Genomic DNA, 54,869 nt, shown 5'->3' on the forward strand with positions numbered 1-54,869 from the left:
CGAATCACTTCTTCTTGGTGCCGGGATTCGGGCTGGCGTCGGGCTTCGCGGCGTTGGTGGGCTTGGCCGTATTGCCGGTGTTGCCGGCATTACCGCTATTGCCGGTGTTCGTCTTGGGCTTGTCGCTCTTGGCCGTGTTGCCCGGGTTGGCCGTATTACCAGAATTGCCGGAGTTGCCGGAGTTGCCGGAGTTGCCCGGCTCGTGGCTCCGGGCGGCCAACTGCTCGGCGCAGTACGCCTCGACGTTCACCTCGCCGCCCGCCGCCGTGACGAGCCGCTGCCAGGCCGTCGACTCCATCGCCTTGCCGCTGCCCTTGACGGACTCGTAGGCACGGCAGTGGGCGAGGGTGTCCTTGGCGGTCTCCGGACGGTCGTGCGCCCCCGGGCCGGACGAGGGGGACAGCTTGCCCGACGGGCCCCTGGAGGCCCCGTCCGTGGCGCCCGCGCTCGCGTCCTGGCGGTGCCGGTCGTCCCGCCCGTCGGAGGAGTCGACGGAGCCGATGGCGGCGACCGCGACACCGCCCAGGGTGAGGCCGGCCACCAGCATCGCCGCCGTGGTCTTCACCGACCGCCACATGTGGCGGTGCTCGCGCGGCCGCCAGTCGTCCCGTCGACGGGTCCGCGCCCGGTGGCTGCCGGCGTCCCGGGCGACCCGGAACGCGTCCGTCGCCCGCTGCTCGGCCGCCGGGTCGACGGCGCCGGCGCGCAGGGCGGCACCGAGGTACTCCTCCAGGCCGGCCGGCTCGATCGTGGCCCGCGATCCGTTGGCGCTGTCGTCCGGGTGCACGCGCCGACGGCTGTGCAGCCCACCGTCGCTCTGCCGCTCACCCATGTGCCCATCCATCCCTGTCCGGCGGTCCGCCGCCGCTTTCGTTCATGTCGACTCCCCCAGCGTGCTGGGGCCGTCTTCCGTCACACCCTCGCCCGTCTCGGCCCCACCGCCGAGCTGGCGGGCGAGCCGTTTCAGGCCCCGGTACGCGGCCGTGCGCACCGCTCCCGGGCGCTTGCCCAGGACCCGCGCGGAGGCCGGTCCGTCGAGGCCCACGACCACCCTGAGCAGCACGGCCTCGGCCTGGTCGCGCGGCAATCCGCGGACCAGCTCCAGGGCGTACTCGGTGGAGATGGACTCCAACGCCTGGTCGTGCGTGCTCTGCGGACCGGGCAGGTCCAGTACGTCCTGTTCGAGCGCCGACGCCCGGGGTCGCACCCGTTGCCGGCGCAGGTGGTCCAACGCCCGGTGCCGGGCGATGGTCGCGGTCCAGCCGCGGAACCCGGCGCCGTCGCCCTTGAACCGCCCGAGGTCCCGGGCTATCTCCAGCCAGGCGTCGGAGGCCACGTCCTCCGCGTCGTCCCCGACGAGGCCGCGCAGATAGCCGAGCAGCCCGGGCTGCACGAACCGGTAGGCGACCGCGAAGGCGGCCTCGTCACCGTCCTGGGCCCGCGCGACGGCCGCGCCCAGCTCCCCGTCGTACGCCTGCGTGCGACGGGGTTCCCCTCCGTGGCCCAAGACCGTCCTCGTCCGTACAGAGCTCGTGACCATTGCTCGTGCTCGTTCTCGTAGGGAATCCGCACCGTGCGACACGACCGATCGCGCCGCCCACCCCCACGGTCAACAGCGTCGGGCCTCACAGAAGTGTCACAGTGCACAGCGGACTCCCTGGTCACGCCCACTGTCAGTGCCACCTCCTACGCTGCGCCTCACCGATCGGACGACACGGAAGGAAGGAAGCGGCATGGGGGGCGATTGCTGGACGCAGACGGGCCCGTACCGGCGTGATCTGGCGGCGGCGTTCCGTCAGGCACAGGTGGAGGAACTGGCGCGGGACGACCACGGATTCGGAGCGGGCCGCACGATCGAGGAGCTGTGGCAGGACCCCGACTGGCAGGAGTACATCTTCACCGGGGGCACGGGCACCGTGCTGGACCTCCCCATGGTGATCGAGCCGACGGACCCGGAGGACGGCCCGTTCATGCGCCCGCTGACGGAGGAGGAGGTCCGCGCCTGGGCCCCCGACGGCCGCCCCACGTACGCCGACTGGGACGAGGCGCTGGACTCCTACCGACTCGACTTCCCGGGCCGCGCGCAAGGCAGATGCACCGTGCTCTACACGGACGGCGAACCAACCCATATCGGGTATTGGGGAGTCACGGCGGACTAGGGCCTGTGTCCCCCGGCCGGCCGGGCCCCTCCCCTCACACGGGGCCCGGCCGTGTCACCTCGCCCGGGAGCAGGGCCGTGTCACCTCGCGGCGTCGGTCGCGTCGCGGCACAGCAGCCGCAGCGAGCCCTGTCCCTCGTAGCAGCGGCGGGCCTCGTCGATGGGGTCCCACAGGCGGCCGTCGGGCGTACGGATCCAGTGGTCGCCGCCGGTCGCCCACCACTCGGCGCCGCTGTTGCGCACGATCACCTCACCGGCGTACGCCCCGAAACCGCGCAGCACGCTCTGCACGGCGCCGTACGGCGCGCCCTCCCGCCGTATCTCCTCGATCGTCCGGTCGACGCGCCACAGGCTCTGCGCCGAGTAGTCGAGCCGCACCCGCGCGCCCTCGCGCATGGTCACCACCGCGTCCGCCGCCCACCGCGTCGGCTTCGCCGCGGCCTGGGGCCTGGTCTCCTGCTGAGTCGTCACGTACGGAAGAGCGAGGTCAGCGTTCCATTCGTCACCCGTACCCCGGCCGCACCCGGAACCGGTGCAGTTCTCCCGCACCTCCCCCGCACGACGCTCACAGGAACTTCCCCGAACTCCGGGCGCGCACAGGTGTGATGCTTCGGCGCTCCCGTGCGCTCCATTCAGCGATGAACATGTACTTCCACCTGCGCGCGGTGCCGCCTCCGGCCCTGCGCAACAGCACGACCTGGCTGCGGAAGCTGTTCGAGGACGACTGGGACAGCGTCCGCACACGGGTCGACCGTCATCGCGAGGAGATGCTGGACCGGCGCTACCTCGACCACGACCTCCTCTACGCGGGCGCTCCGCCGTACCAGCCCGAGGAGGAGCCGTGTGCCCAGGTGATCCTGGGCGGCCGGCCGGTGTTCCCCGCCGAGCAGGACAAACCACCGTTCCTGCTGCTCACGGCGGCTCAGGTGAGCCGCGTCTCCGACTACCTCTCGTCCACCGACTTCGGAGCGCTGTGGCACTCGGCGCGCCGCGACCTGCTGCCCAGATACGGCGGCCCGGACGTGGAACCGCAGACACGGGGTGCCTTCGAGTCGGCCCACCGGGATCTGACGGCCTTCTACGCACGGACCGCGGGCTACGGCGACGCGGTGGTCAAGTGGCTCCTCATAGGCCCACACCGCTGAGCACCATCCGGCGGTGACACGGCATGGCTGAGGGACCGTCCGGGCCGATGCGCCGTCCGGTACGCGGGGCCGTCCGGTTCAGCCGCGGCCCCGGGCCCGGCGGGACACCACCGCGCGCAGCACCCGGCGGCCCTCGGTCGACACCTCCAGTGCCTGGCGCAGCCCGCCCGTGCCGTAGCCGGCCAGCAGTTCCAGGACGGTGACCTGGCGTCGCAGTTCGGCGGCGACCAGCGGCGACATGCCCTCCGTACGGCCCTCGGCGGGGATCCCGCCCGCGCGCACGGAGTTGAGGGCGTGCGGGAGCTCGTCGGCCGAGCCGGCGCCGTCCCCGGCGGGGTCGAGGAGCCGGTGTATCTGGAGCGAGGCCACGGAGCAGGCGTCGGCCCACACCCGTATCCCGGCTCCCATGCGCTCGGCCGGGGCGGCACCGAGCATCCGGCGCGTGAGCAGCGCGGCCTCGTCCTCGGCGGGCTCCTCCGGGCCGACGGAGTCGAGCGCCGTACGCGCCTTCTCCAAGCCCTCCGCCCAGTCGCCGCCGCCGTCCGCGAGGCTCGCCCACAGCGGGCGCAGCACCTCGTCGTCGCCGCCCAGCAAGGGCACGCACCGGTCCAAACAAGCCAACCCGCTGGTCGCCAGTCCGCGTTCGTCGGCCTGCGCGATCAGTTCCACCAGGCTCATCCACGCCTCCCTCGCCAGGGCGCCGACCTTTACGGAGCCCGCACTTCCCCTTACTGCGTGCAACGCCGCCGGAGTGTCACAGCGGCACCACACCGAGCCGGTCGAGCAGGCGGAAGAAGAGGTTTTCGGCCAATGGGTCGGGGTCGGCGGCCAGCACGTCCACCAGCGCCTCGGCGTCGGCCGTGTGCCCCGCCTCGGCGGCCCAGGCCACCGCGCGCCCGGCGGCGTCGCCGGGCTCGAGGAAGTAGTCCTCCAGCGTGAGTCCCTCCTGGCCGACGCCGAGGTACCGGGCCATCGCGGCCCGCGCGAGACAGGTCGTCCAGCCGCCGCTCTGAGGCGCGGCCGCCTCGACGACCACGCAGGCGCTGTCCATGACGTATCCGAAGAGCGCGGGCGCACCGGTCCCCTCGGCCAGGGCGTTCATGTTCCCGACCTCGCCGGCCTCGCTGTCCGGACCCGCGTACTCCCACACCTGCCAGCCGCCGGGCGCCGACGCCCGCAGGGTCATGCCCTCGGCGCCGGCCAGTACCGCCAGTTCGGCGAGCGGCCGCTCGGCGCGGCCCACGACGAAGTACCCCCAGTAGCCCATGCGCGTCCCCCAATGGCCCGTCCGGTGCGGCTCGGGCCGAATACACCACAGGCCCGCGGGAGTCCGCAGCCGTATGCGGCAATCGGAAAGGTGACGGCCGGACGGCGGCGAGCCGGTGATCAGACCATCGCGGGCACCGGGCCGGCCAGCGCCTTCTGGTGCTGCATGCGGGTCAGCCGCAGGACGACGAGGATGGCGAGGACGGCGGCCGCGATGTCGACGGCGTCCGAGAACAGCATCTGCCGTGCGGCGACGGCCAGTTCCGACGCGGTGTCGGCTTTGCGGTACTCGACGGCCGCGGCCCGGTCGGCGAACAGGGAGATGATCCACAGCGTCCACCAGGTGTTGACCAGCGCGTGCGAGCGGCGCGCGCCCCAGGCGGTGCTGGCGTCCCAGATGTCGAGGGTGATCCGGCGCGGGAACCAGAGGTTCGCCACCGGCGTGAACCAGCCCCCGATCGCCCAGCCGCGCGACTTCTCGTGCCCGGCCTGGTCGAAGACCTCGGCGTTGACCCGCGCCCGGTAGAACCAGCACAGGAACATGACGATGCTCGCCAGCAGGGCCGTCGTCTGGACGAGGCCCGACACCCGGTAGACGGAGTCGGCGTGGTCGGCCCGCCGGCCCATGCCCGCCGTGTACGCGCCGTCCGCGAGCTCGTCCGCGACCCGCATGTTCAGCAGGTCCGCCCAGATGGCGAACAGGTCGGTGGCGATGACGAGTCCGAGCGCCACGGCGGCGGCCCGGCCGAGCCCGACCGGCGAGCGCAGCCAGGCGTTGGCCGGTGGGGCGAACGGGGCGGCGGGCGCGGGCGGAGCGACGGCACACTGGGCGCACAGGGTGCCGCCGGGCGCGGCGGCGAAATGATGGCAGCGTGAACAGATCACGATGGAATCCCCCGAGGTGTCGGTCGAAAGCGCCGACGGTCGCTCTCTCCCCCGAAACGCGACGCGCGGCATGCGGAAGATACGGTTCGCGGGCGTCGCACGTCTAATCGATTCCGGTCGGCCGGCCGACGCGGTGGCGACCCGGCCGGAGTCAGCCCAGCCGGTCCGCGAGCTTCTTGAACTCCGCCCAGCTCAGCGCGGGCCGGTCAGGGTCCCACAGCTTCTGGACGGTGGCCCGCAGCGGCATCCGGATGCCCGCGGCGACCTGCTTCTCCGTCTGGGCGTTCGGGAAGTCGGACCAGACGGCGAAGGACCCGCCGAGGATCTGCCCGTCGTAGCCCGCGGGCACCGCGACGGTGCCGCGCAGCACGCGCGGGGTCCACTGCTCGTAGATCCGCTCTCCCGTCGGATAGACGAAGGTCTGCGGCTGCCCGAGGACGTAATAGAGGAACTCGTCGTTGTAGTTGAGGACCTGCCGTCCCGCGCCCAGGTACTCCACCGGCTGCCGGGCGCCGATCTCCTTGCCGGTCCAGTAGGCGACCTGGAGGTCCTTGGCGGGCTGCACGGACGTGTTCCGGAAGAAGCCGTCGTTCCAGACCCGCATCGTGCGGTCGTGGGCCCGGATCGTGTCGGCGCGGTCGCCAAGCCAGCCGGTGGCGAGGTCGGCGACGGTGGCACCGGAGCCGTACCGCTGCCGGGCGGCGGCGGCCGGCTGCGGATACAGACCCTGCGGATCGGACACCGTCAGGGCCCGGTACTCGTCGCCGCCGAGGTGCCAGTACTCACCCGGGAACAGGTCGGCGTACTCGTTGAGGAGGTCGTCGACGAGGGCTGCCGCGTCGGCCTTGGAGATGTCGACCGCGCCGCGTGCCGCGACGCCCTGCGCGCTGCGCAGTTGCAGGTCGGGGTGGGCGGCGATGACCGCGCCGAGGTGGCCGGGCGAGTCGATCTCCGGGACGACGGCGATGTGCCGGGCGGCGGCGAGGTCGACGATCCGCCTGACCTGGGCCTTGGTCAGATGGTCCCGGGACACGATCTCCGGGTGGGTCGAGGACTCGATCCGGAACCCCTGGTCGTCGGAGAAGTGCAGCCCCAGCTGGTTGAACTTCAGGTCCCCCAGCTCGCGCACCCGGTCCTCGATCCAGGAAGCGGAGTACGGCTTGCGCGCGATGTCCAGCATGAACCCGCGCTGCGGCTTGGCCGGCTGGTCGCGCACGACGCCCTCCGGGGCCGTACCGCCGCCGTGGACCTCCTGTTTGAGGGTGCGGGTGCCGTAGAAGACGCCCGCGTCGGAAGGGCCGCTGATGCTGACCCGCCCGCCGCGCACGGTCATGGAGTACGACTCCGGGTTCGCGCCCTCGTCGTCGTTGAGTGCCAGTCGTACGTCCCCGGCCCGCACGTCGTCCCGCTCGCCCGCGTACGAGAGGCCGAGCTCACCGGCGATCAGACGCCCCTCGTCGACCAGTTCGGGATCGCCGACCACCACGCGCCGGCCGTGCGCCGGGCGCCAGCCGGGGCCGCGGGCGGGGGTGTGGGAGCGCACGGCGGGGATGGTGCGGGGCGCCTGGGACAGGGGGTAGTCGCGGGTGCGCGTGGGAGTGGGCGCGGCCTCGGACGCGGACTCCCCGCCCGAGGGCGGCCGTGCCGCTCCCGCGGGCGCTCCCCCGTCGTTCCCGTCCGCGGAGGCCCAGACCCCGAGGCCCACACCGAGGCCGACCGTGGCCACGAAGACCCCTGCGGTCACCGTGCGCCTCTGCCTCACCTGCTGCGCCGACGGGCGGCGCCTGTGCTGGCTCACCACGCCAACCTACGACTCCCGCGACACGGATGCGTCCACCGCATGTTCCGAAACTCTCCCGTCCGAGTGAATTTCGGGCATCTCTCGGACACACCGTGAACGCTCTCGATAACGTTGGCGACACACCTTTCCCAGTATCCCCTGCCAAAACACCTGTGACGCGAGGATTCACGCTGCCTGCGCACCGTCTCCCGTACGCCTCCGACCTCTCCGGCCGGGCGGCCATACCGGCACTCCCCGAGCAGAGCCGCACCCAGGCGTCCCCCGCGCTGCTGGAGGGCTTCAACACCGCGCCCGCCGACGAGGCGTGCGAGGCGCTCCTGGCCTGCCTGCGCAGCCTCCGCTGGGCCCGGCGCGTCGCCGACCACCGCCCCTATCCCGACCTGGACTCCCTGCTCGCGGCGGCGGACGAGGCGACGTACGACCTGCCCCCGGGGGATCTGTCGGTGGCCCTGGCGGGCGAGTCGCTGCCGGAGCTGCCGGAGGACACCTACTCGGTGGCCCATATGGCACTGAGCGCGGCCCATGCCGCCTACGAGGCGCGATTCGGCCACGCGTTCGTCATCTACCTGGGCGATGTACACCCGGACGAAACGCTCGACCGCATCCTCGAAGGCATCCGGTCACGATTGACCAACGATCCGGAGGAGGAGCGGGTGATAGCGGCGGAGGAGCTTCGGCGTCTGGCAAGGGGCAGACTGGCCACGTTCCTCGGTGGTGCGCGGTCGTACCCACCAGCGGCTTCGCCGCGGGGCACGACCGGCCCGAACGCGCCCGTACCCGGCACATGACCGGTGCCGCCACGACCGGTGGGCCCACCCTGGTGGCCGCCCGGCAGTAGTCCGTCCGGTGCCACTTTGATCACACCAACGGGCCCCCCGTCAGCGGCGGCGCACCGCATGGCTACGATGCTGGGGGCCGGTGGACCGTACCCGGCCGGGCCCGACCGACAACCGAAGCCGGCGCGGCCCTAGTCCCCGCTCCCGGAGGGTTCTTCCGTGCCGGCTGGAACGCTGTACCGCGGCCGGGAAGGAATGTGGTCCTGGGTGGCTCACCGAGTCACCGGCGTCCTCATCTTCTTCTTCCTGTTCGTTCACGTGCTGGACACCGCTCTCGTGCGTGTCTCCCCCGAGGCCTACGACAAGGTCGTAGCCACGTACAAGACGCCGATCGTCGCGTTGCTGGAGTACGGCCTCGTCGCCGCCATCCTCTTCCACGCGCTCAACGGCCTGCGCGTCATCGCCGTCGACTTCTGGTCGAAGGGCCCGCGCTACCAGAAGCAGATGCTGTGGACCGTCGTCGGCGTCTGGGTCGTCCTGATGGCCGGCGCGATCTACCCGGTCCTCGGCCACGCCGCTCGTGTCCTCTTCGGGAGCTGACGCCGATGTCCACCACTGAAACCACCGCTTCCGGGATCGGCCCCGTCGAGGGCGACGCGCTCTACAGCGTCGACCACCCGGCCCCCCTCATCGAGTCGCCGCGCAAGCGCACCAAGAAGAGCCCCAAGTCCACCCGGGGCAACTTCGAGATGGCGGCCTGGCTGTTCATGCGCCTGTCCGGCGTCGTGCTGGTCGTCCTCGTCCTCGGCCACCTGCTGATCCAGCTCGTGCTGGACGGCGGCGTCTCCAAGGTCGGCTTCGCCTTCGTGGCCGGCCGCTGGGCGTCCCCGTTCTGGCAGGTCTGGGACCTGCTGATGCTCTGGCTCGCGATGCTGCACGGTGCCAACGGCCTGCGCACGGTCATCAACGACTACGCGGAGCGCGCGAACACCCGGCTGTGGCTCAAGGGCCTGCTCTACACCGCCACGGTGTTCACCATCCTGCTGGGCACGCTGGTGATCTTCACCTTCGACCCGAACATCCGCTAGGCACGGGGCTGCGAGAATCATGAAGATCCACAAGTACGACACCGTCATCGTCGGCGCCGGTGGCGCGGGCATGCGCGCGGCCATCGAGTCCACGAAGCGCAGCCGCACCGCTGTCCTGACCAAGCTCTACCCCACCCGCTCCCACACGGGCGCCGCGCAGGGCGGTATGGCCGCCGCGCTGGCCAACGTGGAGGAGGACAACTGGGAGTGGCACACCTTCGACACGGTCAAGGGCGGTGACTACCTGGTCGACCAGGACGCCGCCGAGATCCTGGCGAAGGAGGCCATCGACGCCGTCCTCGACCTGGAGAAGATGGGCCTGCCGTTCAACCGCACCCCGAACGGCACCATCGACCAGCGCCGCTTCGGCGGTCACAGCCGCAACCACGGCGAGGCGCCGGTCCGCCGGTCCTGCTACGCCGCGGACCGCACCGGCCACATGATCCTCCAGACGCTGTACCAGAACTGCGTCAAGGAGGGCGTGGAGTTCTTCAACGAGTTCTACGTCCTGGACCAGCTGATCACCGAGGTCGACGGCGTCAAGAAGTCGTCCGGTGTGGTGGCGTACGAGCTGGCCACCGGCGAGATCCACGTCTTCCAGGCGAAGGCCGTCATCTACGCCTCCGGCGGCACCGGCAAGTTCTTCAAGGTGACGTCCAACGCGCACACCCTGACCGGTGACGGCCAGGCCGCCGTCTACCGCCGCGGTCTGCCGCTGGAGGACATGGAGTTCTTCCAGTTCCACCCGACCGGCATCTGGCGCATGGGCATCCTGCTGACGGAGGGCGCCCGTGGTGAGGGCGGCATCCTCCGCAACAAGGACGGCGAGCGCTTCATGGAGAAGTACGCGCCGGTCATGAAGGACCTCGCGTCCCGTGACGTCGTCTCCCGCTCCATCTACACGGAGATCCGCGAGGGCCGCGGCTGCGGTCCCGAGGGCGACCACGTCTACCTGGACCTGACGCACCTTCCGCCGGAGCAGCTGGACGCCAAGCTCCCGGACATCACCGAGTTCGCGCGCACCTACCTCGGCATCGAGCCGTACACGGACCCGATCCCGATCCAGCCGACCGCGCACTACGCGATGGGCGGCATCCCGACGAACGTCGAGGGTGAGGTCCTCAGCGACAACACCACGGTCGTCCCGGGCCTGTACGCGGCCGGCGAGGTCGCGTGCGTGTCGGTGCACGGCGCCAACCGCCTCGGCACCAACTCGCTGCTGGACATCAACGTGTTCGGCCGCCGCGCCGGCATCGCCGCCGCCGAGTACTCCCAGAAGGCCGACTTCGTCGAGCTGCCGGAGAACCCGGAGACCTTCGTCGTCGAGCAGATCGAGCGGCTGCGCACCTCCACCGGCAACGAGCGGGTCGCCCAGATCCGTCGCGAGCTGCAGGAGACCATGGACGCGAACGTCATGGTCTTCCGCACCGAGCAGACGATCAAGACGGCCGTCGAGAAGATCGCCGAGCTGCGCGAGCGCTACAAGAACGTGTCGATCCAGGACAAGGGCAAGCGGTTCAACACGGACCTGCTGGAGGCCATCGAGCTGGGCAACCTGCTCGACCTGGCCGAGGTCATGGCGGTCTCCGCCCTCGCCCGCAAGGAGTCCCGCGGCGGTCACTACCGCGAGGACTACCCGAACCGCGACGACGTCAACTTCATGCGCCACACCATGGCGTACCGCGAGGTGGGCGACGACGGCACCGAGTCCGTCCGTCTCGACTACAAGCCGGTCGTCCAGACCCGCTACCAGCCGATGGAGCGTAAGTACTGATGGCAACCCCCGTTCTGGACAAGGTGGAGGCGGAGGCCGCGGCGTCCCCCTACATCACGGTCACGTTCCGAGTCCGCCGCTTCAACCCGGAGGTCTCGGCCGAGGCGACCTGGGAAGACTTCCAGCTGGAGATCGACCCGAAGGAGCGCGTCCTCGACGGCCTCCACAAGATCAAGTGGGACGTCGACGGCACGCTGACCTTCCGCCGGTCCTGCGCCCACGGCATCTGCGGCTCGGACGCGATGCGGATCAACGGCAAGAACCGCCTCGCCTGCAAGACGCTGATCAAGGACATCAACCCCGAGAAGCCGATCACGGTCGAGCCCATCAAGGGCCTCACGGTCCTGAAGGACCTGGTCGTGGACATGGAGCCGTTCTTCCAGGCGTACCGGGACGTGATGCCGTTCCTGATCACGAAGGAGACGAACGAGCCGACGCGCGAGCGTCTGCAGTCGGCGGAGGACCGCGAGCGCTTCGACGACACGACCAAGTGCATCCTGTGCGCCGCCTGCACGTCGTCCTGCCCGGTCTTCTGGAACGACGGCCAGTACTTCGGCCCGGCCGCCATCGTCAACGCGCACCGCTTCATCTTCGACTCGCGTGACGAGGCCGCCGAGCAGCGCCTGGAGATCCTCAACGACCGTGACGGCGTGTGGCGTTGCCGCACGACCTTCAACTGCACGGACGCCTGCCCCCGTGGCATCGAGGTCACCAAGGCGATCGCCGAGGTCAAGAAGGCGCTCATCACGCGCCGCTTCTGAGCTCCGCCCTCCTGCGAGGAGATGGGCCCCGCCTCCGGTTTCGTGCCGGAGAGCGGGGCCCGAGCGTTTCTCTCGCTTCTCCCTGTCTCCCCTCACTTGTGCCAAGGTGCCGACATGAGCAACTCGCACGCGGCCGCCGTCTTCACCACGCCCGACCTGGAGGAGGCGCTCGGTGTCGTGCGCACTTTCCTGGGGATCGCGGATCTCACCTTCGCCGAGGTGGACTTCGAGGCCACCATCCGGTCCCGGGAGGGCATGGCGGGGGTACTGAAGGTGCTGCCCGAGCTCAACTGGTGGGCGGCAAACGCGTCGGAACCGCGGTCGGCGAAGACCGGGGACGACCCCGCACAGTGCCTGCCCGTCTCGGTCCACGACTGGTCCCACCCCCTGGACCTGGCCGAGCCGTTCATCCGGGCCCTGCGCGCCGAGGACGCGGCGGCCGTGCGGTGGGACCTGAACGGCTGGCCCGAGGTCCCGGAGGCGGGTCTTGAGGAGATCTCCCAGAAGTACGCGTATCTCACGCTGTCGGTGAACTCCCGGGACCTGTACCAGTACGAGTGCTCCCCCGACCACACCGTCCACGTGCATGTGCGCTCGGGGCGCGACCTGGACCGGGTGCGCTGGCTCGCCGCACAGGTGGGCGGTCACTTCACCGGCCGGACCGAGCTCGCCCCTCTCTGACACCGCCGGGCGGGTGACCTCCGCGGTCTGTCCGCGTGGGTGCCCGTCGCGCCGTACCTAATCTGATGGCATGTCAGATGACGAGTCGTACGAACTGCTCGGGTTCGACAACGTGCTGCTCCCCGTCGGGGACCTCGGGGAGGCCGTCGCCTTCTACGAGCGGGCCGGGTTCACCGCCGCCTTCCGGTTCGACGAGGGCGGGATCGCGCTGCTGAAGGTCGGGGGCGAGACCCCCGGGATTCTGCTGCGGGCCGAGGAGGCGGTGGGACACCGGCCACCGCCCTGGCCCTCGCCGCGCGTCTGGCTGGAGGTGCCGGACGCGCGGACGGCGGCACGGACGCTCACCGCCGCCGGGATCACGCTGCTCGACGAGCCGTTCTCGGTGGCCACGGGGTGGACCGTCGAGGTCGCCGACCCCTGGGGGAACATCCTCGGGTTCACCGACTACACGAAGCGGCCGGAGCTCGCCAGACGGTGCTGAGGTACCCCCGGGGCGCGACGGCGGTGCCCGCGCCACTCGTTAGGCTCTTCTTCCGTGTCCGCGAAGAACGACGGTCCCGACGAGACCGGCCCTCAGAGCAAGTCCGAGCAGACCCGTGCGCTGATCCTGGAGACGGCCATGCGGCTGTTCCAGGAACGCGGGTACGACAAGACCACGATGCGGGCCATCGCCAAGGAGGCGGGGGTCTCCGTCGGCAACGCGTACTACTACTTCGAGGGCAAGGAGCACCTGATCCAGGGCTTCTACGACCGGATCGCCGCCGAGCACCAGGTGGCGGTCCGGGACGTACTGGCCCGGGAGACCGATCTGGAGGCGCGGCTCGCCGGTGTGCTGAAGGCGTGGCTGGACATCGCGAAGCCGTACCACGAGTTCGCGGTGCAGTTCTTCAAGAACGCCGCCGATCCGGACGGCCCGCTCAGCCCCTTCTCCCCGGAGAGCGAGCACGCGCGCCTGGAGGCCATCAGCGTCCACAAGGAGGTGCTCCGGGGGGCGAAGACCAAGGTGCCGGCGGAGCTGCGGGAGGTACTGCCCGAGCTGATGTGGCTCGCCCAGATGGGCCTCGTCCTGTACTGGGTCTTCGACCGGACCGAGGGCCGCGAGCGCAGCTACCGGCTGGCCGCGCGCGGGGCCCGGCTCACCGCGCGCGGCGTGTCCCTGGCCCGGTTCCGGGTGCTGCGGCCGCTGGTACTGGAGGTGCACGAGCTGTTCACGGACTTCCTGCCCGGCATGACCAGGGTCCTGCCGGACCCGGGGGGCAAGGAGCGGCGGGCCGGGGCGGAGTGATCACTTTCAGGTGAACGGGCTCGAAGGGGACATCCGGCATCCGGCCTGCCTACGATGATGCTCTCGACACCAGCCCACGGGAGGCACGTGATGTCCGCAGCAGCTGTCGAGCAGCCGCACGAGGAGCGGTCGCTGATCGCCGACGCGAACCACATCATGGAGAGCGTTCCGGGCCTCCGCGTCGAGATCATCGGAGACCAGATTCTCGTGAGCCCCGCACCGGACGGCCCTCACTCCGAGGCCCTGATGCTGTTCGCAGCCCCATTCATGAATTTGGGCCTGGTACGGGCGCTCCCGGGCATCGGCCTCTGGCTCCCCAGCGGCCCGGAGGACTACGCGATCCCCGACCTGTCGGTAGTAGACGACGACTACCGCGATCACCTCGTGGAGAACAGCTGCTACGACCCGACGTGCTTCCGGTTGGTCATGGAAGTCACCTCCAGCAACTGGAAGACGGATCTGCAGACCAAGGTCGGTTGCTACGCGAAGTCCCGGATTCCCGTCTACGTCATCGTGGACCGCAAGCACCACCGCCTCCACGTACTGACCGAACCCACAGGTGGTCGCTACGCCAAGCACGGCATCCACATCCCCGGGGAGCTCGTCACGCTCCCCGAGTCCGTGGGCGGCAAGGTCGTGCTGGATGTCGAGCGCCTGCTCAAAGCCGGACTGGCCTGAGTCAGTTGACCGCGTCCACCTCCCCCTCCGCCACCTCCACGTCGTACACCACCGGCCCGTCCGCCACCGTCACATGCCGGGCCTTCGAGCCGTGTGAGCCCGCCGTCACCGCGAGCAGGTAGGAACCCGGCGCCGGTACCGACACGATGTACGAGCCGTCGGCCAGGGACGTCACCCGGTCCAGCTGGCGACCGCCCTTCGACAGCAGTGTCACGCCCGCGTCCTCGACCGGATCGCCCTCGGGCGTGCGGACGAAGCCATGGATCACCGAGGCGGGGCCGCCCTCCGGATCGACGGCCTCCTCGGCCTCCTCCGTCGGCTCCACCGCCAGATGCGGCAGCCGCTTGTCCAGCCACCCGGGCAGCCACCAGTTCGCCCCGCCGAGCAGATGCATCGCCGCCGGCACCAGCGCCGTACGCAGGACGAACGCGTCCAGGGCCACCGCCGCCGCGAGGCCCACGCCCGCCATCTGCGCGCCCGAGTCGCCGCTCAGCACGAAGGCCAGGAAGACGCAGACCATGATCAGCGCCGCGGAGTTGATGACCCGGCTGGTCTCGGCCAGGCCGACGCGCACCGCACGCGCGTTGTCCTTCGTGTGGACCCACTCCTCGTGCATCCGGCTCACCAGGAACACCTGGTAGTCCATCGACAGGCCGAAGAGCAGGGACAGCATGATGACCGGCAGGAAGGCGTTGATCGGCCCCTCCTTGCCGAGGCCGAGCAGGTCCAGGCCCACGCCCCACTGGAAGATCGCGACCAGGACGCCGAAGGAGGCCGCTGCCGCGATCAGGTTCATCACGGCGGCCGTCAGCGGCACCACCACGGAGCGGAAGGCGATCAGCAGGAGCAGGAAGCCCAGGCCGATGATCGTCGCGATGAAGAGCGGGAGACGGTCGCCGGTGACCGTCGCGAAGTCCTTCGACACCGCCGTCACACCGCCCACGTGCGCCTGCGCGCCCGCGTCCGGGATGACGTGGTCCCGGAGCGTGTCGATCAGCTCGTCCGTCTGCTTCGACTGGGGTGACGTCGCCGGGACCACCTGGATGACCGTGACGCCCCGCGCGGGCGGCAGCGCGGCCGCCTGCGCGACGCCGCGCGTCGCCTGGATGTCCTTCACCAGCGCCGTGGTGTCGCCGTCGGACACGACCACCTGGAGCGGGCCGTTGAAGCCCGGCCCGAAGCCCTCGGCGAGCAGGTCGTACGCCTTCCTCGTGGTCGTCGACGCCTCGTCGTTGCCCTGGTCCGTCGCGCCGAGCCGCAGCGACAGCACCGGCAGGGCGAGGACGGCCATGACCACCAGCGCGAGCGCGGCGATCGTACGGGGGCGCCGCTGCACGGTCCCCGACCAGCGCGCCGCCAGTCCGCTCGCCCGCTCCCGCTCGGGACCCTCGGCGGCCAGCTTCCGCCGCTGGCGGCGGCTCAGCACCCGTGGGCCGAGGAAGCCGAGCAGGGCCGGGAGCAGGGTCGTGGCGGCCAGCACGCTCAGGACGACCGTGAGCGAGGTGCCGATCACCACCCCGTCCAGGAAGCGCAGGTTCGTCACCAGCATTCCGGCGAGCGCGATGCACACCGTGCCGCCCGCGAACAGCACCGCGCGGCCGGAGGTGTCCAGGGCGGTGGCCGCCGAGTCCTCCGGCGCCATGCCCTTGAGGATGCCGCGCCGGTGCCGGGTGACGATGAACAGGGCGTAGTCGATGCCGACGCCGAGGCCGATCAGGGTGGCGAGCAGCGGGGCCAGGTCGGGGATGTCGGTGGCGTGGCTGAGGAGCTGGGTCGAGAACAGGCCGGTGCCGACGCCGAAGACGGCGACGCCGATCGGCAGCAGCATCGCGAACAGCGAGCCGAAGGCCAGGAACAGCACGAGGGCGGCCGCGACGATGCCGACCATCTCGGCGAGGCCGGTCGGCGGCTCCTGCACCCGCTGGATCGCCTGACCGCCCAACTCCACCCGCAGACCGCCGCGTTCGGCGCCCTGCGCGGTGTCGACGACGTCCTGGACCAGTTCCTTGGGTACGGCGTTCGACCGCTCGGTGAAGGTGATCTGCGCGTACGCGATCCGGCCGTCACGGCTGATCTGCCGCGCGCCGGGGGCTCCGGCGTAGGGTCCGGTGACGTCGCCGACGCCCTTCATCGCCGCTATCTTCTCCAGCGCGGGCTGGATCCGGGACCGTACGGAGGCGTCCCGTACCGACCCCTGGTCGACCTTCCACACCACCGTGTCGGTGTCGCCCGCGCTGTCCGGGAACGCCTTCTCCATCAGGTCGTACGCGCGCTTGGAGTCCGTGTTCGGGAGGGAGAAGACGTTCGCGTAGTCCGTGCCCGCCGTCGAGGCCGAGAATCCCAGCCCGAACAGCGCTCCCACCCACACCAACAGGACCACCAGCCGGTGCCGATAGCACCACCGTGCCAATGCCGCCACGCTCAAACTCCTCAGTCGATCGGTTCGGTCGGTCCCCCAGGTCCTGGCAACAGGATTGGCGGCCACCCGCGCGCGAGGACACGTGACCCGCATGACTCTCAAGGAACTCCAAAGCTGGGGCGGGCCCCGTCGTCCGCGGTCGTGCCGATACTGGGGGCATGACGGCTCCAGGCACCGTGCTGGTCGTGGAGGACGAACCGAGCATCGCGGACGTCCTCGCCATCGCCCTGCGCTACCACCGCTTCGAGGTGATGACGGCGGGCACCGTCCGCGAGGCCCTCGCCCTGACCGAGCGCACCCGGCCCGACGCGGCCCTGCTCGACGTGATGCTGCCGGACGGGGACGGCCGGGCGCTGGGGCGGCAACTGCGCGCCATGCAGCCCGACCTGGCGCTGGTCTTCCTCACCGCGCGCGACTCCCCCGCCGAGATCGTCGGCGCCCTCGGCTTCGGCGACGACTACATCACCAAGCCGTTCAACATCGACGAGGTCGTCGCCCGCGTCGGCGCGGTGCTGCGCCGCACCCGCCCGGCCGACGTCATCCCCGAGCGGCCGCCGCTGCGGTACGGCGACCTGGAGCTGGACGAGACGACGTACTCGGTGCACCGCGCGGGCCGTACGGTCGAGCTGACCCCGACCGAGTACGCGCTGCTGCGCTTCCTGGTGCGCAACGGCGGCCGGATCGTGCCCAAGGATCAACTGCTGCGCCATGTCTGGCAGTACGAGCACACCCCGCCCGAATCGACCGTCGTCGAGACCTACATCAGCTATCTGCGCCGCAAGCTGGACACCCTGGGACCGCCGGTGATCACCACGCGGCGGGGTGTCGGATACGGGCTCGCATGAGGCGGCGGTGCGGGGGCATCCACTCCCTGCGCGGCAAGCTGACCCTGACCAATGTCGCACTGCTCGCGCTCGGCATCGTCGTGGCGACCGCGGTCAGCCTGATGGGGATGCGGCACTACCTGCTCGGCCAGGTGGACGCCGAGCTGACCAAGATGCGTGACTCGCTGGGCAGTTCGGGCCTCACCCTGCGCCAGGTCGACTCGCTGAGCGTGCTGGGCGTCGTCCGCGACCGGATCGCGCCCACGGGCAGGGACGACCGTCCGACACCCGACTCGATCTTCACCGCCGTCGACGGCCGGGGCACGGCCCTCACCCTGTTCGGCATCAAGCCCACCGAGGCCCAGCGCGGGCTCGCGGGCGCGGTGGACGACCCGCGGGCGCTCGCCGCCGACCCCGACCCGCACGACGTGAGCGTGCACGGCACCGCGTACCGGGTGACCGCGACCCGGCTCGCCGACGGCCCCTACATCCTGCTGGCCACCTCCACCGAGGGCCTGCACCGGGGCATGGCCAAGGCCGTCGGACTCGACCTCGCCGTGGGCACGCTGCTGCTGGCGCTGCTGGCCTGTCTGACCATGTTCAGCGTGCGGCGCCGGATGCGGCCCCTGGAGGACATGGTGGAGACCTCCTCGGCGATCGCCGAGGGAGATCTCACCCGGCGGGTGCCCTCCAGCCGGGAGCCCACCCAGGAGGTCGAGCAGCTGCGGCTGGCCCTCAACTCCATGCTCCAGCAGGTGGAGTCGGCGTACCGGACGCGTGAGCGCAGCGCGGCCCAGCTGCGCCGTTTCGTCGCCGACGCCTCGCACGAGCTGCGCACCCCGCTGGCGGCCATACGCGGCTACCTCCAGCTGTACGACAAGGGCATGCTGGTCGAGGCGGCCGAGCGCAAGCGGGCCTGGGACCGGGTCAACGCCGAGGCGGACCGCATGGGGCGGCTGGTCGACGAGCTGCTCACGCTCGCCCGCCTCGACCAGCGCCCCGAGCTGCGGTTCCGCAGCGTCGACCTGAGCCGGCTGGTGCGGGACGCGGCCGAGGACCTGCGGGCGCAGCAGCCGGAGCGGCCGGTCACCGTGGCCGCCGACGGCGCCCTGCTGGTGTCGGCCGACGAGTCCGGCCTGCGCCAGGTGCTCGGCAATCTGGTGGCCAACGTGCGCACGCACACGCCCGCCGACGTGCCGGTGCGGCTGGGCGTGGAGCGCGCGGACGGGGTGGTGCGGCTGTGCGTGGCGGACGAGGGTCCGGGGCTGGCCGAGGAGGACGCGGTGCGGGTCTTCGACCGCTTCTTCCGCGCGGGCAGCGGCGCGGGCAGCGGGCTGGGCCTCGCGATCGTGCAGGGCGTCGTCCGCGCGCACGGCGGCGAGGTGGCGGTCTGCACGGCCCCGGGAGAGGGCCTGGCGGTGACGGTGACGCTTCCGGTACGGGTGCCCGTGGGGTCGTAGCCGGGAAAGTGCCGTGGGCGCGGTATACGACGCCTCAGGCGGGGGCCGAGACCAGTGCCCACACCGTCTTGCCGTGGCCGCCGCGGCTCCACACGCCCCAGGCCGCGGCGACGGCCGCCACGAGGTGCAGCCCGCGGCCGGTCTCGTCGCCGTCCCGCACCAGCCGCAGCCGGGGTTCGTGGCGGCCCTCGTCGGAGACCTCGATGAGGCAGGAGCCGTCCGCGAGGGCGGTCACGGCGACCTCGAACTCCCGCTCCAGCAGGGGCCCGTGGCGTACGACGTTGGTGGCCAGCTCGGACACCAGCAGGACCACGTCCTCCAGGGCCGGGTCACCGGACCGGTGGCCCCAGTCGGCCAGATGGTCCCGGACCCGGCGCCGGGCGAGACCGACGGACGCCGGATGCCGGGGCAGCCGGAAGGCGTTGCGTCTCAGCACGTCTGCTCCTCACCCCACGCACACCTCCGTCACAGGGTGCCGCGTCGGGTGTCTGCCCCGCTTCACCCGGGCGTATGTCCGAACGCCGGATCGCGTCGGAACCTCGTCAGATCCAGGTCAGCCGCCACAGCCGGAACACGCCGGTGCCGTCCGAGAGGTACTGGCCGCCGCCGATGTCCTCGCTGCTGACGACGTACTCCTTGCGCTGCCAGAGCGGGATCAGCGGCACGTCGGTGGCGACGTCGGCCTGCAGGTCGCGGAAGTCCTGCGCGACCCGGCTGCGGTCGGCGAACTGCTGGCTGTCCACGATCAGATGGTCGACGAGCTTGTTGGTGTAGCCGGTGTTCATGGTGGAGCCGGTGCCGACGAGCGGGGCGCCGAAGGTGTCCGGGTCGGGGTAGTCGGCGACCCAGCCGACCGCGTACGCGTCCAGCTTGCCGGTGGCCCAGCGCTTCTGGAAGTCGGTCCACTCGTAGCCCTGGACGTCCACCTTGAACAGGCCGCCGGCCTCCAGCTGCTTCTTCAGGTCGGCGGCCTCCTCGGCGCCGGCGCCCCGTCCCTTGCCGTAGCCGAAGGTGAAGTGGACCGGGACGGCGACGCCGGCCTGGGTGAGCAGCGCCTTCGCCTTCTCGGTGCTCCGCTTCGGGTAGGCGTCGAAGAAGGACGTGGTGTGGCCGGTGATGCCGGTCGGGATCAGCGAGTACAGCGGGTCGACCGTGCCGTCGTACACCGTGGCGGCCAGCTGCTCGCGGTTGACCAGCCAGGCCAGGGCCCGGCGGACGCGCGCGTCGTGCAGCGGCGAGCCCGCGCGGGTGTTCAGGTAGAGGTTGCGGGTCTCGGAGCTGTCGGACTCCATGACGCGCTGCTTCGGGTCGCTGGCCGAGAGGCGGGAGAGCACCGCGGGCGGCAGGGTGCGCGTGGCGACCTCGACGTCCTTGGCCTTCCAGGCGTTGTTCAGCTTGTCGGCGTCGGCGTAGTACCGCAGCTCGACGGGGCGGCCCGTGCCGCCCAGGATGCCCTTGTACCTCGGGTTCGGCGCCAGGTCCGCCCGGGTGTCCTTGGCGTACGAGGTGAGCGTGTAGGGGCCGGTGCCGTCGACTTCGGATCCGGTGCGCAGGGAGCCCGCCGGGTACTTGTCCTTGTCGACGATCGCGCCGGCGCCGGTGGCCACCTTGAACGGGAACGTGGCGTCCGGCGACGACAGGTTGAAGGTGACGGTGTTCCCGTGGGCGCTCACCGAACCGAGGGTGGAGAACAGGGACGCCGGGCCGACGTCCGAGTTGATCTTCTTGACCCGGTCGAAGGAGTACTTCACGTCCTCGGCGGTCATCGCGCGTCCGCTCGGGAAGGTGAGTCCGTCCCGCAGTTCACAGCGATAGGTCTTCAGTCCGCTGCCCACGAAGTCACAGCTCTTGGCCGCGTCCGGAACGGGCGTGACACCGCTCGGTTCGAAGGTCATCAGGGACTGGAACACGTTGCTGAACAACGCCCAGGATCCCGCGTCGTAGGCCCCGGCCGGATCGAGCGACGTAACGGCGTCCGTCGTGCCGACCCTGATGGTCTTGTCGTTGTTTCCCTGCGCCGGCAGAAGCTGCCAGCCGCCCACTCCCACGGCCGCCAGCACGAGCAGCGTCGCGAGAATCCGCATGCGCACCGATCGCATCGGTGAGTGCCCTCCCCAGGCCCGAACGGGCCCCCTGTGGCCCCATTGGGCCGTGTGCACAACGCCACTCCCCTAGTGGCGCGGCCACCTAATCACAGGAGTTTCAACTGGGGAAAGAGGACTTTTGAGAAATGAGAAAGAACTTACCGGGAATTGTTTCCCGATCGTTTCACAGCAAATTCCCAGCAACTCTTCAGGCTTGCTTGGAGGCGAGTCGTACGACGGTGATGTCGGACGGCGCCCCCACCCGCGTGGGCGGCCCCCAGGCGCCCGCGCCACGGCTGACGTACAGCTGGGTGTCGCCGTGGCGCTCCAGTCCCGCGACCGTCGGATTCGCCGCCCTGGCGATGAAGTTGCCCGGCCAGAGCTGGCCGCCGTGGGTGTGTCCGGAGAGCTGGAGGTCGACGCCGTGCCGGACGGCCTCGTGGATCTGCACGGGCTGGTGGGCGAGGAGCACGCACGCGCGTGCCCGGTCCCGGTCGCCGAGCGCCCGCCCGAAGTCCGGTCCCTGGCCCTCGCTCTCGCCCTGCACGTCGTTCACACCGGCGAGGTCGAAACCGGGCAGCTCGGTGCGGGCGTTCTCCAGCGGGTGCAGGCCGAGCCGGCGCACCTCCTCGACCCACTGCTCGGCGCCGGAGAAGTACTCGTGGTTGCCGGTGACGAAGTACGCCCCGTGCCGGGCCCTGAGCTGTGCCAGCGGCGCCGCGGCGGGTCCCAGGTCCTTCACGCTCCCGTCGACGAGGTCACCGACGACCGCGATCAGGTCGGGCTGCGTGGCGTTGATCGTGTCGACGACCTTCCGCGCGAAGCCCCGGCCGAGGATCGGGCCGAGGTGGATGTCGCTGACGACGGCGATCCGGAAACCGTCCGCGCCCCGCGGCAGCTTCGCGAGTGGAACGGTGACGTGCTTCACCCTCGGGCCGCGCAGGACGCCGTAGGTGCCGTAACCGACGGTGCCCACCGCGGCGGTGGCGGCGGCTCCGCCCACGACACGGGAGACGAAGAGACGGCGGGAGGGGGCGGGTGGGGGCGCCTGGACGGGGTCCGGGTCCGGGCCCGGCGGTGCCGGTCCCGCGGGCACCGTCGTTTCCGCCGGCACCGCCGCCGGCGCCGGTGTCGCCGGGGCCCGCCGCTCCAACAGCCGTCGCAACAGGGGTCGTACGACCTCTCCCGCGAGCACGGCCGGCAGCAGGTACACCGACAGGGCCATCCAGAGGAAGCCGGGCCAGGCCAGGGCGCGCTGGAGCCAGAAGGGGGCGCCGGAGCGTTCCGCGACCAGGGCCGCGATCATCAGGGCCGGCCCCGTCACGAACACCGCCGTGCCCGTGCGACGCGCACGGCCCGGTGCCGCCGTGGTGTCGCGGACCAGCCTGCGCCACACGTACCGGTACAGCGCCGCGACGACGGCCAGCACGGCCAGGGCGACGAGTGCGAAGACGATGACCACCCTGCCGTGCCCCCGCTATGACGTCCGGCGCAGTGCGCGCAGTCCGCGCAACCCGATGCCCCCGATGACCGTCCCCAATACGAAGGAAACGACCGCCAGCAGCAGGTGCACCCAGAAGTACGCCGTCGGGTGACCGTCGTCGAACGCGAGTCCGCTGCTGTCCTTGACGAGATTTTTGACGAAAGTGACCCAGATGACCCAGCTCCACACCCCGAAGGCGAGCAGGAACCAGGAGAGCGGGCGGCTGAGCTTCATACGTCCAGTATCGCCGTCGGCCGAGCGGCGCGGTCCTCGGGGTGGTGCCGCGAATGGGACTTCGCGGCCCGCGACAGGTACGTTCTCGACCGTGCCCGCACCCAAGCAGCCCACCAGGCGTTCGAACCTGGCCACTTCCCTCACGTCCCTGACCGCCTCCGTAGCCGCGCTGACCGGCCTGGCCACCCTTTCCGTGGCCGCCGCTCCCGCCGCGCTCGCCGCCCCGCACCCGTCGACCACGCCGTCGGCCACTCCCCCGGCCACGATGTCGACGGTCGGCGGCACCCGCCTCGGTACCCCCGGCACGCAGGTCAACCTCGGCAGCGGCGCCCCCGTGCTGCCCAAGGACCTCACCGCGCGCTCCTGGATCGTCTCCGACGCCGAGTCGGGCGAGGTGCTCGCCGCGCACAACGCGCACTGGCGGCTGCCCCCGGCGAGCACGCTGAAGATGCTGTTCGCGGACACGGTCCTGCCGAGGTTCCCGAAGACGACGAAGCACAAGGTGGTGCCGACCGACCTGGCCGGTATCGGCTCCGGCTCCAGCATGGTCGGCATAAAGGAGAACGAGACCTACACGGTCCACGACCTGTGGCTCGGCGTCTTCCTGCGCTCCGGCAACGACGCCGTGCACGTGCTGTCCGCGATGAACGGCGGCGTCGACCGGACCGTCCAGGACATGCAGGCGCACGCCGAGGACCTGCAGGCCCTCGACACCCACGTGGTCAGCCCGGACGGCTACGACGCCGACGGCCAGGTCTCGTCCGCGTACGACCTGTCGCTGTTCGCCCGCTCGGGGCTGCAGAAGAAGGACTTCCGCGAGTACTGCTCGACCGTGCGGGCGAAGTTCCCGGGTGCCACGACGAAGGACAAGAAGGGCAAGCCCGGCCGCGAGACCTTCGAGATCCAGAACACCAACCGGCTGCTGAGCGGCGACAGCGACGTCCCGGTCTACCAGGGCATCGCCGGTGTGAAGAACGGCAACACCACCAACGCGGGCGCCACCTTCACCGGCGTGGCCGAGCGCGGCGGCAAGGTGCTGCTGGTGACGGTCATGAAGCCGGAGAAGAACGAGCACAACGAGGTCTACAAGGAGACCGCCAAGCTCTTCGACTGGGGCTTCAAGGCGGCCGGCAAGGTGACGCCGGTGGGCGAGCTGGTGGCGCCGAAGAGCGCCGCACAGGCCGGTGCCCAGCCGGGCGCCACCACCTCCTCCGGCTCGGGCAAGGGCGCCGGGACCGGCGGTTCCTCGTCGAAGCCCGTGGCGAGCGCCTCCTCCGGGAGCGGCTCGGGCGGTGTCGGTGTCGCCCTGGGGATCACCGGCGGACTGCTGGCGCTGGTGGCGGGCGCGGTGTTCCTGATCAACCGCCGCTGGCCGCTGCCGGATCTGGTGCGCCGTCGGACGCGTCCGTGAGTTCCGTGCCGTCGCTCGGTGTCGCCGTCCAGGCCGCGCAGTACAGGAGCAGCTTCGAGGTGAAGTTGATCCACAGCAGCAGGGCCACGGGGACACCGAACGCGCCGTACATGCTCTTTCCGGCGACACCCTGGATGTAGCCGCTGAGCAGGAGCTTGAGCAGTTCGAAGCCGACCGCGCCGATCAGTGCCGCGACGATCAGGCGGCGGCGCGTCGGCTCGACGCCGGGCAGCAGGGTCAGGACGTAGAGCAGGACCAGGAAGTCGGCGAGCACGGCGACGGCGAAGGCGGCGGTGTGCAGCAGGATGCTGCCCCAGCCCGCCCGTTCGATGCCGAGCTCGTCGGTGATCCGGCCGACCAGGGCGGAGGCCACCGTGGAGATCGCGATGGTGGCCAGGACGGCGCCGCCGAGACCGATGAGGATGACGGTGTCCTTCACCTTCGCCACGAGGGGGTTGCGCTCGCTGTCGGGCAGCTCCCACACGGCGCGCAGGCAGTCGCGCATCTGACCGACCCAGCCGATGCCGGTGAGCAGCAGCACGGCACCGGCGATGAGTCCGACGGTGCCGGCGTTCTGGATGAGGCCGTTGATGTCCAGCTGGTTCGAGATGCCCGGGACCTGGTCGGCGATCTTCTTCTGGAGTTCCTGCTGCTGCGACGGGCTCAGCGTGGCGGCCGCGATCGCGGCGGCCAGCGTCAGCAGCGGGAACAGCGCGATGAAGCTGATGAACGTCATGGCGGCGGCCAGCCGCGTCCACTTCACCCGGTCCAGCCGTTCGTAGGCGCGCCACGCGTGCGTGGCCATCAGGCGTGTGACGAGCGGCCCGATGCCCGGAAGCCTTTTCAGCCAGTCCATGATCCGACTCTGCCCTGGTCGCGGTGGAATACCCCTGTACGAGTACCCACTGCGGGCGGACCCACGGCGGCCCGGACCGCTGCCCCGGCCCGGTGCGGCCGGGTCACCAATTCGCCACCGCCAGGCCGTACATCGCGAGCCAGACCGTGCCGATCAGGGCGAGGGCCCGGTCGTGCAGGACCACGTCCTCGGGCTCGCCCGCGGTTCCGCGGTCGGCGAAGACGGCGTACCTGAGCACCGCGAGGACGAAGGCGACCATGGACAGCTGTCGCCAGGGCAGCACGCTCGTGTGCGGCACTCCGCCCTCCTCCAGGGCCCACATGCAGTAGGCGAGGACGGCGACGCCCGCGGCGAGCTGCCAGACGAAGCGGAGGTAGCCGGTGCTGTACTCGGTGAGCAACGCGCGCGTGGCGCCCGCCTTTCCGGCCATCTGGACGGCCTCGGAGTAGCGCTTGGCCGAGACCATGAACAGCGCGCCGAAGCCGGTGGTGATCAGGAACCAGCGGGACAGCGGGATGCCGAGCGCGACCCCGCCGATCATCGCCCGCATCAGGAAGCCGGTGCTGACGACGACCAGGTCGATCACCAGGACGTGCTTGAGGCTGACGCAGTAGGCCAGTTGCATGCCGATGTACGCCGTCAGGAGGGCCGCGACGACCGGGGAGGACAGCCAGGCCGCGGCGGCCGGCGCGAGGACGGCCAGGGCGGCTCCGGTGGCGTACGCGACGGGGACGGGGACCTGTCCGGCCGCGACCGGGCGGTGCCGCTTGGTGGGGTGGGCGCGGTCGGCCGCCGCGTCCCGGGCGTCGTTGATCAGGTAGACGGCGGCGGCGCAGGCGGTGAAGAGGACGAAGACGAGGGTGACCTGGGTGAGCGCCTCCCGGGTGAACAGCCGTCCGGCGGCGGCCGGGGCGGCGACGACCAGGCTGTTCTTCACCCACTGCTTGGGGCGGGTGGTCTTCAGCAGGCCCCGCAGGACGGCCCCCGCGCGGGGCCGCGCGGGTGGCCCGCCGGGCGCTCGCCACTGCGGGCGGGACATCTCACCCTGATTCGTGGCCGTGTCCGCGTGCGCGGAGCCGGCGAGGGGCGCGGTCTCAGTCATGGGCGCTCCTCGTCATCCAGCGTGCCCCCAGTCGCGCCGTGAGTGCCCCGAGGGCGGCGCCCGCCGCCACGTCGGAGGGGTAGTGGACGCCGACGACCAGGCGGGACAGGCACATGGCGGCGGCGAGCGGCGCGATCCCGTACGCCCCCAGGGCGCCGAAGGCGACGGCGGCGGCCGTGGCGGAGGCGGCGTGGGAGCTCGGGAAGGAGTGCCGGCCCGCGGTGCGCACCCGGGGCTCGACGTGCATGGGGCGCGCGCGGCGCACGAGCCGCTTCACGCCCATGCTGCCGAGGTGAGCGCCCGCGACCAGCGTCGTGCCGCGCACCCAACAAGCGCGCCGCGCGCCGTCCGCGGCGGCTCCGACGAGTCCCACCGCGAGCCACAGCGCGCCGTGCTCGCCGGCCAGGGACAGAGCACGGGCGGCGGACGCGACGCGCGGATCGGTGCCGCGGGCGTGCAGGGCGGAGAGGATCCGGTGATCCAGATCGTCGAAGTCGTCCATGTGGACTCACTGTTCACGCTCACCCCAGCCAAACTATGGCAATATTGTGCGACATCCCATTAATCACCCATTTCGGGGAGGGAATTGACGTCGCGGGATCAATCGCCCGCATAGGGGCGATACGGTCACCGGCATGTCTGGAGACACGGTTTCCGTCACGGGCTGGGGCCGCACCGCCCCCACCGCCGCCCGGCTGATCCGCCCACGGACGTACGATGAGGCCGCGGCCGCCGTCCGGAGCTGCGGGGCCCGCGGGAGCATCGCACGGGGGCTGGGGCGGGCCTACGGGGACGCGGCGCAGAACGCCGGCGGATCCGTCCTCGACATGACCGGTCTCGACCGCATCCACGCCATCGACGCCGACGGCGGCACCGTGCTGTGCGGCGCGGGCGTGTCCCTGCACCGGCTCATGGAGGTGCTGCTGCCGCTCGGCTGGTTCGTGCCGGTGACCCCGGGCACCCGCCAGGTGACGGTCGGCGGGGCGATCGGCGCCGACATCCACGGCAAGAACCACCATGTCTCCGGCTCCTTCTCCCGCCATGTACTGGCGCTGGAACTGCTCACCGCCGACGGCGAGGTCCGCGCGGTGGGCCGCGGCACGCCCCTGTTCGACGCGACCGCGGGCGGCATGGGCCTGACGGGGATCGTCCTGACGGCCACCCTGCGCCTGCTCCCGGTCGAGACGGCGTACCTGTCCGTCGACACCGAACGCGCCACGGACCTCGACGACCTGATGGCCCGTCTGACCGCCACCGACCACCGCTACCGCTACTCGGTCGCCTGGATCGACCTGCTGGCGCGCGGCGCGGCGACCGGACGCGCCGTGCTGACCCGCGGCGACCACGCACCCCTGGAGGCGCTGCGGGAGGGCACCCGCGCGCGGCGGCACCCGCTGTCCTTCCGCCCGCGCCGGCTCCCGGCCGCCCCCGCCCTGGTCCCGGAGGGACTGCTCGGCGGCACCACCGTGGGATGGTTCAACGAACTCTGGTACCGGAAGGCACCCCGCGCGCGTACCGGTGAACTGCAGGGGATCTCCCGCTTCTTCCACCCCTTGGACGCGGTGCCGCACTGGAACCGGATCTACGGCCGCGGCGGCTTCGTGCAGTACCAGTTCGTCGTCGGGTACGGCCAGGAGGACGCCCTGCGCCGGATCGTGCGCCGCGTCTGTGAGCACCGGTGCCCCTCCTTCCTCGCCGTCCTCAAGCAGTTCGGCGACGCCGACCCCGGATGGCTGTCCTTCCCGGTGCCCGGCTGGACGCTCGCCCTGGACATCCCGGCGGGGCTGCCCGGGCTCGGTGCCTTCCTCGACGGGCTGGACCAGGAGGTGGCCGCGGCCGGCGGGCGGGTCTACCTCGCCAAGGACTCCCGGCTACGGCCGGAACTGCTCGCCCCGATGTACCCCCGGCTCGCCGACTTCCGTGCCCTGCGCGCGGAGTTGGACCCGCGCGGGGTGTTCGTCTCCGACCTGGCCCGCCGCCTCGGGCTCTGACCTCCCCCGCCCCCTCTGATCGCCCCAAGGAGCTGTCGTGAAGGACGCCTTCGGCCTCCCCCAGTCCCTGCTCGTCCTCGGCGGCACGTCCGAGATCGCGCTGGCCACCGCGCGCCGGCTGATCGCCCGCCGCACCCGCACGGTCTGGCTGGCGGGCCGCCCCTCGCCCGCCCTGGAGGCGTCCGCCGAGAGCCTGCGCGCCCTGGGGGCGGACGTCCGCACCGTGGCCTTCGACGCGCTCGACCCCGAATCCCACGAGACGGTGCTCGGCAAGGTCTTCGCCGAGAGCGACATCGACATGGTGCTGCTCGCCTTCGGGATCCTCGGCGACCAGGCGCGCGACGAGCGGGAGCCGGTGAACGCGGTCCGGGTCGCGCAGACCAACTACACGGGAGCGGTGTCGGCGGGTCTGGTGAGCGCGGGCGCGCTCCAGGCCCAGGGCCACGGCTCTCTGGTCGTGCTCTCCTCGGTGGCCGGCGAGCGCGCCCGCCGCTCGAACTTCATCTACGGCTCCAGCAAGGCCGGCCTCGACGCCTTCGCCCAGGGCCTCGGCGACGCGCTGCAGGGCACCGGCGTGCACGTCATGGTCGTACGCCCCGGGTTCGTCCGCTCGCGGATGACGGCCGGCCTGGACGAGGTCCCCCTGTCGACCACCCCGCAGGCCGTGGCCTCGGCCATCGAACTGGGCCTGCGCCGCCGCTCGGAGACGGTCTGGGTACCGGGGGCGCTCCGCCTGGTCATGTCGGCCCTGCGCCACGCGCCCCGGGCGGTGTTCCGCCGGCTGCCGCTGTGAGGGACCGGCCGGCCGGGCCTGAAGCGAGTGCGCCGCTCAGCGGGTCGGGACCGAGCCTCGGTCCATGTGTCCGGCCTGCGGGGGCACCACGGCCCCGGCGAAGGTGAACTCCCGGAGCTTGCGCCACACGCCGTCGGGGCCCTGCTCGTGGAGGGCGAAGCCGGTGCAGGGCCACTCGGCGGCGTAGTCGGCCAGCTCCCGGAAGGCGCGGTCCATGCCCGCCTCGTCGATGCCGTGGGCCACCGTGACGTGCGGGTGGTACGGGAACTGCAGCTCCCGCGCCACCGGACCGGAGGCGTCACGGATCCGGGTCTGCAGCCAGGAGCAGGCCTCGGCACCCTGGACGACCTGCACGAACACCACCGGCGACAGCGGACGGAAGGTGCCGGTGCCGGACAGCCGCATCGGGAACGGACGGCCGACCGCGGCGACCTCGGCGAGGTGCGCCTCGACGGCCGGCAGCTCGCTGCCGTCGACCTCCGTCGGCGGCAGCAGGGTGACGTGCGTGGGAATGCCGTGAGCCGCGGGGTCGCCGAAGCCCGCGCGCCGCTCCTGGAGCAGGCTGCCGTGAGGCTCCGGGACCGCGATCGACACGCCGATCGTTACGGTCCCCACGTCGTCTCCTGTCGTCGTGTCCGGTGCGTTTGCGGAGTGCGGTGCGGTTGCCGAGCACGGCGCCGGGCGGGTTGCCCGATTCGTGCTCAGCCGTGTGGCTTCGACTGTAAGGCCACGGCTGTCCTGTGGGCAGGCGCGGCCGGAGTGATGTGCAGCGCGCTGCCCGGTGCCCGTGCGTGCGGGGGTACGCCTCAGTGCTTGGCGGGCAGGAAGCCCACGCGGTCGTACGCCTGGGAGAGGGTCTCCGCGGCGACGGCCCGCGCCTTCTCCGCGCCCTTGGCCAGGATCGAGTCGAGCGTCTCGGGGTCGTCGAGGTACTGCTGGGTGCGCTCCCGGAACGGCGTCACGAACTCGACCATGACCTCGGCGAGGTCGGTCTTGAGCGCACCGTAGCCCTTGCCTTCGTACTTCTCCTCCAGTTCGGGGATACCCGCACCGGTGAGCGTCGAATAGATCGTGAGCAGATTGCTCACGCCCGGCTTGTTCTCGGCGTCGAAGCGGACCACGGTGTCCGTGTCGGTGACGGCGCTCTTGACCTTCTTCGCGGTGGCCTTGGGCTCGTCGAGGAGGTTGATGAGGCCCTTCGGCGTGGACGCCGACTTGCTCATCTTGATCGACGGGTCCTGGAGGTCGTAGATCTTCGCCGTCTCCTTGAGGATGTACGGCTTCGGGACGGTGAAGGTCTGGCCGAAGCGGCCGTTGAAGCGCTCGGCGAGGTCACGGGTGAGCTCGACGTGCTGGCGCTGGTCCTCGCCGACCGGGACCTCGTTGGCCTGGTAGAGCAGGATGTCCGCGACCTGCAGGACCGGGTACGTGAACAGGCCGACCGAGGCGCGGTCGGAGCCCTGCTTGGCGGACTTGTCCTTGAACTGGGTCATGCGGGAGGCCTCGCCGAAGCCGGTGAGGCAGTTCATGACCCAGGCGAGCTGGGCGTGCTCGGGAACGTGGCTCTGGACGAAGAGCGTGCAGCGCTCCGGGTCGAGGCCGGCCGCGAGGAGCTGGGCGGCGGCGAGCCGGGTGTTGGCGCGCAGCTCCGCCGGGTCCTGCGGGACCGTGATCGCGTGCAGGTCGACGACCATGTAGAACGCGTCGTGGGTCTCCTGCAGGGCCACCCACTGGCGGACGGCGCCGAGGTAGTTGCCGAGGTGGAACGAGCCTGCGGTGGGCTGGATACCGGAGAGCACGCGGGGACGATCAGAGGCCATGCTCACCATTCTCTCAGGTATGGGGGGCCAATCCGGTACCGGTCGGAAACAGGTACGGACCGATCCCTCCCCGGACCTGTAACGACCCGGTCGATCGCCGCCGATGAGACGAGAAACACAGTGCGTACGGCCGGGCGCCGACGCACCTTCTCGGGGCGGGAGGCGGCGGCGCATGGCGGTGCGGAAGCCGAGCGGACGGACGCGGTTACGGCTGGTGGCCCTGACGGCGGTGGCCCTGGCACTGGGCGGGACGGCGGCGCCCGGGGCCTGGTCGGCGGGCGCCGCGGCCGACGACCCGGGTGTCCGCGCCGATCTTCCCGACATGGCCGTGCTCGTCACCGGCGGCTCCGGACGGTCCACGACGCTGCACTCCGGGGAGCCCGGCTTCGCGCGCCTGTGGCAGCTGATGGAGCCGACCTACACGGGGACGGAGCGGGTGCCGCGGGCCTGGGCGCAGGGACGGTATCCGGCACCGCGGGTCACCGTGGTCTGGGGGCTGACCGGCGTCGGCGGCTGGCCCCGGACGAGCCGCCCGCCCGGCGGCGACGTGGCCATGGAGCGGCTCGACCAGCTGCTTCTCGCGGCCGACGGGACCCCGTGGGTGCGCTCGGATCCGGCGCCGGACGTGACGGACGACGACATCCGCTGGCATCGGGCGTCACGCGGGGTGTTCCGGCAGCTGGAACGGTCGGGGCTGGTCGCGGCGGACGGGGCTCCGGGGCCGGGCCCGGGAGCCGATACCGGGACCGGCTCCGGTGCCTCCGGGTGGGACCGTACGACGGATGGCGCCTGGTGGGCGGTGTCCGGACTGGCCGTCGGGGTCGCCGGGACCCTGCTGATACGCCGCGCGGCGGCCCGGCGCGAGGCCGGACCGCCGCGGGACGAACCACGACAGGAGCTGATCGATCTGGATCTGTGACGGCCGCTCCCTGCGGGGACGGTCAGCCCAGGTCGATCTCCGGGTACAGCGGGAAACCGGCGACGAGGTCGGTGGCCCGGCGGGAGATCTCGTCCGCGATCTTCGGGTCGAGGACGTGCTGGGCCTTGGACGGCGTGCCCTTGCCGGTGACGCCGGGCTCGGTGGTGGTCAGCACGCGGTCGATGAGGCCGGCGACCTCGTCCATCTCGGCGGTGCCCAGGCCACGGGTGGTCAGGGCGGGGGTGCCGATGCGGATGCCGGAGGTGTACCAGGCGCCGTTCGGGTCGGCCGGGATGGCGTTGCGGTTGGTGACGATGCCGGAGTCGAGGAGGGCGGCCTCGGCCTGGCGGCCGGTGAGGCCGTAGGAGGTGGCGACGTCGATCAGGTTGAGGTGGTTGTCGGTGCCGCCGGTGACCAGCGTGGCGCCGCGCCGCATGAGGCCCTCGGCCAGCGCGCGGGAGTTGTCGACGATGCGCTGGGCGTAGTCCTGGAAGGAGGGCTGCCGGGCCTCGGCGAGGGCGACGGCCTTGGCGGCCATGACGTGCGGGAGCGGGCCGCCGAGGACCATCGGGCAGCCGCGGTCGACCTGGTCCTTGAGCGAGTCGTCGCACAGGACCATGCCGCCGCGCGGGCCGCGCAGCGACTTGTGGGTGGTCGTGGTGACGATCTGGGCGTGCGGGACCGGGTCGAAGTCGCCGGTCAGGACCTTGCCCGCGACCAGGCCCGCGAAGTGGGCCATGTCGACCATGAGCGTGGCGCCGACCTCGTCGGCGATCTCGCGCATGATCCGGAAGTTCACCAGACGGGGGTAGGCGGAGTACCCGGCGACGATGATCAGCGGCTTGAACTCACGGGCGGAGGCGCGCAGGGCCTCGTAGTCGATCAGGCCGGTGGCCGGGTCGGTGCCGTACGAGCGCTGATCGAACATCTTGCCGGAGATGTTCGGGCGGAAGCCGTGGGTGAGGTGGCCGCCGGCGTCCAGGGACATGCCGAGCATGCGCTGGTTGCCGAAGGCCTGGCGGAGCTCGGCCCAGTCGGCCTCGGCGAGGTCGTTGACCTGGCGGACGCCGGCCTTCTCCAGGGCGGGGGCCTCGACGCGCTGGGCGAGGACGGCCCAGAAGGCGACGAGGTTGGCGTCGATGCCGGAGTGCGGCTGGACGTAGGCGTGGCGGGCGCCGAAGAGCTCCTTGGCGTGCTCGGCGGCGAGGGACTCGACCGTGTCGACGTTGCGGCAGCCGGCGTAGAAGCGGCGGCCGACGGTGCCCTCGGCGTACTTGTCGCTGAACCAGTTGCCCATCGCGAGCAGGGTGGCCGGGGAGGCGTAGTTCTCGGAGGCGATCAGCTTGAGCATCTCGCGCTGGTCGGCGACCTCTTGGCCGATGGCGTCGGCCACGCGGGGCTCCACGGCGCGGATCACGTCGAGGGCGGCGCGGAAGGCCGTGGACTCAGGGGAAAGCGGTGCGGAATTCTCAGGCATCGGGGACCTCCGGACGTGACGTTCGGCGTACTCGGTTCGGCCCAGGCGCACGGCACTCTTTCGCGCTCGGGCCGCTCCCTGATGGTCCGTCCCATCCCAGCGCGCCAGTCACGGCCCGTTGATCAGCCTACCGGGCGCGTCGCACGGTGTAGTTCCCGCGTCCACCATGCGAGCGAGGATAGGAAAGGGGATGAACCTCGACTCTTCGGCCCTCTGGAGTTCCCGTGACCACGACGGAGACGCTCATCGCCGCCGCCGACGCCCACAGTGCGCACAACTACCACCCGTTGCCGGTGGTCGTGGCCACCGCGGACGGGGCCTGGATGACGGATGTCGAGGGCCGGCGCTACCTCGACCTGCTGGCCGGTTACTCCGCGCTGAACTTCGGGCACGGCCACCGGCGGCTGGTGGCGGCGGCCAGGGCGCAGCTGGACCGGGTGACGCTCACCTCGCGGGCCTTCCACCACGACCGGTTCGCCGCGTTCTGCACGGAGCTGGCGGAGCTGTGCGGGATGGAGATGGTGCTGCCGATGAACACCGGGGTGGAGGCGGTGGAGACGGCGGTGAAGGCGGCCCGCAAGTGGGGCTACCGGGTGAAGCGGGTGCCCGCGGAGATGGCGAAGATCGTGGTCGCGGGCGGCAACTTCCACGGCCGGACGACGACGGTGATCAGCTTCTCCACGGATCCCGAGGCGCGAGCGGACTTCGGGCCGTACACGCCGGGCTTCGAGATCGTGCCGTACGGGGACCTGACGGCGATGCGGGAGGCGCTCACCGAGAACACGGTGGCGGTGCTGCTGGAGCCGATCCAGGGCGAGGCGGGGGTGATCGTTCCGCCGGCCGGCTATCTGCGGGCGGTCCGGGAGCTGACGAGGGAGCGGAACGTCCTCTTCATCGCCGACGAGATCCAGTCGGGACTGGGCCGGACCGGGCGGACCTTCGCCTGTGAGCACGAGGGGGTCGTGCCGGACGCGTACGTGCTGGGCAAGGCGCTGGGCGGCGGGATCGTGCCGGTGTCGGCGGTGGTGTCGAGTGCGGAGGTGCTGGGCGTGTTCGGGCCCGGCGAGCACGGGTCGACGTTCGGCGGGAACCCGCTGGCCTGCGCGGTGGCGCTGGAGGTGATCGCGATGCTGCGCTCCGGCGAGTACCAGGCGCGGTCGGCGGAGCTGGGCGAGCATCTGCACCGGGAGCTGGGCGCGCTGCTCAGCGCCGGGAAGGTGACGCAGGTACGCGGGCGCGGGCTGTGGGCCGGGGTCGACATCGACCGGCGGCTCGGTACGGGGCGGCAGGTCTCGGAGCGGCTCATGGACCGGCGTGTCCTGGTGAAGGACACGCACGGCTCCACGATCCGCATCGCCCCGCCCCTGGTGATCAGCAAGGAGGACCTGGACTGGGGCCTCGACCAGCTCCGCGCGGTGCTGGCCGCTTAGCGGATCACGTGGGGCAGGAAGCGGGCGTACTCGTCCGTGATCAGGCCCGAGGACTCGCGGATGCCGAGGCCGGCGGACTCGCCGTGGACGACCCAGGCGCCGAGGACGACGTGGTTGCCGTCGAAAGCGGGGAGCGGGGCCAGCTGCTGGTAGCAGCAGGGTTCGTCGCGCGGGGCGGCGGGCGCGCCGGGTTCGTGGACGGTGACGCCGGCGCCCTCCCGGCCCAGGAGGGGCTTGGCGACGTAGCCGGTGGTGGTGGCGAGCTCGCGCGGGCCGTCGAGGTAGGAGGGCAGCAGGTTGGGGTGGCCGGGGTACAGCTCCCAGAGGATCGCCAGGAGGGCCTTGTTGCTCAGCAGCATCTTCCAGGCGGGTTCGATCCACAGGGTGCTGCCGGTGCCGCCGCCGTTGTCGAGCGTGTCGAGGACGTGGCCCGCGAAGGCGTCGGTGGTGAGCCACTCCCAGGGGTAGAGCTTGAAGCAACTGCGGATGAAGCGCAGGTGGTTGTCGACGAAGCGGCCGGACAGCGGGTCCCAGCCGATCTCCTCCATGGAGATCCACTCGGTGTCCAGGCCGGCCTGCTCGGCGGTCTCCTTGAGATAGGCGACCGTCATCAGGTCCTCGCCCAGCTCGTCCTCCGAGGAGTGCGCGAAGTACAGGGGGCTGCCGGGCGGCAGGAGGGCGGCCTGGCTCTTCCAGGCCGCCACCAGCCGCTCGTGCAGGGAGTTCCACTGGTCGGCGCCGGGGAAGCGCTCCTCCATCCAGAACCACTGCGGCGAGGCGGCCTCGACCAGGGAGGTGGGAGTGTCGGCGTTGTACTCCAGGAGCTTCGCCGGGCCCGTACCGTCGTAGCGGAGGTCGAAGCGGCCGTAGACGGAGGGGAGTTCGGCGCGGCGCCGCCACGCCTCGGCGACGACGTGGGCGACGCGCGGGTCGGTGATGCCGAGGTCGGCGAAGCGGCCCTCGGCCACGATGTGCTCGGCGGCCGCCAGGCACATGCGGTGCAGTTCCTCGACGACCTCCTCCAGCGCCTCGACCTCGTCGAGCGTGAACACGTAGTAGGCGCTCTCGTCCCAGTACGGGCGCAGCGAGCCGTCCGGCTGGCGGGTGAGGGGGTAGATCAGCCCCTGTTCCTCGACGGTCTGCTGCCAGCCGGGGCGGGGTTCGATCGTGCGGCGTTCCATCGTGTGTGCTCGCTCAGCCGCCGGAGCTGCCCTTGCCGCCGCCGAAGCCGCCGCGGTGGACACCGCTGTGGTGGCTGTCGTCGTCCGATGAGGAACCGCCGGAACCGCCGGAGCCGCCGGGCTTGCTGAAGGAGCCGCCGTCGACCCAGCCGTTCTTCTTCTTGCCGCCGTAGTACCAGGCGGCGTCGACCTTGATCCGGGTCTTGACCGGTCGGCGGGACTTGGCGGACCCGGAGACCTTGACGGACCCGTTGGTCTTGCAGGTCTTGTCGGCGACGACCTTGTAGCCCTTGGCGATGTTGTAGCTGTCGCGGTCGACGCAGCGTTTGTCCGGTTCGGACGAGCAGGCGGTGAGGGCCGCCGCGAGGAGGCCCATGCCGCCGAGGACGACGGTGGTGGAGCGCAGTTGTCGGCGCGTGCCGGCCATGTTCGTGTATCCCCCGTTGGCTGATTCTTTGTTGCTGTCCAGACAGCCTAGAGATCGGTGGGAGTGGCACCGCAGGCGGCCCCAGGGGTCACCCGCAGTCACCCGCTCCCCTACAGTCACTTTGTGGTCTTTGGAATGGTGTGCGCGCTCGGCGCGGCGGTCTGCTTCGGTACGGCGACGGTGTTACAGGCGATGGCCGCCCGGGAGGCGAGCACGGGCGGGGGCGGGGACGCGGCACTGCTGCTGCGTGCCCTGCGGCAGTGGCGGTATCTGGCCGGGCTGGCGCTGGACGGGCTCGGCTTCCTGCTGCAGATCGCGGCGCTGCGGTCGATTCCCATCTACGCGGTCGGCGCGGCGCTGGCCGCCAGCCTCGCGGTCACGGCGGTGGTCGCGTCCCGGCTGCTGCGGGCGCGGCTGGGCGGGCTGGAGTGGGGCGCGGTCGCGGTGGTGTGCGCGGGGCTCGGGATGCTGGGCCTGGCGTCCGGGACGGAGGGGGACCGCGGCGGGTCGGCGGCGCTCAGGTACGCGATGCTCGGCACGGCCGTCGCGGTGCTGCTGCTCGGCGCGGTCGGCGGGCGGCTGACCGGCCGGGGGCGGGCGCTGCTGCTGGGGCTTGGCGCCGGGTTCGGGTTCGGGGTGGTGGAGGTGGCGGTCCGTCTGATCGACTCGCTGCGCCCGTCCGACCTGCTCACCAACCCGGCGACGTACGCCCTGCTGCTCGGCGGCGGGGCCGCGTTCCTGCTGCTGACCTCGGCCCTTCAACGGGGGTCGGTGACGACGGCCACCGCCGGGATAGTGATCGGGGAGACGATCGGTCCGGCGGCGGTCGGTGTGATCTGGCTCGGCGACCGCACCCGGGAGGGCCTGACCTGGCTCGCGGTGCTCGGCTTCTCGGTGGCGGTGGCGGGTGCGCTGGCACTGGCCCGGTTCGGCGAGGCGCCGACCACGGAGGCGGCACCGGTCTCCGAACCCACCACCCACTGACCGCCGGCGCCGGCCGGGACGGCCCGTCGAGGCTCCCTCACGGCAGCACCCGGCACAGCGCCCGCAACGCCCCCGCCCACGCGTGCTCCGGCGGTGTCCCGTACCCGACGACCACGGCGTCCAGCGGCTCGGTCGTGGCGTGTTCGTGGCGGAACGCGGACAGTCCGTGCAGGGCGAGGCCCTGCCAGACGGCGGCCTGCACCACCGTGCGCTCGGTGCCGGGCGGCAGGCGCAGCACGGCGTGCAGCCCGGCCGCGATGCCGGTCACCTCGATGCGGGGTGCCTCGGGCGGGCGGGCGGCGACGGCCGCGACCAGGGCGTCGCGGCGGCGCCGGTAGCGCAGCCGGGCGGAGCGCACCTGACGGTCGTAGGCCCCGGAGGTGAGGAACTCGGCGAGGGTCAGCTGGTCCAGCACCCCGCACACGTCGGTGTGGCCCTTGACCGCCGCGCACTCCTCGACGAGCGCCGGCGGCAGCACCATCCAGCCCAGCCGCAGCCCGGGGGCCAGCGACTTGCTGGCGGTGCCGAGGTAGACCACGTGGTCCGGGTCCAGGCCCTGCAGCGCGCCGACCGGCTGGCGGTCGTAGCGGAACTCACCGTCGTAGTCGTCCTCCAGGACCAGCCCGCCGGTGCGCCGCGCCCAGTCCACGGCGGCCGCCCGCCGGTCGCGGTGCAGGACGGTGCCCATCGGGAACTGGTGCGCCGGGGTGAGCAGCACGGCCCCGGCGTCGGCCGCGTCCGTGGCGGCCGTCAGCCCGCCGGTGTCCGTGCCGCGCGCGTCGTACGGGAGCGGCCGGGTGACGCAGCCCGCCTCCGTCAGGAGGGTCCGGTGCTGGACCAGGCCGTACGACTCGACGAACACCGTCCCCGCGCCGCGGTGGTGCAGCACCGTGGCGAGGATCCGCAGGGCGTGGGTGATGCCGGAGCAGATCACGACGGCCTCGGGGTCGGCGCGCACGCCGCGGGCGCGGGCGAGGTAGCCGGCCAGGGCGGCGCGCAGTTCGGGGCGGCCGCGCGGGTCGCCGTAGCCGAGGGCCTCGGAGGGGGCGGCGGTGAGGGCGCGGCGGGCGGCCCTGAGCCATTCGGCGCGCGGGAACGCGGCGAGGTCGGGGGTGCCGGGGATCAGGTTGTGGACGGGCCGCTGGGGTGCGCGGCGGCGGGGTGCCGTGCCGGCCGGGCGGGCCACCGCTCGTTCGGCGACCCGGGTGCCGGAGCCCTGCCGGGCGGTGAGCCAGCCCTCGGCGACCAGGTCGGCGTAGGCGTCGGCGACCGTGTTGCGGGCGATGCCCAGGTCGGCGGCGAGGGTGCGGGAGGAGGGCAGTCGGGTGCCGGGGGCGAGGCGGCCGGTGCGCACGGCGTCGCGCAGCGCGTCGGTCAGGCCCCGGCGCAGACCGGCCGTCCCGGTCGGTTCGAGGTGCAGGTCGACGCCCAGAGTGGCCCGGGATTCTGCCATGTAAATGGACCATACTCCTGGGCTGCCTTGCTCCTAGGGTCGATGGCATGACCACAGAACACAACACCACCTACGCCCCCGAAGTCCCGCCCCGCCTGCAGTGGGCCGAGCACGCCCCCGAGGTCTACCGGGCGATGGTCCGGCTCGACAGCGCCGCCCGCAAGGGCCTGGACCCCACGCTGTACGAGCTGGTGAAGATCCGCGCCTCGCAGCTCAACCACTGCGCGTTCTGCCTCGACATGCACACCAAGGACGCGCTCGCGGCCGGTGAGAGCGTCGAGCGGCTCGTGCAGCTCGGCGCGTGGGAGGAGTCGCGGCACTTCTACACGGAGAAGGAACTGGCGGCGATCGAGCTGACCGAGGCGATCACGGTCCTCACGGACGGCTTCGTGCCGGACGAGGTGTACGAGCGGGCCGCCAAGCAGTTCGAGGAGGCCGAGCTGGCACAGCTGATCGCCGCGATCACGGTGATCAACGCGTGGAACCGGTTCGGCGTGACCACCCGTATGGCCCCGGGCCACTACCAGCCGGGTCAGTTCGGGTGACCCGTCGTACGTCGCCGCGGGCGCCGACTGCGTGTACCCGATCCACGCCCCGGCGGCCGTGCTCCCCCTGCTGCGGGCCGACATCGAGGGGCCGATCAACATGCACGGCCATCTGGACGGCACGGGCCCCTCGCCCACCGAACCCGGTGAACTCGGGGCCACGCGCGTCACCTTGGGGCCGGGGCTCCAGCGGCGCACCGCCCGTGCGCTGCGGGAGATCGCCGACGGCCTGACGAATTGAAGGAATGTAGGAATTCACGACAGCCACGCCTTCCACACCTGGGGGTGGCTGTCCGCCCACTTCTTCGCCGCCTCCTGAGGCGTCAGCTTCTGGTCGGCGATCATCAGGGACACCTGGTCCTGGTCCTCGGTGGTCCACCGGAACTTCTTCAGGAAGGCGGCCGCCTTGCCGCCGTCCTTGGCGAAGTCCGCGTTGAGGTACTTCTGCAGCGGGGTCTGCGGATAGGCGCAGGCGACCTTGGCCGTGTCCGCGTCGCAGCCCTCCTTGTAGGCGGGCAGCTTCACCTCGGTCATCGGGACCTTCTTGAACAGCCACTGCGGCGTGTACCAGTACGTCAGGAACGGTTTGCGCTCCTTGGCGAACTGCCTGATCTGGGTGATCTGGGCGGCCTCCGAACCGGCGAAGACGACCTGGTAGTCCAGCTTCAGGTTGGTCACCAGCGCCTTGTCGTTGGTGACGTAGGACGGGGAGCCGTCCATCAGCTGGCCCTTGCCGCCGCTCTCCGGGGTGCGGAAGAGGGAGGCGTACTTGTTCAGGTTCCGCCAGTCGGTGATGTCCGGGTGCTGCTTGACCAGGTACGTGGGGACGAACCAGCCGATGTGACCCGTCACCCCGAGGTCGCCGCCCCGGGCGATGGTCCTCTTGTCGGTGACGTAGCGCTGCTCCTGGTCGGGGTGGCCCCAGTCCTCCATGATCGCGTCGACCCGGCCCTGGCTGAGCGCGTCCCAGGCGGGGACCTCGTCGACCTGCACGGTGTCGACGCGGTAGCCGAGCTCGTGCTCCAGGAGGTACTGGGCCACGGCCACGTTGGACTGCGCGCCCACCCAGGACTGCACGGACAGGGTGACCGTCTTCGCGCCCTGGGCGTTCGCGAACGGCGAGGCCTGCCTGGTCATGTCGGCGGCGCCGCAGCCGGTGGTCAGGGCCAGGAGGGCCACGGCGGCCGTGAGTGTCGTACGACGGGACATACGGCGGCGCATGTCACGCTCCCTTCTTCGCGCGGCGTTCGGTCGGCTGGGTCACCCGGTCGAGCACCAGGCCCAGGCAGACGATCGCGGCGCCGGCCACCAGGCCGGTGGCCAGGTCGCCCTGGGCGAGGCCGAAGGCGACGTCGTAGCCGAGGGCGCCGGCGCCGACCAGGCCACCGATGATGACGACGGCGAGGACCAGGACCACGCCCTGGTTGAGGGCGAGCAGCAACGAGCGCCGGGCGAGCGGCAGCTGGATCTGCCACAGCTGCTGCCGGCCGGTGGCGCCGAGCGAGCGCGCGGACTCCAGCGCGGCCGGGTCGACCTGGCGCAGACCCTGCGCGGTGATCCGGACGACCGCCGGGAGGGCGTAGACGACCGCGGCGGCGACGGCCGGGGCGCGGCCGACGCCGAACAGCGCGACGACCGGGATCAGGTACACGAACTGCGGCATCGTCTGGAAGACGTCCAGCACGGGGCGCAGGGCCCGTTCGAAGCGGTCGCTGCGGGCCGCCGCGATGCCGGCCGCGAAGCCGAGCACGAGGGTGACGGCCACGGCCGCGAGGACCTGCGAGAGCGTGTCCAGGGACGGATCCCACACACCGAGCACACCGATCGCGGCCATCGCGAGGACGGCGGTCAGGGCGGTGCGCCAGGTGCCGATCAGCCAGGCCAGGGCGGCCACCAGCAGCAGCACCGACCACCAGGGCAGCCACTGCAGTCCGTCCCGCAGGGGGTCCAGGACCCAGGTGGTGAAGTGGCCCGCCCAGTCCGCGGTGCCGCCGATGTACGGGACGCCGGAGTAGAGGTGGGCGGTCATCCAGTCGACGGCGCGGTTGACCGGCTCGGCGATGTTCAGGGTCCAGCCGGAGGGCCAGTCGAGGTGGCCCAGCAGGCGGACGGCCACGGCGACGGCGACGGTGCCGAGGGCGCCGTAGGCCCAGGGCCGCAGGTCGCGGTGGCCCTCGCCGGCGTGCTCGCCGGCGGCGCCGGTCACCCGGTCGAGGACGACGGCGAGGAGCACGATCGGGATGCCGGCCGCGAGGGCCGCGCCCACGTCGACCGAGGCCAGCGCCTGGTAGACGCGGTCGCCGAGGCCGCCGGCGCCGATGACGGACGCGATGACGGCCATCGACAGCGCCATCATGATCGTCTGGTTGAGGCCGAGGAGGAGTTCCTTGCGGGCCAGCGGGATGCGGGCGGTCAGCAGGCGCTGGGGGCCCGTCGCGCCGAGCGACTCCACGGCCTCCAGGACCTCGGGGTCGGCGCCGCGCAGGCCCAGCGCGGTGAGGCGGGCCATCGGCGGGGCGGCGTAGACGACGGTGGCGAGGACGGCGGCGGGGACGCCGATGCCGAAGACCAGGACGACGGGGAGGAGGTACGCGAACGCCGGGAGCACCTGCATGGTGTCCAGGACCGGGCGCAGCGCGCGGTCGAGGCGGTCGGAGAGTCCGGCGCCGAGGCCCAGCAGGGCGCCGACGGCCACGGACACCAGCACGGCGACCACCATCAGCGCGAGGGTCTGCATGGTCGGCACCCACATGCCGAGCAGACCGCAGGCCAGGCACGCGGCGGCCGTGCCGAGCGCGAGGCGCACCCCGGCGACCCGCCAGGCGACGAGGGTGCCGAGGGCGGTGACCCCCGCCCAGCCTGCGGCGAGGAGCGCCAGGTAGACGGCGCGTACGGACAGCACGACGGCGTTGCTGACGTAGCCGAAGAAGTACAGGAACAGCGGGTGGCTGTCCCGGTTGTCGATCACCCAGTCGCTGGCGTCGGCGAGCGGCTTGGACAGGTCGACGGTGAGGGCGTGCGGCCAGCTGCCGCTCGCCCAGCGGGCGTGGGCCAGCGGCACGAGGACGGCCGCGGCGAGGGCGAGCAGCACGAGCTTGCGGGCCGCGGGGCGCCGGAGGAATCCGGGCAGTGCGAGGCGCGGGGCGGCAGCGGTGACAGTGGCCATTACGCCGCCTCCTTGCTCGGCTCCGTTCCGGCGACCACAGCGAGCAGCCGCTCGTGGTCCACCACCCCCAGGCACCGGCCGTTGTCCACGACGCAGGCCGGCTTGCCGCCGTGGGCGACCGTTCTGATCGCGTCGGCGACGACCGCGTCGGGGGGCAGCGCGCCGGGGTGTTCCGGGCCGCCGCAGTCGCCGGGCCGCATCGCCGTGCGGACGGTGACGACCTGCTCGCGCGGGACGTCGCGCACGAACTCGCGGACGTAGTCGTCGGCCGGGGAGTTCACGATCTCCTCCGGGGTGCCGAGCTGGACGACGCGGCCGTCGCGCATGAGGGCGATGCGGTCGCCGAGCTTGAGGGCCTCGCTCAGGTCGTGGGTGATGAAGACCATCGTGCGGCCCTCCTCCCGGTGCAGGCGGGTCACCTCGTCCTGCATGTCGCGCCGGATCAGCGGGTCGAGGGCGCTGAACGGCTCGTCGAAGAGCAGGACCTCGGGGTCGACGGCGAGGGCCCGGGCGAGGCCCACCCGCTGGCGCTGGCCGCCGGACAGCTGGGCGGGTCTGCGCTTCTCCATGCCCTCCAGGCCGACCTTGGCGACGACCTTCCGCGCCCGCTCCCGGCGCTCGGACTTGGCGACGCCCTGGATCTCCAGGCCGTAGGCCACGTTGTCGAGGACGGTGCGGTGCGGGAGCAGGCCGAAGTGCTGGAAGACCATCGCGGCGCGGTGGCGGCGCAGTTCGCGCAGCCGGGTGCGGTCCATCGCGCGGACGTCCTCGCCGTCGATGGAGATGCTGCCCGCGGTCGGCTCGATGAGCCGGGTCAGGCAGCGCACCAGCGTCGACTTGCCGGAGCCGGACAGGCCCATGACGACGAAGACCTCGCCCTTGCGCACGTCGAAGGAGACGTCGCGGACGGCGGCCGTGCAGCCGGTGCGGGCGCGGAGTTCGGCGGGCGGCAGGCCGGTCAGCTCGGGGTCCGCGGGGACGCGGTCGCCCTTCGGGCCGAAGACCTTCCACAGGCCGTTCACGGAGAAGACGGGAGTACTCATCGCGCACCACCTTCGATCAGGTCGACGGCTTTCTCACCGACCATCAACACCCCGATCATCGGGTTGACGGCGGTCATGGTCGGGAAGACGGAGGCGTCGGCGATGCGGATGCCGTCCAGGCCACGGATCTTCAACTCGGGGTCGACGACGGCCTGTTCGTCGTCGACGGGGCCCATCCGGCAGGTGCCCGCCGGGTGGTACACGGTGTGCGCGACCTTGCGGGCGTACTCGCCGAGCTCCTCGTCGCCGGTGACGTCCGGGCCGGGGCAGACCTCCCGCTTGAGCCAGGAGGCCAGCGGCTCGGCCTGGGCGATCTCCCGGGCGATGCGGATGCCGTCGACGAGGGTGCGGCCGTCGTAGTCGTCCTCGTCGGTGAAGTAGCGGAAGTCCAGGGCGGGCTTCACGGACGGGTCGGCGCTGGTGAGGTACAGGCGGCCGCGGCTCTTCGGCTTCGGGATGTTGGGGGTCATCGAGACGCCGAACTCCGGGCGTTCGTAGCCGAGGCGCTCCGGGTTGTCCGTGAAGGGGATCTGGTAGAAGTGGAACATCAGGTCCGGGCCCGCGTGTTCGGGGTCGCGGCGGACGAACAGGCCGGCGTCGGAGTCCATCGCGGAGTTCTCCGGGATGGGGCCGTGGGTCTCCCAGGCGATCACCGACTCGGGGTGGTCGAGCAGGTTCTCGCCGACGCCCGGGAGGTCGTGCGCGACGGGGATGCCGAGCTTCTCCAGGTCCGCCTTCGGGCCGATGCCCGAGTGCAGGAGCAGCCGGGGCGAGTCGACCGCGCCCGCGCACAGCAGGACCTCGCGGCGGGCCCGTACGAGGAGTTCCTCGCCGTCCTTGGTGCGCACGTGCACGCCCTCGGCGCGCGTGCCGTCCAGTTCCAGCCGGTACGCCCAGGTCTCCAGGAGGATGCGGAGGTTGGGCCGCTCGTCCATCACCGGGTGCAGGTACGCCACCGACGCCGACGACCGCTTGTTGGTCTCCGGGTGGTAGGCGAGGTCGAAGAAGCCGACGCCCTCGGCGAACGGCTCGCGGTTGAAGCCCTCGACGCGGGGCACGCCGAGCGCCGCCTGGGCGGCGTCGACGAAGTCGCGGGCGATGGCGTTGCGGTCGTTCTCGTCGACCGGGACGATGTTGTTGCGCAGGCGGGCGTAGTACGCCTCCATCGGCACCGCGCCCCAGCCCTTGGCGCCGGCCTCCTCCCACTCGTCCCAGTCCGACGGCAGCGGCTTGAAGGAGATCAGGGTGTTGTGCGAGGAGCAGCCGCCCAGGACGCGGGCCCGGCTGTGCCGGATGTGGGAGTTGCCGCGGGGCTGCTCGGTGGTGGGGTAGTCGTAGTCGAGTTCGCCGCCGAGCAGGCCCATCCAGCGGCGCAGGGTGAGCACGTCGTCGCGGTCGACGTCGCTGGGGCCGCCCTCGATGACGGCGACGGTGACATCCGGGTTCTCGGTCAGGCGGGCGGCGATGACGGAGCCCGCCGTGCCGCCGCCGATCACGACGTAGTCGTAGGTATGGGGATTCTCGAACGTGGGGGACATGGGGGGTGTTCGCTCCAGGAAGGTCGAAGTAGGGGCGGTCTCAGCCCGCGAACCAGCGCACCGGCCGGGGCGCCAGGTTCTGGTAGACGTGCTTGGTCTCGCGGTACTCGGCGAGCCCGGTGGGTCCGAGCTCACGGCCGACGCCGCTCTTGCCGAAGCCGCCCCACTCCGCCTGCGGAAGGTAGGGGTGGAAGTCGTTGATCCAGACGGTGCCGTGCCGCAGCCGTCCCGCGACGCGCCGGGCGCGGCCCGCGTCGGTGGTCCAGACGGCGCCGGCGAGGCCGTACTCCGTGTCGTTGGCGAGGAACACCGCCTCGTCCTCGGTGCGGAAGGTCTCGACGGTGAGGACCGGCCCGAAGACCTCCTCCCGGACGACCTTCATCTCCCGGTGGCAGTGGTCGAGGACGGTCGGCTCGTAGAAGTAGCCGGTGGCGGGCCGCTCGGCGGACGGCTCGGGACGCTTGCCGCCGCTGCGCAGCACCGCGCCCTCGGCGAGGGCCGAGGCGACGTACGCCTCGACCTTGGCGCGCTGCTGCTCGGAGACGAGCGGGCCGCACTCCACGCCCTGCTCGGTGCCCCGGCCGAGGCGGATGCGCTGGGCCCGGCGGGCGAGTTCGGCGACGAAGCGGTCCCGGACGGACTCCTCGACGATGAGGCGGCCGCCCGCCGAGCAGACCTGCCCGCTGTGGATGAAGGCGGCGTTGAGGGCCTGGTCGACGGCGGTGTCGAAACCCTCGTCGGTGGCGCAGGCGTCGGCGAAGACGACGTTGGGGTTCTTGCCGCCGAGTTCGAGGGCGACCTTCTTGACGCTCGGGGCGGCGGCCTGGGCGACCTTGACGCCGCTGACCAGGCCTCCGGTGAAGGAGACCAGGTCGACGTCGGGATGCTCGGCGAGCCGGGCGCCGACCGAGTGCCCGGGCCCGGTGACGAGGTTTGCGGCCCCGGCGGGCAGCCCGGCCTCGGCGAGCAGGTCGATCAGGGCGATCGTGGTCAGCGGGGTGATCTCGCTGGGCTTGATCACGAAGGTGTTCCCGGCGGCGAGCGCGGGCGCGATCTTCCAACTGGCCTGGAGGAGCGGGTAGTTCCAGGGAGTGATCAGCGCGCAGACCCCGACGGGCTCGTGGACGACCACGCTGTGGATGTCGGCCGAGCCCGCGTCGACGACCCGGCCCGGGGCCTCGGCGGCGACGAGGTCGGCGAAGTAGCGGAAGGCGTCGGCGACGCAGTCGATGTCGACGCGGCCCTCTTCGAGGGTCTTGCCCGCGTCCCGGCTCTCCAGCAGCCCGAGTTCCTCGCGGTCGCGGACCAGCAGGTCGGCGACCTTGCGCAGCAGCGCGGCCCGTGCGGCGACGGGCGTGCGCGGCCACTCGCCGGCGTCGAAGGCGCGGCGGGCGGCGGCCACCGCGAGCTCCGCGTCCTTCTCGTCGCCCTCGGCGACCACGGCGATCGGCCGGGCGTCCGCGGGGTCGAGGATCTCGCGCGTCGCGCCGGAGACCGCTTCCTGCCACACCCCTCCCGCGTGAAGGGTCGCCCCGGCCCGTCGTTCCGTTCTGTCCGCCATGATCGGTATTGCCTTCCGTTCCTGTTCAGTGCCCCTGTGTCACACACGTGTCACTCTCGGGGACCGCCACCGCCTGCCCCGGACCTCGGATTGCATGCGCAATCAGTGGGGAAAGTGCGCGGCGTCACTGAGGATCCGGACACAGTTCGGACATTGGGGGACAAAAACCGCCTCAGAAGTCGGTCGGCGGGTCCTCCCCCACCCGGCCGTCGATCGACTCCCGGATCAGGTCGGCGTGGCCGGTGTGACGGCCGTACTCCTCGATGAGGTCGATCAGCAGCAGGCGCAGCCTGGGGTTTCGGCCGTCACGGGTGGTGAAGGCCGCGCGGTGGTCGGCCCCGGCCTCCGCGGCCGCCTGCCGCACCTGGGCCCGGGAGCGGGCCACGGCCTCGCGCCACAGCCCGTACAGCCGCTCGGGGCTGTCGGAGGCGGCCGAGCGCCACTCCCAGTCGGGCTCGGCGTCCCAGTCCACCGCGTCCCACGGCGGCGGCATCGTCCGCCCGGTCAGCCGCCGGGTGAGGTACTCGTCCTCCACCAGGGCCAGATGCTTCAGCAGCCCGCCCAGGGTGAGGGCGGAGGACGGGATCCGGTGGGCGAGGCCGGCCGCGTCCAGGCCCTCGCACTTCCAGGCGAACGTCCTGCGCTGCCGCTCCAGGGAGCCGATCAGGGTGTCGATCTCGCTCCCCTCGACGGGCGGCTCGCGCAGGACGGATTCCGTGCTCTCGGTCATGCCGGGGTTCTCGCTCATGACGGGCACGCTACGGTCCGTTCCGGACGATCGGCTGCCGGAATGTACGGGGACTTCGATGACGCACGACGAGAGCCCCACCGCCCGCGCCCTGCTGCTCCTGGAGCTGCTGCAGAACAGCCCCGGGATCACCGCCGAGCGGCTGTCCGGCCGGCTCGGCGTCTCCGAGCGGGCCGTGCGCCGGTACGTGGGGATCCTGCGCGAGGCCGGGATCCCGGTGGAGTCGACGCGCGGCCCGTACGGCGGCTACCGGGTGGGCCGGGGGCTGCGGCTGCCGCCGCTGACGTTCACGGCGGCGGAGGCCCTGGGGCTGGTGATGGCGGTCCTCGACGGCCATCACGACGCGGCCGACCCGGCGGGACCGGTGGGCGCCGCGCTCGGCAAGATCCTGCGGGTGCTCCCGGAGCCGGTGGCGCGCCCGGCCGCGGCCGTCCGCACGGTCAGCACGCGCGGCGGCGACCCGTACGCCACGACACCCGACGCCGCCACCACGGCCGACCTCGTCCGGTCCTGCGCCGAGGGCCGCCGGCTGCGCGTCGGCTACCGGCTGGGGGCGAAGGGCGTACGGGAGATGGAGGTCGACCCGTGGGCCGTCGTCGTCCACCACGGCCGCTGGTACCTGCTGTGCTGGTCGCACACCCGGGACGCCCGACGAGTCCTCAGGGTGGACCGGATCACCGGCGTCGCACCGCTCGACGCGACCTTCGCCCCGCCCGAGGACCTCGACCCACTGGCCACCCTGGAGGAGCACCTCTCCGAGGGCTGGACGCACGAGGTCGAGGTCCTGATCGAGGCGCCCGCCGAGCGGGTCGCGCGGTGGCTGCCACGCAGCGTGGGCCGCCCCGAGCCGATCGACGAGCACACCACCCGGCTGCGGGCCACGACCGACGAGCCCGACTGGTACGTCCGGCAGCTCGCCGAGCTCCGGGTCCCGTTCCGGATCGTCCGGCCCGAGGAGCTGCGGGAGGCCGCCCGCGACCTCGGACGGCGGCTGCTGGCCGTCGGCGACCGGGACGAGGACGGCGCTTAGGGGTTGATGTCACGGGTCGGCCGGCGGGTCACCAGGTCCCGTACGCAGGAGCGCAGCCAGGCGTGGGCCGGGGCGGCGTCGTGGCGGGGGTGCCAGGCCATCCCCAGCCGGAGCGTGGGGAGTCGGAGCGGCACCTCGAAGGTGGCCGGCCCCAGCGCGGCGGCCAGCGGCAGCCCGCCGACGCGGGCACGCCCTACGGGCTGTACGTCGTCTGGCTGCTCGTCATCTCGGCCGGCACCGGACTGTCCATGCCGGCCCCGACCCTCGGCGTCGTCACCTCCCTGCCGCCCCACCAGGCGGGCCTCGGCTCCGGTCTCGGCACCACGGCCCGCGAGACCGGCGCGGCCCTGGGCGTCGCCGTCACCGGCACGATCCTGGCCGCCCACCCCGACCTCACCGACGGCATGGGCCCGGCCCTGCGCACGGTCGCGCTGCTGGTGCTGGCCGCGACGGCAGTCGTGGTCGCCGAGTACGCGGTTAGGTTCGGGACGCGGTCAACCGCACGAGGCGCCCGTAGGGCAGAACGAGGCGACCGCGGCGTCGAGGGGGGTCCGGACCTCGGCGGCGGGCAGGTCCTCGGGGCCGCTGGAGCGGATCGCGTAGAGGGTGCCGTCGGCCGCCTGGAAGCGGTGGTCGATGACCTGGCGGGCGCCCTTGTCCCGGTCGTCGTAGCGGTACGACAGCTCGGCCCAGGAGTCGCCCGAGGTGCGGTCGAGGGACTGGTAGCCCGGCTGGTGCGAGTAGCCGTAGTCGGCGTTCTCCGCCAGGTCCAGGGACTCGGCCGGGGTGGACTCCGAGAGCTCGAAGATCTGCAACTGGCGGCCGTCGGACGGGGCGTCGTAGAAGACCACCATGGCCTTCTCCCCGTGCTTCTGCCTGCGCTGCCAGCCGTCGGGGACGTTGAGGGTGTAGCCGACCGGGTCCCGCTGGGCGCGGTAGCCCGACGGGGGCGAGGAGCCGAGCGTCGAGGCCGACGGGCCGTCCGACGACCCGCTCGCCGAGACGCCGGCACCGCCGCCCGCCGACCCTCGCGCCGCGGGTCCGGTGTCGTCCCCGCGCCCGACGTACCAGACCCCGAGCGCGGTGCCCACGGCGACGACCAGCACGGCGATGACCGCGAGCGCCCGCCCGGCCCCGCGCGGGCCCGCCGTACTCCCGGTGCCCGCCCCGTACGAGGGGGTCTGCTGAGGCGGCGTCCAGCCCGGCTGCCCTAACGGGGTGGGACCGGCAGTCCCCCCGTCGATCGGGGGCACGGGCACGCTCACGTACGTCTCGGCGGACGCCCAGGGAGACCCGGACTGCGACGCCGGCGCGGGCGGCGGAGGCGTCGTGGGAGCGTCATGGCGCCGGTCGGACCGCGGCGGCGGCGGATCACCGGCGCGCCGGTCCGCCCCGGGCGTCGTGGGCGGCGGGGGCGTCGTGGGAGCGTCGTGGCGCCGGTCCGCCCCGGGCCGCGGGGGATCGTCCGCGCGGCGATCGGCCCCCTGCTGTGCGGACGTCGACTCCTGGGTGAACCAGGACGCCTGGCCTCTGTCCTCGCCGGGCTCGTGCCGTGGCCCGGAGTCGTGGCCGTCCTGACCGGTGCTGTCCCATTCACTCATCGCGAACCCCCCGAATCACCGCGCGTAGTACCGCTCTTGACGGTAGCGGTGAAAACGGGCGCGGGCCCCGTTCCGGCAGAAAACCGGAACAGGGCCCGTGCGGGTTCGTCACGGAAACCGTCCGCCGGACGGCTGCCGCTTCGCTCAGATGAGGCCGAGGGCGCGGACCGCGTCGCGCTCCTCCTCCAGCTCCTTCACCGACGCCTCGATGCGGGCGCGGGAGAACTCGTTGATGTCCAGGCCCTGGACGATCTCGTACACGCCGTCCTTGGTGGTGACCGGGAAGGAGGAGATCAGGCCCTCCGGGACGCCGTAGGAGCCGTCCGACGGGATGCCCATGGACGTCCAGTCGCCCTCGGCGGTGCCGTTGACCCAGGTGTGGACGTGGTCGATGGCGGCGTTGGCGGCGGAGGCGGCCGACGAGGCGCCACGGGCCTCGATGATCGCGGCACCGCGCTTGGCGACGGTCGGGATGAACTCCTCGGCCAGCCACTTCTCGTCGTTCACGACCTCGGCGGCGTTCTTGCCGGCGACCGAGGCGTGGAAGATGTCGGGGTACTGGGTGGCGGAGTGGTTGCCCCAGATGGTCAGGCGCTTGATGTCGGCGACCGTGGACCCCGTCTTCTTCGCGAGCTGGGTCAGCGCGCGGTTGTGGTCCAGGCGGGTCATCGCGGTGAAGCGCTCGGCCGGCACGTCCGGGGCGGCGGCCTGGGCGATCAGGGCGTTGGTGTTGGCCGGGTTGCCGACGACCAGGACCTTGATGTCGTCCGCGGCGTGGTCGTTGATGGCCTTGCCCTGCGGCTTGAAGATGCCGCCGTTGGCGGAGAGCAGGTCGCCGCGCTCCATGCCCTTGGTGCGCGGGCGGGCGCCCACGAGGAGGGCGACGTTGGCGCCGTCGAAGGCCACGTTCGGGTCGTCCGTGATGTCGATGCCCTGCAGGAGCGGGAACGCGCAGTCGTCCAGCTCCATGGCCGTGCCCTCGGCGGCCTTCAGCGCCGGGGTGATCTCCAGGAGGCGCAGCTTGACCGGCACGTCCGCGCCGAGCAGCTGGCCGGAGGCGATGCGGAAGAGCAGGGCGTAACCGATCTGGCCGGCCGCGCCGGTGACGGTGACGTTCACGGGAGTGCGGGTCATGGCGTTCTCCGTATGACAGCTGGCGGTGGGGCGTCCCTGCCCCGGGGGTCCGGATCCCGCGCCCCGGCTCGTGACCGGTGCCGCTGCGATGATCGATCACGGGTACGGATGATCGATCTCTTGGCGTCAAGAGAGATCCAGCGGTCAGGCTATCGCGCCCGTGGGATCCCCGACGTCCGGGCTCATGTGGCCCGTCCCACAGGGCGGCGAAAAAGGCGGCCGCCCGTCCGGGAGAGGTGGAACGGAAACGGCCGCCGGTCGGGGGTACCGACTTTCCGGACTCCCGTGGGGGTACGGTTCGCGTGCCCACGATTCCGGCGGCCATGCCTGCTCACCGCGGTTTCTTTTTTCTTTTTCCGGGTGCCGCCGCCCTACTGCGTGCACCCCGTCCGTCCCGAGGCCAGCGTCGCGCACGCCTTCACCTCGGCCGCGTCCTTCACGGCCACCATCGGCGTGTACGCGATGGTGTCACCGGCGGTGGTGATGTCGCCCTTCTGCTTGACCTTGCCCAGGGTGACCTCGACCCGGTCGCCCTGCGCGGCCCCGGTGATCCGCCCCCATGCCGCACCGCAGGTCTTGCTGTAGCGGACTTCGAGGACGGTCGTGCCGACGGTGGCGCTCTTGGCGGTGGTCACCAGGTCGCCGCTGCACCCCATGCTCTCCGCGTCCTTGCCGGTGCAGCCGGCGCCGGCGCACTTGACGCCGGGGGGCAGGTCGGGGTTGGCGGTGGCGGACGGGGACGGCGACTTGGCCGCGCCCTCGGGCTTCTTGCCGTCGTCGGGGCGGAAGAGGAAGAAGACGGCGGCGATGACGACGAGCACGCCGACGGCGCCCGCGAGGAACATCGTCACCCGCCGCCCGCCCCCGCCCGCGCCGGCGGCGGAGCCGTCCGGCCGCGGACCCTGCGGAGGCTCGCCGTACGGGCCCGGCGTGCCCGGAGTCCAGCCGGCCCCCGGCGCGGAGGACGGCGCCGCGGGAGCCGCCGAGGACGCCGAAGGCGCCGACGACGCCGGGCCGGAGGCACGGCGGCTCGCCTGTGACGGACCCTCGTACCCGGCCACTTTCCAGGAGTTGGCGCCGCCCGCCGGGGACGCGTTGCCGCCGCCCGCCTGTGACGTGCGGGCCGCCTCCTCCCGGGCGTCGGCGTCGGGTGCCGTCGGCTGGGCCGGAATGGTGGGCGACACGCCCGCGGGACCGGCGATGCCGGGGGTCGCGGTCGTGCTGCCGCCCTTGCGGCTCGACTTGGTCCCGTTGGTCGCGTTGGTGCCGGTGGTGCCAGTGGTGCCGGCCGCCGGCCCGCCGGCGCCCGCCGCGGAACCGCCGAAGTCCCCGAGCGCGGCGCGCGCCTGGGAGATCCGGATCGCTTCCATGGTCATGTCGTGGCGCATCTCCGAACGGCTCCAGGCACGCTCGGCGAGCTCCCACATGGTCGTGAGGTGGATGGGATTGGTGCCGGTGACCTCGGCGAGCGCGACGATCGCGCCCTTGGGCGCGAGGAGCCGGCCGCCCAGGTAACGCTCCCAGGACGTCTTGCTGTAGCCCGTGCGGTCGGCCAGCGCCGCGATGCCCAGACCGCTGCGGTCCACGAGCCGCCGCAGCTGACTCGTGAACTCCTTGACCTGCGGATCGAGTTCATCAGGCAAGGCTTTCCAACGAGGCATTGTCGCCCCCCTCTTTTCCCCCGGTCGGTGCTGTTGTGTTCCCGCGCTGTCCCCGTGTGTGCCGCGCGCGTTGGGCCCTGTACCAGTCCCCGTTCTGGCTACCCACAGGGATGTGCTCCCCGAGGGTCGTAGTTCCCGGGATGGGGGCGCACGGGAGCAGAAGGGCCCATTGGGCATGCACCGTTGCACGCCGACCGCTCCTCGGTCCACCGGACCGTCCCGATTGGACACGTTAGCCCGTTTGTGCGAAGCCCTCCGCGCCCGACCTCGAATCTGTCAACAGATCGGCACAGGGGCTGCATATCCGTGACCTCGCACGTCACAGGGGGGTTCAGGTCACCCCAGGACCACAGCGCCGCCCACCGCGACGAGGAGCAGGACGAGCAGCAGCAGGACCGCGTAGAGCAGTAATCGGCCGGTCGGACGGGACGGGGACCGCTCCTCGGGCCGGTCCCACCACGGCAGGGTGGGGTCGTCCTCGTATTCCTCGTACCCCTCGTCGCCGTCGGGCCGTTCGGTCCCTTCGGGCGGCGTCGCGGGGCGGGGCCAGGCCTGGACGGCCAGTTCCCAGCGGACGGCGTGCCGTTCGGCGTCCGTGTCCTCCAGGCCGGCGACCCGGCACAGGGCGACGACGGCCTGCCGGGGCGGCGGCTGGACGGCGTTGAGATAGCGCTGCCAGGAGGACTTGCTGTACGCGGTGCGCGCGCCCAGTGCGACCAGGCTGAGGCCGGTGCGGTCCTTGAGGATCCGCAGCTGCTCGACGAAGTTCCGTACCTCCGACGGGAGTTCCTGCGGCAGCGGCTGCCAGCCGCCCATCGTGCACCTCCACGGCTCTTGCCCCGCGTCCTGCCTCGCGTTGCCGGCTCTGAGCAGGTGACGATGCCGGACGGCCGATCGGTTCCCGGGTCCGTGACAGGGCGCGGACCCCGTACCGGAACGGTCACCTCCGTGCCACAGCGCGCTGACAGGCGTTGAACGGACTGTCGCCGGTGCAGGAGTGTGGATCGCGGCGGCGGTCCGTCCCCGCTCGGGGGAGAGGGCGGGCCGCCGTCGTGCGCCGGACGCCGGGTCGGACATGTCCGGCCCGGCAGGCTCTAGTTGTTGTCCAGCGTGAAGTGCAGGGTGTCCTTCAGGAACGGGATCTCCAGCCACGGCTTGGGCTGGGCCATCAGGGCCAGCAGGACGATCGCCAGGCCCAGGACGCCGTACGTGACGATGTCGGTGAAGCGGGAGCGCACGGCGAGCATGCCGACGCCGGGCAGCACCCAGCGCAGGACGGCACCGGCGAGCAGCGCCGAGCCGACCACCAGCATCCCGAACCGGAACATGTCGAGCGCGGTCAGCAGCAGACCGATGCCGACCACGGACAGCACGAGCAGCATCGGCCACTGCCGCGCGGGCGCCGGGGCGGCGCCGGAGGCGGCCCGGCCGCCTCCCTCGGGCCGCGCGGTGTCACGGGTGAACAGCGGGAATCGGCGCGTGGTGCGCCGCGGGTGCCCCTCGGCGTCGGGCGCGCTGATCGCGTCACGCACGGTCGGCTCCGCCGGCTCCTCGCGGACGGTCCCCGCGGCCCGGTCCTCACGGACGGTCGACTCCGCCCTCTGCTCGCGCACGCTCGGCTCCGTCCGTTCCTCGCGGGCGGTCGGCTCCGTCCGCTCCTCGCGGGCCGCCGGCTCCGCCTTCTGCTCGCGGACGGTTCCCTCCGACTTCCGCTTGTCCTCAGCCGGCACTGCGCTCCGCCGCCTCGACCACGTTGACGAGCAGCTGCGCGCGGGTCATCGGACCCACGCCGCCCGGGTTCGGGGAGATCCAGCCGGCCACCTCGGCGACACCGGGGTGGACATCGCCGACGATCTTGCCCTCGGCGTTGCGCGAGACGCCGACGTCGAGGACGGCCGCGCCCGGCTTGACGTCCTCGGGCCGGATCAGGTGCGCGGAACCGGCCGCCGCGATGATGATGTCGGCCCGCTTGAGGTGGGCGGACAGGTCGCGGGTGCCCGTGTGGCACTGGGTCACGGTGGCGTTCTCGCTGCGCCGCGTCAGCAGCAGCGGCATCGGACGGCCGATGGTCACGCCGCGGCCGACGACCACGACCTCGGCGCCCTTGATCTCGACGCCGTAGCGGCGCAGCAGGGTGAGCACGCCGTTGGGGGTGCAGGGCAGCGGGGCCGGCTCGTTCAGGACCAGCCGCCCGAG

The 54,869-nt window shown here is 72.1% G+C and carries 54 protein-coding genes, 2 pseudogenes and 1 riboswitch (1 of these 57 cut by a window edge); of the genes and pseudogenes, 23 read left to right on the forward strand and 33 right to left on the reverse strand.

Annotated features, from left to right (window positions below; genetic code table 11):
* Positions 1 to 4: 4 nt before the first annotated feature.
* Both ACWGKT_RS21340 and ACWGKT_RS21345 read right to left on the reverse strand, forming a co-directional pair.
* A complete protein-coding gene (locus ACWGKT_RS21340; protein WP_453274929.1) occupies positions 5 to 832 on the reverse strand; it encodes a hypothetical protein in 828 nt (275 codons plus the stop codon).
* A gap of 42 nt (positions 833 to 874) precedes the next feature.
* Positions 875 to 1,507: an RNA polymerase sigma factor gene (locus tag ACWGKT_RS21345; RefSeq protein ID WP_453274930.1), complete on the reverse strand. Its 633-nt coding sequence runs from the start codon at positions 1,505 to 1,507 to the stop codon at positions 875 to 877.
* A gap of 226 nt (positions 1,508 to 1,733) precedes the next feature.
* On the opposite strand from ACWGKT_RS21345, the gene ACWGKT_RS21350 reads away from it, so the two are divergent.
* Positions 1,734 to 2,159, forward strand: coding sequence for a hypothetical protein (locus ACWGKT_RS21350; RefSeq protein WP_356145217.1), 426 nt, complete (start codon positions 1,734 to 1,736; stop codon positions 2,157 to 2,159).
* An 80-nt stretch (positions 2,160 to 2,239) separates the two neighbouring features.
* Here the strand turns inward: ACWGKT_RS21350 and ACWGKT_RS21355 are convergent, their stop codons facing one another.
* On the reverse strand, positions 2,240 to 2,629 hold the full coding sequence (locus ACWGKT_RS21355) for a hypothetical protein (RefSeq protein ID WP_356145219.1): 390 nt from the start codon (positions 2,627 to 2,629) through the stop codon (positions 2,240 to 2,242).
* A 167-nt stretch (positions 2,630 to 2,796) separates the two neighbouring features.
* Between ACWGKT_RS21355 and ACWGKT_RS21360 the strand changes: the two genes are divergently transcribed.
* Positions 2,797 to 3,303 (forward strand): DUF1877 family protein, encoded by a 507-nt coding sequence (locus tag ACWGKT_RS21360; RefSeq protein WP_356145221.1) that lies wholly within the window; start codon positions 2,797 to 2,799, stop codon positions 3,301 to 3,303.
* A gap of 78 nt (positions 3,304 to 3,381) precedes the next feature.
* Here the strand turns inward: ACWGKT_RS21360 and ACWGKT_RS21365 are convergent, their stop codons facing one another.
* From ACWGKT_RS21365 to ACWGKT_RS21380, 4 genes are all read right to left on the reverse strand, one after another.
* The gene (locus ACWGKT_RS21365; protein WP_356145223.1) at positions 3,382 to 3,981 is read right to left on the reverse strand and encodes a hypothetical protein; all 600 of its coding nucleotides are present in this window, start codon (positions 3,979 to 3,981) and stop codon (positions 3,382 to 3,384) included.
* A gap of 76 nt (positions 3,982 to 4,057) precedes the next feature.
* A complete protein-coding gene (locus ACWGKT_RS21370; protein ID WP_453274931.1) occupies positions 4,058 to 4,570 on the reverse strand; it encodes a hypothetical protein in 513 nt (170 codons plus the stop codon).
* 119 nt (positions 4,571 to 4,689) lie between these two features.
* Positions 4,690 to 5,454: a DUF4328 domain-containing protein gene (locus tag ACWGKT_RS21375; RefSeq protein ID WP_453274932.1), complete on the reverse strand. Its 765-nt coding sequence runs from the start codon at positions 5,452 to 5,454 to the stop codon at positions 4,690 to 4,692.
* Between the two features lie 151 nt (positions 5,455 to 5,605).
* Positions 5,606 to 7,252 carry a beta-N-acetylhexosaminidase gene (locus ACWGKT_RS21380; protein WP_453274933.1) on the reverse strand — a complete coding sequence of 549 codons (1,647 nt, stop codon included), beginning with the start codon at positions 7,250 to 7,252 and terminating at the stop codon, positions 5,606 to 5,608.
* A 155-nt stretch (positions 7,253 to 7,407) separates the two neighbouring features.
* Between ACWGKT_RS21380 and ACWGKT_RS21385 the strand changes: the two genes are divergently transcribed.
* The 9 genes from ACWGKT_RS21385 to ACWGKT_RS21425 all read left to right on the forward strand — a co-directional run bounded on the left by ACWGKT_RS21385 (position 7,408) and on the right by ACWGKT_RS21425 (position 14,298).
* Positions 7,408 to 8,043 carry a 2-oxo-4-hydroxy-4-carboxy-5-ureidoimidazoline decarboxylase gene (locus ACWGKT_RS21385; RefSeq protein WP_453274934.1) on the forward strand — a complete coding sequence of 212 codons (636 nt, stop codon included), beginning with the start codon at positions 7,408 to 7,410 and terminating at the stop codon, positions 8,041 to 8,043.
* A gap of 207 nt (positions 8,044 to 8,250) precedes the next feature.
* Positions 8,251 to 8,631, forward strand: a complete 381-nt coding sequence (sdhC, locus tag ACWGKT_RS21390; protein WP_189312057.1) for a succinate dehydrogenase, cytochrome b556 subunit — start codon at positions 8,251 to 8,253, stop codon at positions 8,629 to 8,631.
* Positions 8,632 to 8,636: 5 nt separating this feature from the next.
* Entirely contained in the window at positions 8,637 to 9,119 is a 483-nt protein-coding gene (locus tag ACWGKT_RS21395) for a succinate dehydrogenase hydrophobic membrane anchor subunit (RefSeq protein ID WP_235457165.1), read from the forward strand.
* Positions 9,120 to 9,138: 19 nt separating this feature from the next.
* Complete coding sequence (sdhA, locus tag ACWGKT_RS21400) at positions 9,139 to 10,893, forward strand: succinate dehydrogenase flavoprotein subunit (protein ID WP_453274935.1); 1,755 nt, start codon at positions 9,139 to 9,141, stop codon at positions 10,891 to 10,893.
* The gene (locus ACWGKT_RS21405; protein ID WP_356145236.1) at positions 10,893 to 11,654 is read left to right on the forward strand and encodes a succinate dehydrogenase iron-sulfur subunit; all 762 of its coding nucleotides are present in this window, start codon (positions 10,893 to 10,895) and stop codon (positions 11,652 to 11,654) included. The genes sdhA and ACWGKT_RS21405 overlap by 1 nt, the downstream gene beginning before the upstream one ends.
* A gap of 114 nt (positions 11,655 to 11,768) precedes the next feature.
* A complete protein-coding gene (locus ACWGKT_RS21410; RefSeq protein ID WP_453274936.1) occupies positions 11,769 to 12,335 on the forward strand; it encodes a hypothetical protein in 567 nt (188 codons plus the stop codon).
* A gap of 70 nt (positions 12,336 to 12,405) precedes the next feature.
* A complete protein-coding gene (locus ACWGKT_RS21415) occupies positions 12,406 to 12,816 on the forward strand; it encodes a VOC family protein (RefSeq protein WP_356145240.1) in 411 nt (136 codons plus the stop codon).
* A 54-nt stretch (positions 12,817 to 12,870) separates the two neighbouring features.
* Positions 12,871 to 13,620, forward strand: coding sequence for a TetR family transcriptional regulator (locus tag ACWGKT_RS21420; RefSeq protein WP_453274937.1), 750 nt, complete (start codon positions 12,871 to 12,873; stop codon positions 13,618 to 13,620).
* A gap of 90 nt (positions 13,621 to 13,710) precedes the next feature.
* A complete protein-coding gene (locus ACWGKT_RS21425; protein WP_453274938.1) occupies positions 13,711 to 14,298 on the forward strand; it encodes a Uma2 family endonuclease in 588 nt (195 codons plus the stop codon).
* 1 nt (position 14,299) lies between these two features.
* Here ACWGKT_RS21425 and ACWGKT_RS21430 read toward each other — a convergent pair whose 3' ends face one another.
* Positions 14,300 to 16,708, reverse strand: coding sequence for an MMPL family transporter (locus ACWGKT_RS21430; RefSeq protein ID WP_453274996.1), 2,409 nt, complete (start codon positions 16,706 to 16,708; stop codon positions 14,300 to 14,302).
* 167 nt (positions 16,709 to 16,875) lie between these two features.
* Between ACWGKT_RS21430 and ACWGKT_RS21435 the strand changes: the two genes are divergently transcribed.
* Positions 16,876 to 17,562 carry a response regulator transcription factor gene (locus tag ACWGKT_RS21435; RefSeq protein WP_453274939.1) on the forward strand — a complete coding sequence of 229 codons (687 nt, stop codon included), beginning with the start codon at positions 16,876 to 16,878 and terminating at the stop codon, positions 17,560 to 17,562.
* Positions 17,559 to 19,001: an ATP-binding protein gene (locus ACWGKT_RS21440; protein WP_453274940.1), complete on the forward strand. Its 1,443-nt coding sequence runs from the start codon at positions 17,559 to 17,561 to the stop codon at positions 18,999 to 19,001. The genes ACWGKT_RS21435 and ACWGKT_RS21440 overlap by 4 nt, the downstream gene beginning before the upstream one ends.
* Before the next feature lie 34 nt (positions 19,002 to 19,035).
* On the opposite strand, the gene ACWGKT_RS21445 is transcribed toward ACWGKT_RS21440, so the two are convergent.
* The 4 genes from ACWGKT_RS21445 to ACWGKT_RS21460 form a co-directional block, all read right to left on the reverse strand.
* Entirely contained in the window at positions 19,036 to 19,437 is a 402-nt protein-coding gene (locus ACWGKT_RS21445) for an ATP-binding protein (protein WP_356145250.1), read from the reverse strand.
* A gap of 106 nt (positions 19,438 to 19,543) precedes the next feature.
* On the reverse strand, positions 19,544 to 21,100 hold the full coding sequence (locus tag ACWGKT_RS21450) for an ABC transporter substrate-binding protein (protein ID WP_453274941.1): 1,557 nt from the start codon (positions 21,098 to 21,100) through the stop codon (positions 19,544 to 19,546).
* A gap of 193 nt (positions 21,101 to 21,293) precedes the next feature.
* On the reverse strand, positions 21,294 to 22,547 hold the full coding sequence (locus ACWGKT_RS21455) for a metallophosphoesterase (RefSeq protein WP_453274942.1): 1,254 nt from the start codon (positions 22,545 to 22,547) through the stop codon (positions 21,294 to 21,296).
* A gap of 15 nt (positions 22,548 to 22,562) precedes the next feature.
* On the reverse strand, positions 22,563 to 22,802 hold the full coding sequence (locus tag ACWGKT_RS21460; protein ID WP_235457151.1) for an SCO4848 family membrane protein: 240 nt from the start codon (positions 22,800 to 22,802) through the stop codon (positions 22,563 to 22,565).
* Between the two features lie 91 nt (positions 22,803 to 22,893).
* On the opposite strand from ACWGKT_RS21460, the gene ACWGKT_RS21465 reads away from it, so the two are divergent.
* Positions 22,894 to 24,213 (forward strand): D-alanyl-D-alanine carboxypeptidase family protein, encoded by a 1,320-nt coding sequence (locus ACWGKT_RS21465; protein WP_453274943.1) that lies wholly within the window; start codon positions 22,894 to 22,896, stop codon positions 24,211 to 24,213.
* Here ACWGKT_RS21465 and ACWGKT_RS21470 read toward each other — a convergent pair.
* From ACWGKT_RS21470 to ACWGKT_RS21480, 3 genes are all read right to left on the reverse strand, one after another.
* Positions 24,161 to 25,069 (reverse strand): YihY/virulence factor BrkB family protein, encoded by a 909-nt coding sequence (locus ACWGKT_RS21470; protein ID WP_453274944.1) that lies wholly within the window; start codon positions 25,067 to 25,069, stop codon positions 24,161 to 24,163. The two genes, ACWGKT_RS21465 and ACWGKT_RS21470, sit on opposite strands and share 53 nt — an antisense overlap.
* A gap of 103 nt (positions 25,070 to 25,172) precedes the next feature.
* Positions 25,173 to 26,171 carry a decaprenyl-phosphate phosphoribosyltransferase gene (locus tag ACWGKT_RS21475; RefSeq protein ID WP_453274945.1) on the reverse strand — a complete coding sequence of 333 codons (999 nt, stop codon included), beginning with the start codon at positions 26,169 to 26,171 and terminating at the stop codon, positions 25,173 to 25,175.
* Complete coding sequence (locus ACWGKT_RS21480) at positions 26,164 to 26,673, reverse strand: phosphatase PAP2 family protein (protein WP_356145262.1); 510 nt, start codon at positions 26,671 to 26,673, stop codon at positions 26,164 to 26,166. The genes ACWGKT_RS21475 and ACWGKT_RS21480 overlap by 8 nt, the downstream gene beginning before the upstream one ends.
* A 133-nt stretch (positions 26,674 to 26,806) precedes the next feature.
* On the opposite strand from ACWGKT_RS21480, the gene ACWGKT_RS21485 reads away from it, so the two are divergent.
* Both ACWGKT_RS21485 and ACWGKT_RS21490 read left to right on the forward strand, forming a co-directional pair.
* Entirely contained in the window at positions 26,807 to 28,162 is a 1,356-nt protein-coding gene (locus ACWGKT_RS21485) for an FAD-binding protein (RefSeq protein WP_453274946.1), read from the forward strand.
* A 37-nt stretch (positions 28,163 to 28,199) separates the two neighbouring features.
* On the forward strand, positions 28,200 to 28,955 hold the full coding sequence (locus ACWGKT_RS21490; RefSeq protein ID WP_356145265.1) for a decaprenylphospho-beta-D-erythro-pentofuranosid-2-ulose 2-reductase: 756 nt from the start codon (positions 28,200 to 28,202) through the stop codon (positions 28,953 to 28,955).
* A 36-nt stretch (positions 28,956 to 28,991) separates the two neighbouring features.
* On the opposite strand, the gene ACWGKT_RS21495 is transcribed toward ACWGKT_RS21490, so the two are convergent.
* Entirely contained in the window at positions 28,992 to 29,570 is a 579-nt protein-coding gene (locus ACWGKT_RS21495; protein ID WP_453274947.1) for a 2'-5' RNA ligase family protein, read from the reverse strand.
* Positions 29,571 to 29,761: 191 nt separating this feature from the next.
* Complete coding sequence (trpS, locus tag ACWGKT_RS21500) at positions 29,762 to 30,775, reverse strand: tryptophan--tRNA ligase (RefSeq protein WP_356145269.1); 1,014 nt, start codon at positions 30,773 to 30,775, stop codon at positions 29,762 to 29,764.
* 172 nt (positions 30,776 to 30,947) lie between these two features.
* Between trpS and ACWGKT_RS21505 the strand changes: the two genes are divergently transcribed.
* On the forward strand, positions 30,948 to 31,694 hold the full coding sequence (locus tag ACWGKT_RS21505; RefSeq protein WP_453274948.1) for a hypothetical protein: 747 nt from the start codon (positions 30,948 to 30,950) through the stop codon (positions 31,692 to 31,694).
* A 22-nt stretch (positions 31,695 to 31,716) separates the two neighbouring features.
* Here ACWGKT_RS21505 and ACWGKT_RS21510 read toward each other — a convergent pair whose 3' ends face one another.
* Positions 31,717 to 33,171 carry a glycine hydroxymethyltransferase gene (locus ACWGKT_RS21510; RefSeq protein ID WP_356145271.1) on the reverse strand — a complete coding sequence of 485 codons (1,455 nt, stop codon included), beginning with the start codon at positions 33,169 to 33,171 and terminating at the stop codon, positions 31,717 to 31,719.
* Between the two features lie 32 nt (positions 33,172 to 33,203).
* A riboswitch (ZMP/ZTP riboswitch) is annotated at positions 33,204 to 33,293 on the reverse strand.
* A gap of 102 nt (positions 33,294 to 33,395) precedes the next feature.
* On the opposite strand from ACWGKT_RS21510, the gene rocD reads away from it, so the two are divergent.
* On the forward strand, positions 33,396 to 34,601 hold the full coding sequence (gene rocD / locus ACWGKT_RS21515) for an ornithine--oxo-acid transaminase (RefSeq protein WP_453274949.1): 1,206 nt from the start codon (positions 33,396 to 33,398) through the stop codon (positions 34,599 to 34,601).
* Here the strand turns inward: rocD and ACWGKT_RS21520 are convergent.
* Positions 34,598 to 35,782, reverse strand: a complete 1,185-nt coding sequence (locus tag ACWGKT_RS21520) for a glutathionylspermidine synthase family protein (RefSeq protein WP_453274950.1) — start codon at positions 35,780 to 35,782, stop codon at positions 34,598 to 34,600. The genes rocD and ACWGKT_RS21520 overlap by 4 nt on opposite strands.
* 13 nt (positions 35,783 to 35,795) lie before the next feature.
* Positions 35,796 to 36,209, reverse strand: a complete 414-nt coding sequence (locus ACWGKT_RS21525) for a hypothetical protein (protein WP_356145276.1) — start codon at positions 36,207 to 36,209, stop codon at positions 35,796 to 35,798.
* Between the two features lie 135 nt (positions 36,210 to 36,344).
* Here ACWGKT_RS21525 and ACWGKT_RS21530 point away from each other — a divergent pair, with 135 nt between their 5' ends.
* Complete coding sequence (locus ACWGKT_RS21530) at positions 36,345 to 37,193, forward strand: hypothetical protein (protein WP_453274997.1); 849 nt, start codon at positions 36,345 to 36,347, stop codon at positions 37,191 to 37,193.
* Between the two features lie 37 nt (positions 37,194 to 37,230).
* Here ACWGKT_RS21530 and pdxR read toward each other — a convergent pair whose 3' ends face one another.
* Positions 37,231 to 38,646 (reverse strand): MocR-like pyridoxine biosynthesis transcription factor PdxR, encoded by a 1,416-nt coding sequence (gene pdxR, locus ACWGKT_RS21535; protein WP_453274951.1) that lies wholly within the window; start codon positions 38,644 to 38,646, stop codon positions 37,231 to 37,233.
* Positions 38,647 to 38,693: 47 nt separating this feature from the next.
* Between pdxR and ACWGKT_RS21540 the strand changes: the two genes are divergently transcribed.
* Together ACWGKT_RS21540 and ACWGKT_RS21545 are read left to right on the forward strand one after the other, a co-directional pair.
* Positions 38,694 to 39,191: a carboxymuconolactone decarboxylase family protein gene (locus tag ACWGKT_RS21540; RefSeq protein ID WP_453274952.1), complete on the forward strand. Its 498-nt coding sequence runs from the start codon at positions 38,694 to 38,696 to the stop codon at positions 39,189 to 39,191.
* A gap of 7 nt (positions 39,192 to 39,198) precedes the next feature.
* Positions 39,199 to 39,432, forward strand: a pseudogene (locus ACWGKT_RS21545) (isocitrate lyase/phosphoenolpyruvate mutase family protein); the annotation flags it as partial.
* A 14-nt stretch (positions 39,433 to 39,446) separates the two neighbouring features.
* Here ACWGKT_RS21545 and ACWGKT_RS21550 read toward each other — a convergent pair.
* The 6 genes from ACWGKT_RS21550 to ACWGKT_RS21575 all read right to left on the reverse strand — a co-directional run bounded on the left by ACWGKT_RS21550 (position 39,447) and on the right by ACWGKT_RS21575 (position 47,247).
* Positions 39,447 to 40,412, reverse strand: a complete 966-nt coding sequence (locus tag ACWGKT_RS21550; protein WP_453274953.1) for an ABC transporter substrate-binding protein — start codon at positions 40,410 to 40,412, stop codon at positions 39,447 to 39,449.
* A 1-nt stretch (position 40,413) separates the two neighbouring features.
* Entirely contained in the window at positions 40,414 to 42,357 is a 1,944-nt protein-coding gene (locus ACWGKT_RS21555) for an ABC transporter permease (RefSeq protein WP_356145282.1), read from the reverse strand.
* Positions 42,357 to 43,400, reverse strand: a complete 1,044-nt coding sequence (locus tag ACWGKT_RS21560; RefSeq protein ID WP_453274954.1) for a quaternary amine ABC transporter ATP-binding protein — start codon at positions 43,398 to 43,400, stop codon at positions 42,357 to 42,359. The genes ACWGKT_RS21555 and ACWGKT_RS21560 overlap by 1 nt, the downstream gene beginning before the upstream one ends.
* Positions 43,397 to 44,938 carry a GMC family oxidoreductase gene (locus ACWGKT_RS21565; RefSeq protein ID WP_453274955.1) on the reverse strand — a complete coding sequence of 514 codons (1,542 nt, stop codon included), beginning with the start codon at positions 44,936 to 44,938 and terminating at the stop codon, positions 43,397 to 43,399. The genes ACWGKT_RS21560 and ACWGKT_RS21565 overlap by 4 nt, the downstream gene beginning before the upstream one ends.
* Before the next feature lie 40 nt (positions 44,939 to 44,978).
* Positions 44,979 to 46,499, reverse strand: coding sequence for an aldehyde dehydrogenase family protein (locus tag ACWGKT_RS21570; RefSeq protein WP_453274956.1), 1,521 nt, complete (start codon positions 46,497 to 46,499; stop codon positions 44,979 to 44,981).
* A gap of 172 nt (positions 46,500 to 46,671) precedes the next feature.
* Complete coding sequence (locus ACWGKT_RS21575; RefSeq protein ID WP_453274957.1) at positions 46,672 to 47,247, reverse strand: mycothiol transferase; 576 nt, start codon at positions 47,245 to 47,247, stop codon at positions 46,672 to 46,674.
* A 58-nt stretch (positions 47,248 to 47,305) separates the two neighbouring features.
* On the opposite strand from ACWGKT_RS21575, the gene ACWGKT_RS21580 reads away from it, so the two are divergent.
* Positions 47,306 to 48,277, forward strand: coding sequence for a helix-turn-helix transcriptional regulator (locus ACWGKT_RS21580; protein ID WP_453274958.1), 972 nt, complete (start codon positions 47,306 to 47,308; stop codon positions 48,275 to 48,277).
* 176 nt (positions 48,278 to 48,453) lie between these two features.
* Positions 48,454 to 48,759 (forward strand): annotated as a pseudogene (locus ACWGKT_RS21585) (MFS transporter); the annotation flags it as partial.
* 12 nt (positions 48,760 to 48,771) lie between these two features.
* Here the strand turns inward: ACWGKT_RS21585 and ACWGKT_RS21590 are convergent.
* The 6 genes from ACWGKT_RS21590 to ACWGKT_RS21615 all read right to left on the reverse strand — a co-directional run.
* On the reverse strand, positions 48,772 to 49,878 hold the full coding sequence (locus ACWGKT_RS21590) for a hypothetical protein (protein ID WP_453275000.1): 1,107 nt from the start codon (positions 49,876 to 49,878) through the stop codon (positions 48,772 to 48,774).
* Between the two features lie 144 nt (positions 49,879 to 50,022).
* Positions 50,023 to 51,012, reverse strand: coding sequence for a malate dehydrogenase (locus ACWGKT_RS21595; RefSeq protein WP_356145295.1), 990 nt, complete (start codon positions 51,010 to 51,012; stop codon positions 50,023 to 50,025).
* A 371-nt stretch (positions 51,013 to 51,383) separates the two neighbouring features.
* Positions 51,384 to 52,655, reverse strand: a complete 1,272-nt coding sequence (locus ACWGKT_RS21600) for a DUF2690 domain-containing protein (RefSeq protein WP_453274959.1) — start codon at positions 52,653 to 52,655, stop codon at positions 51,384 to 51,386.
* A 354-nt stretch (positions 52,656 to 53,009) separates the two neighbouring features.
* Positions 53,010 to 53,489 (reverse strand): helix-turn-helix domain-containing protein, encoded by a 480-nt coding sequence (locus ACWGKT_RS21605; RefSeq protein WP_356145299.1) that lies wholly within the window; start codon positions 53,487 to 53,489, stop codon positions 53,010 to 53,012.
* Positions 53,490 to 53,767: 278 nt separating this feature from the next.
* A complete protein-coding gene (locus tag ACWGKT_RS21610) occupies positions 53,768 to 54,205 on the reverse strand; it encodes a DUF3017 domain-containing protein (protein WP_453274998.1) in 438 nt (145 codons plus the stop codon).
* Between the two features lie 187 nt (positions 54,206 to 54,392).
* Positions 54,393 to 54,869 carry the 3' portion of a bifunctional methylenetetrahydrofolate dehydrogenase/methenyltetrahydrofolate cyclohydrolase gene (locus tag ACWGKT_RS21615; RefSeq protein ID WP_235457080.1) on the reverse strand. 378 nt of this gene lie beyond the right edge of the window, so only the last 477 of its 855 coding nucleotides appear in the window; the start codon falls outside the window, past its right edge; its stop codon occupies positions 54,393 to 54,395.

The organism is Streptomyces sp. NPDC054794 (assembly GCF_053611585.1).

Coding starts and splice junctions, on each gene's coding strand:
- ACWGKT_RS21340 (WP_453274929.1), bottom strand. CDS start 832: ATGGGTGAGCGGCAGAGCGACGGTGGGCTGCACAGCCGTCGGCGCGTG.
- sdhA (WP_453274935.1), top strand. CDS start 9,139: ATGAAGATCCACAAGTACGACACCGTCATCGTCGGCGCCGGTGGCGCG.
- pdxR (WP_453274951.1), bottom strand. CDS start 38,646: ATGGCAGAATCCCGGGCCACTCTGGGCGTCGACCTGCACCTCGAACCG.
- ACWGKT_RS21410 (WP_453274936.1), top strand. CDS start 11,769: ATGAGCAACTCGCACGCGGCCGCCGTCTTCACCACGCCCGACCTGGAG.
- ACWGKT_RS21350 (WP_356145217.1), top strand. CDS start 1,734: ATGGGGGGCGATTGCTGGACGCAGACGGGCCCGTACCGGCGTGATCTG.
- ACWGKT_RS21480 (WP_356145262.1), bottom strand. CDS start 26,673: ATGGACGACTTCGACGATCTGGATCACCGGATCCTCTCCGCCCTGCAC.
- trpS (WP_356145269.1), bottom strand. CDS start 30,775: ATGGCCTCTGATCGTCCCCGCGTGCTCTCCGGTATCCAGCCCACCGCA.
- ACWGKT_RS21460 (WP_235457151.1), bottom strand. CDS start 22,802: ATGAAGCTCAGCCGCCCGCTCTCCTGGTTCCTGCTCGCCTTCGGGGTG.
- ACWGKT_RS21475 (WP_453274945.1), bottom strand. CDS start 26,171: ATGACTGAGACCGCGCCCCTCGCCGGCTCCGCGCACGCGGACACGGCC.
- ACWGKT_RS21470 (WP_453274944.1), bottom strand. CDS start 25,069: ATGGACTGGCTGAAAAGGCTTCCGGGCATCGGGCCGCTCGTCACACGC.
- ACWGKT_RS21570 (WP_453274956.1), bottom strand. CDS start 46,499: ATGGCGGACAGAACGGAACGACGGGCCGGGGCGACCCTTCACGCGGGA.
- ACWGKT_RS21425 (WP_453274938.1), top strand. CDS start 13,711: ATGTCCGCAGCAGCTGTCGAGCAGCCGCACGAGGAGCGGTCGCTGATC.
- ACWGKT_RS21440 (WP_453274940.1), top strand. CDS start 17,559: ATGAGGCGGCGGTGCGGGGGCATCCACTCCCTGCGCGGCAAGCTGACC.
- ACWGKT_RS21360 (WP_356145221.1), top strand. CDS start 2,797: ATGAACATGTACTTCCACCTGCGCGCGGTGCCGCCTCCGGCCCTGCGC.
- ACWGKT_RS21510 (WP_356145271.1), bottom strand. CDS start 33,171: ATGCCTGAGAATTCCGCACCGCTTTCCCCTGAGTCCACGGCCTTCCGC.
- ACWGKT_RS21595 (WP_356145295.1), bottom strand. CDS start 51,012: ATGACCCGCACTCCCGTGAACGTCACCGTCACCGGCGCGGCCGGCCAG.
- ACWGKT_RS21605 (WP_356145299.1), bottom strand. CDS start 53,489: ATGGGCGGCTGGCAGCCGCTGCCGCAGGAACTCCCGTCGGAGGTACGG.
- ACWGKT_RS21370 (WP_453274931.1), bottom strand. CDS start 4,570: ATGGGCTACTGGGGGTACTTCGTCGTGGGCCGCGCCGAGCGGCCGCTC.
- ACWGKT_RS21450 (WP_453274941.1), bottom strand. CDS start 21,100: ATGCGATCGGTGCGCATGCGGATTCTCGCGACGCTGCTCGTGCTGGCG.
- ACWGKT_RS21575 (WP_453274957.1), bottom strand. CDS start 47,247: ATGAGCGAGAACCCCGGCATGACCGAGAGCACGGAATCCGTCCTGCGC.
- ACWGKT_RS21540 (WP_453274952.1), top strand. CDS start 38,694: ATGACCACAGAACACAACACCACCTACGCCCCCGAAGTCCCGCCCCGC.
- ACWGKT_RS21435 (WP_453274939.1), top strand. CDS start 16,876: ATGACGGCTCCAGGCACCGTGCTGGTCGTGGAGGACGAACCGAGCATC.
- ACWGKT_RS21405 (WP_356145236.1), top strand. CDS start 10,893: ATGGCAACCCCCGTTCTGGACAAGGTGGAGGCGGAGGCCGCGGCGTCC.
- ACWGKT_RS21525 (WP_356145276.1), bottom strand. CDS start 36,209: ATGGCCGGCACGCGCCGACAACTGCGCTCCACCACCGTCGTCCTCGGC.
- ACWGKT_RS21555 (WP_356145282.1), bottom strand. CDS start 42,357: ATGGCCACTGTCACCGCTGCCGCCCCGCGCCTCGCACTGCCCGGATTC.
- ACWGKT_RS21505 (WP_453274948.1), top strand. CDS start 30,948: ATGGCGGTGCGGAAGCCGAGCGGACGGACGCGGTTACGGCTGGTGGCC.
- ACWGKT_RS21580 (WP_453274958.1), top strand. CDS start 47,306: ATGACGCACGACGAGAGCCCCACCGCCCGCGCCCTGCTGCTCCTGGAG.
- ACWGKT_RS21395 (WP_235457165.1), top strand. CDS start 8,637: ATGTCCACCACTGAAACCACCGCTTCCGGGATCGGCCCCGTCGAGGGC.
- ACWGKT_RS21550 (WP_453274953.1), bottom strand. CDS start 40,412: ATGCGCCGCCGTATGTCCCGTCGTACGACACTCACGGCCGCCGTGGCC.
- ACWGKT_RS21565 (WP_453274955.1), bottom strand. CDS start 44,938: ATGTCCCCCACGTTCGAGAATCCCCATACCTACGACTACGTCGTGATC.
- ACWGKT_RS21590 (WP_453275000.1), bottom strand. CDS start 49,878: ATGAGTGAATGGGACAGCACCGGTCAGGACGGCCACGACTCCGGGCCA.
- ACWGKT_RS21415 (WP_356145240.1), top strand. CDS start 12,406: ATGTCAGATGACGAGTCGTACGAACTGCTCGGGTTCGACAACGTGCTG.
- ACWGKT_RS21520 (WP_453274950.1), bottom strand. CDS start 35,782: ATGGAACGCCGCACGATCGAACCCCGCCCCGGCTGGCAGCAGACCGTC.
- ACWGKT_RS21530 (WP_453274997.1), top strand. CDS start 36,345: ATGGTGTGCGCGCTCGGCGCGGCGGTCTGCTTCGGTACGGCGACGGTG.
- ACWGKT_RS21560 (WP_453274954.1), bottom strand. CDS start 43,400: ATGAGTACTCCCGTCTTCTCCGTGAACGGCCTGTGGAAGGTCTTCGGC.
- ACWGKT_RS21485 (WP_453274946.1), top strand. CDS start 26,807: ATGTCTGGAGACACGGTTTCCGTCACGGGCTGGGGCCGCACCGCCCCC.
- ACWGKT_RS21365 (WP_356145223.1), bottom strand. CDS start 3,981: ATGAGCCTGGTGGAACTGATCGCGCAGGCCGACGAACGCGGACTGGCG.